Annotated in this window: 53 protein-coding genes (1 of these 53 running past the window's edge); 25 read left to right on the top strand and 28 right to left on the bottom strand. The window is 68.2% G+C overall.

From position 1 onward, the window contains the following. Positions 1-216: 216 nt before the first annotated feature. Positions 217-837 carry an FMN-dependent NADH-azoreductase gene (locus SB751_RS25290; RefSeq protein WP_144195149.1) on the bottom strand — a complete coding sequence of 207 codons (621 nt, stop codon included), beginning with the start codon at positions 835-837 and terminating at the stop codon, positions 217-219. A 148-nt stretch (positions 838-985) separates the two neighbouring features. Between SB751_RS25290 and SB751_RS25295 the strand changes: the two genes are divergently transcribed. The 3 genes from SB751_RS25295 (at position 986) to SB751_RS25305 (ending at position 3,144) form a co-directional block, all read left to right on the top strand. Further along, positions 986-2,005 carry a LysR substrate-binding domain-containing protein gene (locus SB751_RS25295; protein WP_144195151.1) on the top strand — a complete coding sequence of 340 codons (1,020 nt, stop codon included), beginning with the start codon at positions 986-988 and terminating at the stop codon, positions 2,003-2,005. 121 nt (positions 2,006-2,126) lie between these two features. Next, a complete protein-coding gene (locus SB751_RS25300; RefSeq protein WP_144195153.1) occupies positions 2,127-2,540 on the top strand; it encodes a DoxX family protein in 414 nt (137 codons plus the stop codon). Between the two features lie 4 nt (positions 2,541-2,544). After that, positions 2,545-3,144: a DUF4136 domain-containing protein gene (locus SB751_RS25305; protein WP_250025310.1), complete on the top strand. Its 600-nt coding sequence runs from the start codon at positions 2,545-2,547 to the stop codon at positions 3,142-3,144. On the opposite strand, the gene SB751_RS25310 is transcribed toward SB751_RS25305, so the two are convergent. Beyond that, entirely contained in the window at positions 3,101-4,351 is a 1,251-nt protein-coding gene (locus SB751_RS25310; RefSeq protein WP_410748676.1) for an EAL domain-containing protein, read from the bottom strand. The genes SB751_RS25305 and SB751_RS25310 overlap by 44 nt on opposite strands. Before the next feature lie 170 nt (positions 4,352-4,521). Here SB751_RS25310 and SB751_RS25315 point away from each other — a divergent pair, with 170 nt between their 5' ends. The 3 genes from SB751_RS25315 to SB751_RS25325 all read left to right on the top strand — a co-directional run bounded on the left by SB751_RS25315 (position 4,522) and on the right by SB751_RS25325 (position 9,709). Further along, positions 4,522-7,650, top strand: coding sequence for a DNA translocase FtsK 4TM domain-containing protein (locus tag SB751_RS25315; protein WP_410748677.1), 3,129 nt, complete (start codon positions 4,522-4,524; stop codon positions 7,648-7,650). Positions 7,651-7,680: 30 nt separating this feature from the next. Next, positions 7,681-8,070 (top strand): cupin domain-containing protein, encoded by a 390-nt coding sequence (locus tag SB751_RS25320; RefSeq protein WP_211943062.1) that lies wholly within the window; start codon positions 7,681-7,683, stop codon positions 8,068-8,070. Positions 8,071-8,224: 154 nt separating this feature from the next. Then, positions 8,225-9,709 (top strand): glycine betaine ABC transporter substrate-binding protein, encoded by a 1,485-nt coding sequence (locus tag SB751_RS25325; protein ID WP_144196216.1) that lies wholly within the window; start codon positions 8,225-8,227, stop codon positions 9,707-9,709. An 18-nt stretch (positions 9,710-9,727) separates the two neighbouring features. On the opposite strand, the gene SB751_RS25330 is transcribed toward SB751_RS25325, so the two are convergent. Continuing rightward, positions 9,728-11,140, bottom strand: a complete 1,413-nt coding sequence (locus SB751_RS25330; RefSeq protein ID WP_410748678.1) for a PLP-dependent aminotransferase family protein — start codon at positions 11,138-11,140, stop codon at positions 9,728-9,730. 188 nt (positions 11,141-11,328) lie between these two features. Here SB751_RS25330 and SB751_RS25335 point away from each other — a divergent pair, with 188 nt between their 5' ends. Further along, complete coding sequence (locus tag SB751_RS25335; RefSeq protein WP_144196218.1) at positions 11,329-12,606, top strand: cytochrome c; 1,278 nt, start codon at positions 11,329-11,331, stop codon at positions 12,604-12,606. 5 nt (positions 12,607-12,611) lie between these two features. After that, entirely contained in the window at positions 12,612-14,474 is a 1,863-nt protein-coding gene (locus SB751_RS25340; protein WP_144195165.1) for an NAD(P)-binding protein, read from the top strand. A gap of 26 nt (positions 14,475-14,500) precedes the next feature. Here SB751_RS25340 and SB751_RS25345 read toward each other — a convergent pair whose 3' ends face one another. After that, complete coding sequence (locus tag SB751_RS25345) at positions 14,501-14,941, bottom strand: MarR family winged helix-turn-helix transcriptional regulator (RefSeq protein WP_092297785.1); 441 nt, start codon at positions 14,939-14,941, stop codon at positions 14,501-14,503. A 481-nt stretch (positions 14,942-15,422) separates the two neighbouring features. Between SB751_RS25345 and SB751_RS25350 the strand changes: the two genes are divergently transcribed. Further along, positions 15,423-16,622, top strand: coding sequence for a BamA/TamA family outer membrane protein (locus SB751_RS25350; RefSeq protein WP_211943060.1), 1,200 nt, complete (start codon positions 15,423-15,425; stop codon positions 16,620-16,622). A 38-nt stretch (positions 16,623-16,660) separates the two neighbouring features. Here the strand turns inward: SB751_RS25350 and SB751_RS25355 are convergent, their stop codons facing one another. Beyond that, positions 16,661-17,197 carry a carboxymuconolactone decarboxylase family protein gene (locus SB751_RS25355; protein ID WP_211943059.1) on the bottom strand — a complete coding sequence of 179 codons (537 nt, stop codon included), beginning with the start codon at positions 17,195-17,197 and terminating at the stop codon, positions 16,661-16,663. Between the two features lie 153 nt (positions 17,198-17,350). Between SB751_RS25355 and SB751_RS25360 the strand changes: the two genes are divergently transcribed. From SB751_RS25360 to SB751_RS25375, 4 genes are all read left to right on the top strand, one after another. Beyond that, a complete protein-coding gene (locus SB751_RS25360) occupies positions 17,351-18,289 on the top strand; it encodes a helix-turn-helix transcriptional regulator (protein WP_144195171.1) in 939 nt (312 codons plus the stop codon). A gap of 136 nt (positions 18,290-18,425) precedes the next feature. After that, positions 18,426-19,343: a Ku protein gene (locus tag SB751_RS25365; RefSeq protein ID WP_410748679.1), complete on the top strand. Its 918-nt coding sequence runs from the start codon at positions 18,426-18,428 to the stop codon at positions 19,341-19,343. Positions 19,344-19,388: 45 nt separating this feature from the next. Then, positions 19,389-20,228: a tetratricopeptide repeat protein gene (locus SB751_RS25370; RefSeq protein WP_144195175.1), complete on the top strand. Its 840-nt coding sequence runs from the start codon at positions 19,389-19,391 to the stop codon at positions 20,226-20,228. An 18-nt stretch (positions 20,229-20,246) separates the two neighbouring features. Continuing rightward, the gene (locus SB751_RS25375) at positions 20,247-21,827 is read left to right on the top strand and encodes an EAL domain-containing protein (protein ID WP_410748680.1); all 1,581 of its coding nucleotides are present in this window, start codon (positions 20,247-20,249) and stop codon (positions 21,825-21,827) included. Between the two features lie 16 nt (positions 21,828-21,843). Here the strand turns inward: SB751_RS25375 and SB751_RS25380 are convergent, their stop codons facing one another. The 3 genes from SB751_RS25380 to SB751_RS25390 all read right to left on the bottom strand — a co-directional run bounded on the left by SB751_RS25380 (position 21,844) and on the right by SB751_RS25390 (position 23,977). Next, positions 21,844-22,281 (bottom strand): lysozyme inhibitor LprI family protein, encoded by a 438-nt coding sequence (locus tag SB751_RS25380; protein ID WP_410748681.1) that lies wholly within the window; start codon positions 22,279-22,281, stop codon positions 21,844-21,846. After that, complete coding sequence (locus SB751_RS25385; protein WP_149135913.1) at positions 22,269-23,009, bottom strand: LysM peptidoglycan-binding domain-containing protein; 741 nt, start codon at positions 23,007-23,009, stop codon at positions 22,269-22,271. Before SB751_RS25385 ends, SB751_RS25380 begins: the two co-directional genes overlap by 13 nt. A gap of 134 nt (positions 23,010-23,143) precedes the next feature. Next, positions 23,144-23,977 (bottom strand): class I SAM-dependent methyltransferase, encoded by an 834-nt coding sequence (locus SB751_RS25390; protein ID WP_410748682.1) that lies wholly within the window; start codon positions 23,975-23,977, stop codon positions 23,144-23,146. An 81-nt stretch (positions 23,978-24,058) separates the two neighbouring features. On the opposite strand from SB751_RS25390, the gene SB751_RS25395 reads away from it, so the two are divergent. The 6 genes from SB751_RS25395 to SB751_RS25420 all read left to right on the top strand — a co-directional run bounded on the left by SB751_RS25395 (position 24,059) and on the right by SB751_RS25420 (position 30,344). Beyond that, positions 24,059-24,481 (top strand): helix-turn-helix domain-containing protein, encoded by a 423-nt coding sequence (locus tag SB751_RS25395; RefSeq protein WP_211943056.1) that lies wholly within the window; start codon positions 24,059-24,061, stop codon positions 24,479-24,481. A gap of 155 nt (positions 24,482-24,636) precedes the next feature. After that, positions 24,637-25,599, top strand: a complete 963-nt coding sequence (locus tag SB751_RS25400; RefSeq protein WP_410748695.1) for a tripartite tricarboxylate transporter substrate binding protein — start codon at positions 24,637-24,639, stop codon at positions 25,597-25,599. Positions 25,600-25,661: 62 nt separating this feature from the next. Further along, positions 25,662-26,483: an enoyl-CoA hydratase/isomerase family protein gene (locus SB751_RS25405; RefSeq protein WP_410748683.1), complete on the top strand. Its 822-nt coding sequence runs from the start codon at positions 25,662-25,664 to the stop codon at positions 26,481-26,483. 3 nt (positions 26,484-26,486) lie between these two features. Further along, positions 26,487-28,649 carry an acetate--CoA ligase family protein gene (locus SB751_RS25410; protein ID WP_410748684.1) on the top strand — a complete coding sequence of 721 codons (2,163 nt, stop codon included), beginning with the start codon at positions 26,487-26,489 and terminating at the stop codon, positions 28,647-28,649. Continuing rightward, positions 28,646-29,476 carry an alpha/beta fold hydrolase gene (locus SB751_RS25415; RefSeq protein ID WP_250025302.1) on the top strand — a complete coding sequence of 277 codons (831 nt, stop codon included), beginning with the start codon at positions 28,646-28,648 and terminating at the stop codon, positions 29,474-29,476. Before SB751_RS25410 ends, SB751_RS25415 begins: the two co-directional genes overlap by 4 nt. Before the next feature lie 43 nt (positions 29,477-29,519). Continuing rightward, the gene (locus tag SB751_RS25420; protein ID WP_144195191.1) at positions 29,520-30,344 is read left to right on the top strand and encodes an IclR family transcriptional regulator; all 825 of its coding nucleotides are present in this window, start codon (positions 29,520-29,522) and stop codon (positions 30,342-30,344) included. Here the strand turns inward: SB751_RS25420 and SB751_RS25425 are convergent. Continuing rightward, positions 30,331-30,615 carry an FmdB family zinc ribbon protein gene (locus SB751_RS25425; RefSeq protein ID WP_144195194.1) on the bottom strand — a complete coding sequence of 95 codons (285 nt, stop codon included), beginning with the start codon at positions 30,613-30,615 and terminating at the stop codon, positions 30,331-30,333. The two genes, SB751_RS25420 and SB751_RS25425, sit on opposite strands and share 14 nt — an antisense overlap. A gap of 238 nt (positions 30,616-30,853) precedes the next feature. Between SB751_RS25425 and SB751_RS25430 the strand changes: the two genes are divergently transcribed. Beyond that, complete coding sequence (locus SB751_RS25430; RefSeq protein WP_186296727.1) at positions 30,854-31,381, top strand: DUF3016 domain-containing protein; 528 nt, start codon at positions 30,854-30,856, stop codon at positions 31,379-31,381. Here the strand turns inward: SB751_RS25430 and SB751_RS25435 are convergent. Both SB751_RS25435 and SB751_RS25440 read right to left on the bottom strand, forming a co-directional pair. Beyond that, positions 31,378-32,802, bottom strand: a complete 1,425-nt coding sequence (locus tag SB751_RS25435) for a sensor histidine kinase N-terminal domain-containing protein (protein WP_410748685.1) — start codon at positions 32,800-32,802, stop codon at positions 31,378-31,380. The two genes, SB751_RS25430 and SB751_RS25435, sit on opposite strands and share 4 nt — an antisense overlap. 55 nt (positions 32,803-32,857) lie before the next feature. Continuing rightward, on the bottom strand, positions 32,858-33,562 hold the full coding sequence (locus SB751_RS25440; protein WP_144195200.1) for a response regulator: 705 nt from the start codon (positions 33,560-33,562) through the stop codon (positions 32,858-32,860). Between the two features lie 211 nt (positions 33,563-33,773). Between SB751_RS25440 and SB751_RS25445 the strand changes: the two genes are divergently transcribed. Continuing rightward, positions 33,774-34,835, top strand: coding sequence for a porin (locus SB751_RS25445; protein WP_144195201.1), 1,062 nt, complete (start codon positions 33,774-33,776; stop codon positions 34,833-34,835). A 98-nt stretch (positions 34,836-34,933) separates the two neighbouring features. Here SB751_RS25445 and SB751_RS25450 read toward each other — a convergent pair whose 3' ends face one another. Together SB751_RS25450 and SB751_RS25455 are read right to left on the bottom strand one after the other, a co-directional pair. Continuing rightward, positions 34,934-36,268: a PQQ-dependent sugar dehydrogenase gene (locus SB751_RS25450; protein WP_144195202.1), complete on the bottom strand. Its 1,335-nt coding sequence runs from the start codon at positions 36,266-36,268 to the stop codon at positions 34,934-34,936. Positions 36,269-36,367: 99 nt separating this feature from the next. Continuing rightward, positions 36,368-36,853 (bottom strand): GFA family protein, encoded by a 486-nt coding sequence (locus SB751_RS25455; RefSeq protein ID WP_144195203.1) that lies wholly within the window; start codon positions 36,851-36,853, stop codon positions 36,368-36,370. Between the two features lie 308 nt (positions 36,854-37,161). Here SB751_RS25455 and SB751_RS25460 point away from each other — a divergent pair, with 308 nt between their 5' ends. After that, positions 37,162-37,512 (top strand): hypothetical protein, encoded by a 351-nt coding sequence (locus SB751_RS25460; protein WP_144195204.1) that lies wholly within the window; start codon positions 37,162-37,164, stop codon positions 37,510-37,512. 32 nt (positions 37,513-37,544) lie between these two features. Here SB751_RS25460 and SB751_RS25465 read toward each other — a convergent pair whose 3' ends face one another. From SB751_RS25465 to SB751_RS25485, 5 genes are read right to left on the bottom strand one after another with little or no spacing between them, the layout of a single operon-like run. After that, positions 37,545-38,480 carry a LysR substrate-binding domain-containing protein gene (locus tag SB751_RS25465; protein ID WP_144195205.1) on the bottom strand — a complete coding sequence of 312 codons (936 nt, stop codon included), beginning with the start codon at positions 38,478-38,480 and terminating at the stop codon, positions 37,545-37,547. After that, entirely contained in the window at positions 38,480-39,382 is a 903-nt protein-coding gene (locus SB751_RS25470; protein ID WP_410748686.1) for a 2-hydroxy-3-oxopropionate reductase, read from the bottom strand. Before SB751_RS25470 ends, SB751_RS25465 begins: the two co-directional genes overlap by 1 nt. 24 nt (positions 39,383-39,406) lie before the next feature. Beyond that, the gene (gene garL, locus SB751_RS25475) at positions 39,407-40,195 is read right to left on the bottom strand and encodes a 2-dehydro-3-deoxyglucarate aldolase (RefSeq protein WP_144195207.1); all 789 of its coding nucleotides are present in this window, start codon (positions 40,193-40,195) and stop codon (positions 39,407-39,409) included. Positions 40,196-40,217: 22 nt separating this feature from the next. Next, positions 40,218-41,312, bottom strand: coding sequence for a malate/lactate/ureidoglycolate dehydrogenase (locus tag SB751_RS25480; RefSeq protein WP_144195208.1), 1,095 nt, complete (start codon positions 41,310-41,312; stop codon positions 40,218-40,220). A 3-nt stretch (positions 41,313-41,315) separates the two neighbouring features. Then, the gene (locus SB751_RS25485; RefSeq protein WP_144195209.1) at positions 41,316-42,311 is read right to left on the bottom strand and encodes a Bug family tripartite tricarboxylate transporter substrate binding protein; all 996 of its coding nucleotides are present in this window, start codon (positions 42,309-42,311) and stop codon (positions 41,316-41,318) included. A 279-nt stretch (positions 42,312-42,590) separates the two neighbouring features. On the opposite strand from SB751_RS25485, the gene SB751_RS25490 reads away from it, so the two are divergent. Continuing rightward, positions 42,591-44,270, top strand: coding sequence for a thiamine pyrophosphate-binding protein (locus tag SB751_RS25490; RefSeq protein ID WP_410748687.1), 1,680 nt, complete (start codon positions 42,591-42,593; stop codon positions 44,268-44,270). 27 nt (positions 44,271-44,297) lie between these two features. Here SB751_RS25490 and SB751_RS25495 read toward each other — a convergent pair whose 3' ends face one another. Further along, positions 44,298-44,615, bottom strand: coding sequence for a hypothetical protein (locus SB751_RS25495; protein ID WP_144196224.1), 318 nt, complete (start codon positions 44,613-44,615; stop codon positions 44,298-44,300). Between the two features lie 169 nt (positions 44,616-44,784). Between SB751_RS25495 and SB751_RS25500 the strand changes: the two genes are divergently transcribed. Continuing rightward, positions 44,785-45,672 carry an RNA polymerase sigma-70 factor gene (locus SB751_RS25500; RefSeq protein WP_144195211.1) on the top strand — a complete coding sequence of 296 codons (888 nt, stop codon included), beginning with the start codon at positions 44,785-44,787 and terminating at the stop codon, positions 45,670-45,672. A gap of 211 nt (positions 45,673-45,883) precedes the next feature. Then, positions 45,884-46,744 (top strand): MBL fold metallo-hydrolase, encoded by an 861-nt coding sequence (locus SB751_RS25505; protein WP_244845091.1) that lies wholly within the window; start codon positions 45,884-45,886, stop codon positions 46,742-46,744. A gap of 91 nt (positions 46,745-46,835) precedes the next feature. On the opposite strand, the gene SB751_RS25510 is transcribed toward SB751_RS25505, so the two are convergent. The 9 genes from SB751_RS25510 to SB751_RS25550 all read right to left on the bottom strand — a co-directional run. Continuing rightward, positions 46,836-47,942: a porin gene (locus tag SB751_RS25510; protein WP_144195213.1), complete on the bottom strand. Its 1,107-nt coding sequence runs from the start codon at positions 47,940-47,942 to the stop codon at positions 46,836-46,838. 170 nt (positions 47,943-48,112) lie between these two features. Continuing rightward, positions 48,113-49,360 (bottom strand): ABC transporter substrate-binding protein, encoded by a 1,248-nt coding sequence (locus tag SB751_RS25515; protein ID WP_144195214.1) that lies wholly within the window; start codon positions 49,358-49,360, stop codon positions 48,113-48,115. 58 nt (positions 49,361-49,418) lie between these two features. Continuing rightward, entirely contained in the window at positions 49,419-50,480 is a 1,062-nt protein-coding gene (locus SB751_RS25520; RefSeq protein WP_211944109.1) for a cyclase family protein, read from the bottom strand. 159 nt (positions 50,481-50,639) lie between these two features. Next, a complete protein-coding gene (locus SB751_RS25525; protein WP_246118887.1) occupies positions 50,640-51,878 on the bottom strand; it encodes an AI-2E family transporter in 1,239 nt (412 codons plus the stop codon). A gap of 262 nt (positions 51,879-52,140) precedes the next feature. Beyond that, positions 52,141-52,290 carry a hypothetical protein gene (locus tag SB751_RS25530; RefSeq protein WP_186296728.1) on the bottom strand — a complete coding sequence of 50 codons (150 nt, stop codon included), beginning with the start codon at positions 52,288-52,290 and terminating at the stop codon, positions 52,141-52,143. 194 nt (positions 52,291-52,484) lie between these two features. Further along, positions 52,485-52,922 carry a hypothetical protein gene (locus SB751_RS25535; RefSeq protein WP_144195216.1) on the bottom strand — a complete coding sequence of 146 codons (438 nt, stop codon included), beginning with the start codon at positions 52,920-52,922 and terminating at the stop codon, positions 52,485-52,487. An 84-nt stretch (positions 52,923-53,006) separates the two neighbouring features. Beyond that, positions 53,007-53,963, bottom strand: coding sequence for a LysR family transcriptional regulator (locus tag SB751_RS25540; RefSeq protein ID WP_144195217.1), 957 nt, complete (start codon positions 53,961-53,963; stop codon positions 53,007-53,009). Continuing rightward, the gene (locus SB751_RS25545; RefSeq protein WP_144195219.1) at positions 53,960-55,669 is read right to left on the bottom strand and encodes an MBL fold metallo-hydrolase; all 1,710 of its coding nucleotides are present in this window, start codon (positions 55,667-55,669) and stop codon (positions 53,960-53,962) included. The genes SB751_RS25540 and SB751_RS25545 overlap by 4 nt, the downstream gene beginning before the upstream one ends. 115 nt (positions 55,670-55,784) lie before the next feature. Next, positions 55,785-56,330, bottom strand: the end of a protein-coding gene (locus SB751_RS25550) for a DNA polymerase II (protein WP_410748688.1). Its footprint extends 1,845 nt past the window's final position; the window shows 546 of its 2,391 coding nt (coding positions 1,846-2,391); its start codon lies beyond the right edge, outside the window; the stop codon is at positions 55,785-55,787.

Below are 56,330 nucleotides of genomic sequence, written 5' to 3' on the forward strand. Positions count from 1 at the left end.
AACGCCTCGTTGTACTTCGCCATGAAAAACACCCCAAAGGTTGAACGGGTGTCCAACTTTTGGGGTGCAGTTCACGCCCGGGAGGGCGCAGCCTTAGGAAAAACCGGTGCCAAGGGAGGCGGCACCGTTACCACGGAGGAGCAGAAAGCGGATCAGTCAGCGAGCGGTCCCGTCAGCGGTCCCGTCAGCGGACCCGTCAGCGGACCCGTCAGCGGATCAGGCTGCGGCGCGGGTGGCGTCGTTCAGCGCGGCGATGGCCGTGCGGGCGGCGGCGAGGCCGGCTTCGCGGCTGTCCGGGCCCATGGCCAGGCCGTGGGCACGCACGATCGAGATATCGGAGATGCCCAGGAAGCGCAGGACCGTATCGACGGTGATCTCATGCAGATCCAGTGCGTCGGCGTTCTGGCGGACACCGCCGCGGGACGACACCACGATGGCGCGCTTGCCCTTGAGCAGGCCTTCCGGGCCGGCTTCGGTGTAGCGGAAGGTGCGGCCAGCTTGTGCCACGCGGTCGATCCAGGCCTTGAGCTGGCTCGGGATGCCGAAGTTGTATTGCGGTGCGCCAATCACGACGACGTCGGCAGCCAGCAGTTCGGCCAGCCAGGCTTCGGTGCGATCCAGTTCGGCTTGCTGCACGGCGTTCAGGCCATCCTTCGGGCCGCCCAGCACGGGCAGCAGGTTGCCGGTCAGGTGGGCCGGGGCGTCCTGGTCCAGGTCACGCACGGTCACCTTGGCGCCGGGGTTCTTGGCAACCAGGTCGGCCACCACGCTGGCGGTCAGCGAGCGCGAAACGGAGTTGTCACCAAGGACGCTGGAATCGATCTGCAGGATGTTCATGTCTTTCTCCACTAGGGTTCGGTTGGATGGAATGAACGATAGCGGCTGGGCATTGGTGCCGGTAGTGAGGCAAAATGCAAATAATTGTTCTACCTTCGCAACGACCTACCTCCTTCAACGCCCCCATCGCCCCCCATCGGAGAGCCGGATGCAAGACCTCAATGACCTGTCGCTGTTCGCCCAGGTGGTACAGCACGGCAGTTTCTCGGCCGCGAGCCGCGCCAGCGGCGTGCCGAAATCGCGGCTTTCGCGCCGCATTGCCCAGCTGGAACGCGACCTGGGCGTCCAGTTGCTGCGCCGGACCACGCGTCAAGTGCGCGTAACACCACTTGGCGAGCAGTACTACGCGCGTTGCCGTGACATGCTCCAGGCCGCCGAAGCCGCGCGCGAAGTGATCGAACATGCCCGTGAGCAACCGGGCGGCTCGCTGCGCATCAGTTGCCCCGTGGCCATCGCCCAGATCCTGCTCGCGCCGTGGATCGGCGGCTTCATGCGCGCCAACCCCGGCATCAAGCTGGAAATCGAGGCCACCAACCGGCGCGTGGACGTGATTGGCGAGGGCTACGACCTGGCCCTGCGCGTGCGCGACGTGCTCGAAGATTCCAGCCTCGCCGTGCGCACCTTCGGCAAGGGCGAATTGCGGATGGTGGCCAGCCCGGCGCTGCTGGACAGCATCGGCCGCCCGCGCACCCCGCAGGCGCTGGAAGGCATGCCCGGCGTCGGCCAGCGGCCCCATGACGGCAAGTTCATGTGGACACTGTTCGACAAGGCCGGCGAATCGGTCCATATCCAGTACGACCCCAAGCTCGTCTGCGACGAATTCGCGCTGCTGCGCGAGGCCGTGCTGGCCGGCGTAGGCGTGGCCATGCTGCCGGGGATGTACTGCCGGGACGAGATCGCGCGCGGTGAGATGGAAGTGGTGCTGCCCCAGTGGGATTTGCCGATGGGCGTCCTCCATGCGGTGTTTCCGTCACGCAAGGGCGTGACGCCGCCGCTGCGCCGCTTTCTCGATTTCCTGGCCGAGGTATTGCCCGAGACCGCGCGCCGGGTGGGCATGATGACGACGGGCGTCATGCCGATGCACGCGGCGCCGCCTTTCGCGGCACCCCCGCCATTGGCGCCGTCCTCGACCATCCTTTCGCCCCCGTCGGACAAGCCGCAGTCCTGACGCCCGGCTCGTCCGCATTGCGGCTTTACCTTCACGCCAGTACACACTAAGGTACTTGTGCGGCGCCCCGGAGGGCGGGGGCCGCACCCCGTTTCCAAACCAAGGGCAAGGAGGCGCAGCAATGAGTCGCACGCAAGGTTCGCAGGACCTGGGCAAGGCCATCATCCGGATCGTGTTGGGCGTGTTGATCCTGCTCCATGGCATTGCCAAGCTGATGGCGGGGCCCGGTTTCGTCATCCAGACGGTGACCCAGGCCGGACTGCCTTCTTTTGTGGCTTACGGCGTCTATATCGGCGAGGTGGTGGCGCCCATCCTGCTGATCATCGGGCTGTGGACGCGGCCGGCGGCGTTGATCGTAGCCATCAACATGATCGTCGCGCTGGCGCTGGTGCATGCGGGGCAGCTCAATATGATCAACAAGAACGGCGGCTGGGAGCTGGAGTTGCAGGGCATGTTCCTGGCCAGCGCCATCGCCGTGGCGCTGCTCGGCGCGGGGCGCCTCAGCGTGGGTGGCGTCGATGGCAAGTGGAACTGACACCATGCGCACCCCGCTTCCGATCCAGATCCTGAGCCGCGCCCGTGGTGCCCTCGGCGTCGTGGCACTCGCCACGCTGGCCGGCTGCGCCACCGGCCCCGAGATCCGCACCGACTACAACCGGTCGGCAGACTTCTCCGCCTATCGCACCTTTGGCTTCGTACCCCGGCCCGGCACCGACCGGCAGGGCTACGAGAGCCTGACCACGCAGTATCTGAAGGCGGCGGTCCAGCGCGAAATGACGGCGCGCGGCTATCGGTATACCCAGCAGTCGCCGGATTTGCTTGTCAACTTCAACGCGCGGCTGCGCCAGAAGGTGGTCAGCGACCCGGCGCCGCTGCCACCGCCCGGGTACATGGGCTACTACGCCTATCGGGGCGGCATGTACGGGCCGTGGCCAGGCTACGGCTTCTATAACGATACCTACGTGTATACCGAGGGCACGCTCAATATCGATCTGGTCGATGCCCGGAAGAACCAGCTGGTCTGGGAGGGCGTGGCGCAGGGTGACGCGAGCCGCGTCGATCCGCAGGACAGCCAGCCGGCGATCGATGCCGTGGTCACTCAGATTTTCGCGAAATATCCGTTCCGGGCGGCGCCGTAAGCCCGGCCCATGCCGGCGCCGCGGCGAGGAAATCGTCCGGCGCCAGCGGGGCCGACCACAGGTAGCCCTGGCCCAGGTCGCAACCAAGCGCCGCCAGCGCCGCGCGCTGCGACACCGTTTCCACGCCTTCCGCCACGCATTCGCGCCCCAGGTCGCGCGCCAGCGCAATCACGTGCCGGCAGATCGCCGTGCGCTGGTCGTCGCCCTCCACATGCCTGACGAACGAGCGATCCAGCTTGATCTGCGTGAATGGCAGATCCGCGAGTAATTTCAGCGTGGCGATGCCCACGCCGAAGTCGTCGATCGCCACCCCATAGCCCAGCAGCCGCAACTGGTTCAGCGCCACGGACAGCGCCACGGGGTCCGGCACGGGGCATTCCTCGGTCAGTTCGATCACCAGTTGCCGCCGGGGCAGGCCGGCGGCGGCCACCATCGCGTCCAGCTTTGGCAGTGTTTCCGGCCGGCAGAGCGTACGCGCGGAGGCGTTGACGCCCAACACGATCTCCAGCCCGGCCGCGCGCAGGCGCCGATGCATGGCCAGGCATGCCTTTATCGCCAGAAAGAGGATGGGATCGGCGGCGTCGAGCATTTCCAGCCGGCCGATGAAGCGGTCCGGCGGCACGTTGCCCAGCGTGGGATGGCGCCAGCGGCACAGCGCCTCGGCGCCCGCCAGCCGGCCCGTGGCGAGGGCGAATTGCGGCTGGAGCACGATGTGGAAGCCATCGGGCACGGCGGCGAGCAGGGTGGCATCGTCGGGCGTTGCCGCGTCCGGCCGTGCGCCATCGCCGTGCGCGGCCTCGGCCAGGATGCCGGCCAGCTCGGCCGGCTCCAGCGGCTTGCGCAACGCGTGCACGGCGCGCAGGCCGAGCGCCTCGGCCAGCCGCTGGTGCGAATCGAGGATGTCGGCGTCCTGCGCGGTCATCCAGACCCAGGCGGGCGCCGTGGCCGCGAAGGCCCGGTCCCCACGCCGCGCCAGTTCGGCCATCAGGCCCGGGCCGTTGAGCTGGGGCATCGCAATGTCGCAGAACACCACGTCGAACGATTGCGCGGTGAGCCGGTCCAACGCGTCCGTGCCATTTTCGGCTTCCACGATCTGCACTGCGCCGAGGGCGCGCAGCATGTCGGCGGCCACGGCGCGCTGGAACGCGTGGTCCTCCACCAGAAGAATGCGCAGCGCGGAAATCGGCGAGGTCAGGGAAGCGGCCACGGAGAGGGGTGCAGAGAGGAGCGTTGCGGCGATGGTACTCCCGCGCGGTCGCTGGTCATGCAGAGTCAGAGAATCCTCTGATTTTTGGCAATTGGCCGGGATTGGCGCCATCCGGGGCGCTCAGACCCGCTACAATCGCTGCCCGTAGTTTTGACGTTTTCATATTCATCATGGGTCTGGGCTGGTTCGGATTGTCGACCTTCTGGCTGTTGCCGCTGGCATGGCGCACAGCAACGCGCGCGCTTGCCGGCGACCGCCGGCCGTTTGGTCGTGGCTCGCTGCGGGTGTGGCTGGGTACGCTGCTGGTGCTGGGCGCCAGCGCCACGCTGGAGTCCCTGACGGCGGCCGAAGGCGAGGGCGCCGGCGGCGCCGTGGGGCATGCGCTGGCTGGGCTGGCGTCCAACCTGCTGGGCTGGACCGGCGCGCTGCTGATGATGCTGGCCGTGCTGGGGCTGGCCGCGCCGATGGTCTTTGGCGAGACTTGGCGCAGCCTGTTCCTGCTGCGCAAGCCGCGCGCGCAGGACGATGCGCCGCGTCAGCCGGCACGTCCCGCCGCACGCCCCGAGTCCCGCACCGATGCCGGCGCGTTTGCCGGCGTGGCGGCGTCGCCGTCGCTGGCAGCAGGGCGCGAGGGGCTGGACCGTTGGGAAACCACGTCCCTGCCCACCCATAGCGCCGCCGGCTGGAGCCCCACGCCGCCGCGCACCAAGCAGATTGAGGCGGTCTCCGCGCGCAAGCAGCCGGCATGGCAGCCGCCCCCGCGCACGCGCCAGTCGCCGCCGCAACCGGGCGAGATCTGGCTGCATCACGCCGATTCACCCGGCGCCGTGAAGGCGGCGCCCGCCAAACCGGCGGCCGTGGTGCCACCGCAAGCCGCGAAGCCGGCTCCGGCGCGGCAGCCGGCCCGGGCCGCTGTGCCCAACCCGGTGCCCACCCCGGTGCCCAACCCAACGCCCAATCCCGCACCCACCCCTGCGCCACAAAAGCCCGTCGCGCCGCGCGCGACCGTGGTGAGCAGCCCATTCCGCAATCCTGCACTCGGCCTGCGCTCGGCCATCACTACGTTGCCGGAAGCCGCACAGGCGGCCACGGTGGCGGTGTCCGCCGCCACGTCCGACGTGGCCGTCATGGAGCCGCCCGCCGTGACGGCGACGACGGCGATCGAGGCCAAAGTCGTGGCCCGCGCGGAAGCCATCGTGAACGGGATCGACGATCTTGCTGTGGTGGATGCAGTGGATACGATGGCGGCGCCAGCGCCCGCCGCCGTCCCCGCGACACCCGACGCGCCGGTGACGCTGGCCGCGATCCGCCAGGAGGCCATGGATCTGCTGGCCGAACTGCGCGCGCTGGCGGGCCGGGCAGGGCAGGAGGCTGCGCCGGTGGCGGTGGCGGAAACGCCCGTGGCCGAGCCTGAAGCGGTTGAAGAACCGGTGGCGGAGGTGCTTGCCGAGCCGGAAGCCGCGCCGGAGCCCATCGTTGCCGCCGAGCCCGAACCCGAGCCCGATCCCGAGCCCGATCCCGAGCCCACGTTCTCCGTGGCAGACGCCGTGGCGTCGGCCGATTTCGTCATCGAGGCGCCCACGCCGTCACCGGCCGCCGCCGAGGCATCGGACGATGACGCGAGCGACGACACAGGCGAAGAAAACACCCCCGCGTTCGACGCCAACACGCTGGTACAGCCCGCGCCCAAGCCGCGCATCGTGCTGCCTGCGGTAGTCGGCAGGACCGTGCCGCTGACGCCGGCTGTGGCCCCATCCGCGCCCGCCGCCCCCGTAGCAACCCCAGCCCCGGTCACCCCGCCGCCGCCGCCCCGCATCGTGGACTACCGCCTCCCGGATGCCGGCCTGCTCGAATCAGCGGTCGAGAGCGGCGAGGAAGTCTCCGAAGCGCATCTGCGCGAAACGGGCGAGCTGATCGCCCAGCGTCTGGCCGAGTTCAAGGTGCCGGTGTCGGTGGTTGGCGCCAGCGCCGGGCCGGTCATCACGCGCTTCGAGGTGGACCCGGCCATGGGCGTGCGCGGCGCGCAGGTGGTGGGGCTGATGAAGGACCTTGCGCGCGCGCTCGGCGTGACGTCGATCCGTGTGGTGGAAACCATTCCCGGCAAGACCTGCATGGGGCTGGAGTTGCCCAACGCGAAGCGCCAGATGATCCGGCTGTCCGAGATCGTGGCTGGCGCGGCGTTCCAGTCGCATGCCTCGCGGCTGGTACTGGCGATGGGCAAGGACATCACCGGCAACCCGGTAGTGACCGATCTCGCTCGCGCGCCGCACCTGCTGGTGGCCGGCACCACCGGTTCGGGCAAGTCCGTCGCGGTCAACGCGATGATCCTGTCGATGCTGTACAAGGCCACGCCGGAAGACGTGCGCCTGATCATGATCGACCCCAAGATGCTCGAGCTGTCGGTCTACGAGGGCATTCCGCACTTGCTGGCGCCCGTCGTCACGGACATGAAGCAGGCCGCGCACGCGCTGAACTGGTGCGTGGGGGAGATGGAAAAGCGCTATCGGCTGATGTCCGCGCTCGGCGTGCGCAATCTGGCCGGCTACAACCAGAAAATCCGCGCGGCCGAGGCAGCCGGCGAGAAGGTGCGCAACCCGTTCTCGCTGACGCCGGACGCGCCCGAGCCGCTGTCCACGCTGCCGCTGATCGTGGTGGTGATCGACGAACTGGCCGACCTGATGATGGTGGCTGGCAAGAAGATCGAGGAACTGATCGCCCGGCTGGCGCAGAAGGCACGCGCGGCGGGCATCCACCTGATCCTGGCCACGCAGCGGCCGTCCGTGGATGTCATTACCGGCCTGATCAAGGCCAATATCCCGACGCGCGTGGCGTTCCAGGTGTCGTCGAAGATCGATTCGCGGACCATCCTCGACCAGATGGGCGCGGAAAGCCTGCTGGGGCAGGGCGACATGCTGTTCCTGCCGCCCGGCACCGGCTACCCGCAGCGCGTGCATGGCGCGTTCGTGGCGGACGACGAGGTGCACCGGGTGGTGGAGCACTGGAAGCAGTTCGGCGAGCCTGACTATGATGAAGCCATCCTGGCCGGCGATACGCCGGAAGGCGCCACCGACCTCTTCGGCGAGAGCGGCGGCGAGGGCGAGTCTGACCCCCTGTACGACGAAGCGGCCTCGTTCGTGCTGAATTCGCGGCGGGCGTCGATCTCCGCCGTGCAGCGCCAGCTGCGTATCGGCTACAACCGGGCCGCGCGGCTGATCGAGCAGATGGAAGCGGCGGGGCTCGTCTCGCCGATGGGCCGCAATGGCACGCGCGAGGTACTCGCCCCGGGCGGCCCCGAATAACCCGGCTGGCCAGGGCGGAGGAAACCACCAATGACACCGATCCACGGCAACCTGCTGCATGACGTGCCGGCGAATGCGCCGGGCGAGGTGTTTACGGCGCTGACGCAGTGGCAGGGTGCCGGCGACGTGCGGATCGAGCGGATCGTCTCCAACGGCCAGGCCAGCCCGCCGGGCTTCTGGTACGACAGCCCCGAGGACGAATGGGTGCTCGTGGTCAGCGGCAGCGGCGCGGTGGAGATCGAGGCCGGCGCCACGCACACGCTGGGCGCGGGGGACTGGCTGCACCTGCCGGCCCATTGCCGCCACCGGGTGGCCTGGACCGATGCGGCCCAGCCGACCATCTGGCTGGCCGTGCATGTCGCGCGCCAGCCGTCCGGCGCACAATCCGGCAACCAATCCGGCGCACAATCCGGCGATTAACCCGGCGCACAACCCGGCGCACAACCCGGCCGCCAGGCTGGCCCGACTTCCTGATCCACTGCCGTTATGATGTCGGGACATCCCCACGCGGAGCCCCGGCTTGCCTGCCTCGACCCAGCGTTTTCCCACCGTATTCCCGCTGCTCGTGGCGTGGATGGCGCTCATGGCGGCCCTGCTGTGGGCCCGCCCGGCCCAGGCCGAGCCGCTGCGCGTGGGCTCCAAGCGCTTCACCGAGTCGTACATCCTCGGTCAAATCCTGACCCAGACCGCCGCCACCGCCGCGAATAGCGCGGCGCGCCACCTGCCCGGCCTGGGCAACACCGCCATCGTCTTCGAGGCGCTCAAGGCGGGCAGCATCGACCTCTATCCCGACTACACCGGCACGCTGGCCGGCGAGATCCTGAAGCTGCCGCCCGGCGCCACGCTGGCCCAGATCAACGCCGCGCTGGCGCCGATGGGCCTTGGCGCGGGCATCCCGCTGGGCTTCGAGAATACCTATGCGATCGCCGTCGCCGACGCCCGCGCGGGGAACCTGCGCAAGCTGTCCGACCTCGCCGGCCAGCCCCGGCTGCGGCTTGGCCTGTCGCACGAGTTCCTGGGCCGGGCCGATGGCTGGCCGATGCTGGCGCAGCGCTATGGCCTGCCGCAGCGGCCGGTCGGCATCGACCATGGCATTGCCTACGAGGCAATGGCCGAGGGGCAGATCGACGCCACCGACATCTATTCCACCGACGCCAAGATCCGCAAATTTCACCTGCGCGTGCTGGAGGACGACCGCCACGTCTTTCCGCGCTACGACGCCGTGGTGGTCTACCGGCTCGACGTACCGCGCCGGCATCCCGCCGCATGGCAGGCGCTGCAGGGGCTGGCCGGGCGGATCAGCGTGACGGACATGATCGACATGAACGCGGCGGCAGAAATCGATGGCGAGTCGTTCGCGGCCATCGCGCGGCGGTTCGTGGGCGGGGCGGGGGCCGCGTTGGTGACTGAAAAGAAGGGCGACCGGCGCGAGGGCCTCGGCGGCGTGCTCTGGAGCGCCGATACCTGGCGCCTCACCGTGCGGCATCTGGCGCTGGTGGGCGGCGCGGTGGGCGCGGCCACGCTGCTGGGCGTGCCGCTCGGGATCATCGCGGCGCGGCGGCGCCGGCTCGGGCAGGTGGTGCTGGCCGTGGTGAGCGTGTTGCAGACGATTCCGTCGCTGGCGCTACTGGCCATGCTGATTCCGCTGCTGGGCCAGATTGGCGTCTGGCCGGCCATGGTCGCGCTGTTCCTCTACGCGCTGCTGCCCATCGTCAGAAACACCTGTACCGGATTGCAACAAATCGCGCAGGGCATGCGCGATGCGGCGCGCGCGCTGGGTTTCCGGCCCGCGCAGGTGCTGCGCTACGTGGAACTGCCGCTGGCGATGCCGATCATCCTGGCCGGCGTGAAGACGGCCACCATCATCAGCGTGGGTACGGCGACCATCGCCGCCTTCGTCGGGGCAGGCGGCTACGGCGAACGGATTGCCACCGGCCTGGCGCTCAACGATTCCACGCTGCTGCTGGCCGGCGCAGTGCCGGCAGCGCTGCTGGCGCTGGCCATGCAGGGCGGCTTCGGGCTGGTGGAAGCGTACTGGGCCTGGCGCCGCCGCGCCTGAATCGTCGGGCTTCTGCCGCTATCGGCGGGCTTTGGCCAGCGTGCCCAGCGTCTTCACGGCGGCCTCGGCCGTATCGTTCCAGGCGTGCCCGTAGTTGATCCGGATGCAATGGCGATAGCCCTGCCGCGCCGAGAACACCGGCCCCGGCGCGATGCCGATGCCCGCGGCCCGGGCGGCCTGATGCAGCGCCAGTGCGTCGAAGCCTTCGGCCAGCTCCACCCACAGGAAATAGCCGCCGTCAGGCTGCGATACGCGCACATCGTCGGGGAAATGCCGGCCAATGGCTGCGATCATCTGCCCCTGCTGCATTTCCAGCACATGGCGCAGCCGGCGCAGGTGCTTGTCGTAGCTGCCATGGCGCAGGTATTCGGCCAGCGCCAGTTGCGTGGGTACGCCGGCGGACAGCGTGGTCATCAGCTTCAGATGGCGGATGGCCTCGCCGTAGCGCCCGGGCGCCACCCAGCCGATGCGGAAGCCCGGCGCGAGCGTCTTCGAGAACGAACTGCAGTGCATCACGAGCCCTTCGGTGTCGAACGCCTTGGCCGGCAGCGGGCAGCGATTGCCGAAGTACAGCTCGCCATAGACATCGTCCTCGATCAGCGGCACACCGTGGCGCGCGAGCAGGGCCACCAGCGCGCGCTTGCGGTCCTCGACCATGCTGGCGCCCATCGGGTTCTGGAACTGGGTCATGAACCAGCACGCCTTGATGCGATGGCGCCCGAGCGCCGCCTCCAGTGCGTCCAGATCGAGGCCATGCACGGGGTCGACCGGAATTTCCACCGCCTTGAGCCGGAGCCGCTCCAGCGCCTGGAGCGCGGCGTAGAACCCCGGCGACTCGATGGCCACCACATCGCCCGGCTCGGTCACGGCCATCAGGCACAGGTTCAGGGCGTCGAGCGCGCCGTTGGTGACGATGATGTCGTCCACCGGCTGCGGCGCGCCGGTACCGAGGTAGCGCAGCCCGATCTGCTGCCGCAGCGCGGCGTTGCCCGGCGGCAGGTCGTCCACGCTGTTCCACGGATCGAGCTCGCGGCCGGCGCGCGCCAGCGCCTTGCCGAGCCGCTCCCACGGGAACAGTTCGGGCGAGGGGAAGGCGGAGCCGAACTGCACCAGATCGCGCTCGCGCGCGCCATCCAGCACGGAGAAGACCAGCCGGGACACATCGACCTCGGTGGACACCTTCTGCGGCGCGTGCGCCCGGGGCGCTGGCAGCACGCGGGTGGCGGCGCCCGCGACGTAATAGCCGGACCGCTCGCGCGCCCGCACCAGCCCGCGCTCTTCGAGCCGGTAGTAGGCCTGGAAGGCCGTGGACGGGCTCACGCCATATTGGGCCACCGTCTTGCGGATGGACGGCAGGCGCGTGCCGGGCGGCAGCGTGCCGTTGCGGATGTCGGCGGCCAGTGTCTCGGCCAACGCTTCATAACGTTTCATGCTTTGGGAATCGGCGCAAATCTGATACGGTAAAAAGTCATGCGGCTGATTCTGTTCCGTTTCGGGCTCAGGCCGCAAGATGTTGGGTCCAATCCGTCCCCATGCAGTCCGATTACAGGATGCGCCCCATGCGATGTTTCGGAAGGTGGTTGCCGGCCGCCCTCGCCGTGCTTGCGGCCTTGACCGTGATGACCGTACTGACGGCGCTGCCCGCGCGGGCAGCGGCGCCGGCGAGCGCGCCGTCCCCGGAGCAGATCGCGCGCGGCCGCTACCTGGCGGGCATCGCCAACTGCGCCGCCTGCCATACCAGGGAGGGCGGGGCGCCCATGGCCGGCGGCCTGCCGCTGCGCACCGGCGCCGGCACGGTCTATTCGACCAACATCACGCCCGACGCCGCCACGGGCCTCGGCCAGTATTCGCTCGATGACTTCGACCGCGCCGTGCGCCGTGGCGTGGCGCGCGACGGCAAGCGTCTCTATCCGGCCATGCCGTACACGTCCTATGCGCGCATGACGCGTGACGACGTGGCGGCGCTCTACGCCTACCTGCGCGCCGAGGTCAAGCCGGTCAGCCAGTCCAACCCGGGCGCCGAGATGCGCTGGCCGTACAGCATGCGCTGGCTGCTGGTGCCCTGGAACTGGCTGAACTTGCGCGATGACCCGGTGCGCACCGACGCCGCCAGGGGCGCCGCCTGGAATCGGGGCGCCTACGTGGTGCAGGCCGTGGCGCACTGCGGCGCCTGCCATACGCCGCGCGGGCCGCTGTATGGCGAGAAGGGGCTGGACGAGCGCAGCCGGCACTTCCTGGCGGGCGCCTCCGTGGAAGGATGGTCGGCCACGAACCTGACCGGCGACCAGATCACCGGCCTCGGCGCGTGGTCGAAGGCGGATGTGGCCGAGTACCTGCGTACCGGCCGCAACGCCCACGCCACCTCCTTCGGGCCGATGTCCACGGTAATCGCTGCCTCCACGCAGCATATGGCGCCGGCCGATCTGGACGCCGTGGCCACCTATCTAAAATCGTTGCCGGGCACGCGCGGCGAAACCCAGCCATTCCGCTACGACCCCGCCGTGACCACGCTGCTGGAGCAGGGCCGTTTCGACGCTGCCGGCGCGCGCCAGTACGCCACGTTCTGCATGCCTTGCCACAACGCCAACGGACGCGGCTTCGCGCGGGTGTTTCCGCCGCTGGCGGGCAACCCGACCGTGGCCGATCCGGACCCGGCGTCGCTGATCAACCTGCTGCTCGAGGGCGCCGTGACCGCGCGCGTGGGCACCGCGCCCACCGATTACCACATGCCCGGCTATGGCTGGACCATGGAAGACCAGGAGCTGGCCAACCTGCTCACGTTCATCCGCGGCAGCTGGGGCAACCGCGCCGCGCCCGTGACGGAGGCCGCCGTGGCCGCCCGCCGGCGCGAACTCGGCACGCCCACGCCCGAACCCGTACGGCCCCCATCGCGCTGACGCCCATGACGATCACCCGTAGAGACTTCCTCAATGGCGCCGCGCTGAGCATTGCGGCCGGTATTGCCCCGGCGGGGCTGGTTGGTCAGGCACGGGCCCAGGCCGCAGCGGCCGGCTACCCGCCTGCGCTGACCGGGCTGCGCGGCAACCACGCCGGCACGTTCACGCTGGCCCACGGCCTGGCGCGCGAAGGCACTACGTACCCGACCGTGCTGGCGCGCGAATCGTATGACCTCGTGGTGGTGGGCGGCGGCATCAGCGGGCTGGCCACGGCGTGGTTCTATCGCCAGAAGTTTGGCGCGGACCGGCGCATCCTGATCCTCGACAACCACGACGACTTCGGCGGCCACGCCAAGCGCAACGAATTCACGGTGCGCGGCAAGACGCTGGTGAGCTACGGCGGCAGCGCCGAGATGCCGCCATCCGCCACCGACAGTACGGCCATGCGTGCGATGCTGGCCGGGGTGGGCATCGACATCCGCACCGCGCCGCCACCGAGCCAGGGAGACGCCTATCAGCGCCGGGGCCTGGGCCGCGCGGTGTTTTTCGACGCCGAGCACTTCGGCCGCGACCAGTGGCTCGCGGGCGACCCGTTCGCAGACGGGATCGATGCCCGGAACGCGGGCGGCCAGCCGCCCACTGACGCCATTGCCCATTTTCTCGATGCCGCGCCGCTGCCCCCGGCAGACCGGCAGGCCCTGCTGCGGCTGGCGCAGGGCGGGGTGGACTATCTCGCCGACATGATTGGGGCCGATCGCACGGCCTACATCCAGCGCACGCGCTACGCGGTATTCCTGCGCGAGAAAGCGGGGCTGGGCCTGCCGGGCGTGCGTTTCCTGCGCAGCCGCAGCCACGATGCCTATGCGCTCGACGCGGATGGCATCTCGGTGGCGCAGGCCATCGCCATCGGCCTGCCGGCGGGCGCGGGCATGCCTGCGCGGGTGCTCGATCCGCGCCTCGGCAAGTCGCCGGCCTCGCGGCTCTGGTTTGCCGATGGCAACGCCACGCTGGCCCGGGCGCTGATCCAGGCCCTGGTGCCGGGCGTGTCCACGGCGCCGCGCGGCGGTGCGGGGCTGGCCGATGCCCGCTTCGACTATGCCCGGCTGGACCGCGACGGCAGCCCGGTGCGCGTGCGCCTGAACAGCACGGCGGTGGCCATCGAACCCGATGTGCGCATCACGCGCGTGACCTATGGCTGGCAGGGCAACCTGCAACGCGTGGAGGCGCAGCACGTGGTGGTGGCCGGCTACAACATGATGGTGCCGTTCATCCTGCCGACGCTGCCGGCGCCGGCCAAGGCCACGCTGCGCGCGTGCGTGAAGGCGCCGGTGGTGTATACGAAGGTGGCGCTGGACGACTGGCGCGCCTTCGAGACCCTCAAGGCGTGGCGCGTCCACGCGCCAACCATGCCGTATTCGGACCTGTGGCTGGAGGCGCCGGCTGGCGCTGCTGTCGATCCCGCCAACCCGGTGGTCCTCCACATGCTCTACGTGCCCACCGTGCCGGACAGCGGCATGAGCGCGCGCGAGCGCTTCCGCGCCGGCCGGGCCTTCCTGCTCGGCACGCCCTTCGACGCCCTCGAACGCGAAATCCGCGCCCAACTGGACCGCATGCTGGCCCCGGGCGGCTTTGCCTCATCGAAACAGGTGCGTGCGATCACGCTGAACCGCTGGGCGCATGGCTACAGCTATATGCCTGGCGGACTGGCGCCGGACGACGCCACCCTGCAGGCCGCGCTGGAGCAGGCCGGGCGTGGGGTGGGCAATGTGCGGATTGCTGGCGCGGACAGCGCCGGCAGTGCATCGGTGACGGGGGCGGTCGATACGGCGTGGCGCGCCGTGGACAGCCTGTCCCGCCCCGCCGCCTAGCGGCGGCAGGGGGGAAACGGCTCCGGTCAGTTGCCGGTAACGAACTTCTGGAGCAGCCGGCGGAATTCCTCGAATTCTTCCTCGCTGAAGCCCTTCAGGTGGTGGTTCAGCACCTCCGGCGCGATATCGGGAATCTGCGTGGCAACCGCCTTGCCTTTCTCGGTCAGGATCAGGTTGACGACGCGCCGGTCGTCGATGCTGCGGCTGCGCTCCAGCAGCCGCTTTTCCTCCAGCTTGTCGAGCATGCGCGTCATCAGCCCGCTGTCGATGCCCAGCAGCTTGCTGATCTCGAACGGCGTGGTCGCCATGCCGCGGTTCAGCGACAGCAGGATGCCCATCTGCTGGCCGTTGATGTCCAGCGGGCGCAAGGCCGAATCCATCTCCAGCAGCAGGCTGTTGCGGGCCTTGTTGAGATGAAAGCCGATGCTCTGTGTGAGCTGGAAGTTGTCTTTGGTGTAGTGGTTCACTGCGCTTACCCCCTTTGCATCCAATCGATCAAGTCGCGCGATGACTCGCCGGCGCGTAAGCGCGGCGGAAATAGCCGTCTGTTCGTTGCCTTCGGTTGCGTGCGCGCATACGCCGTGCGCGCCGGAACATGTGCCGCATGCCATGTTCCGACTTAGTCTGGCAAATCTTGCAAAAAATGTGAATTCAATTTTATTGTGATTTGATTTAAATACCGCTGGTATCTAAATTAGCACCGGGAATAATCCCCTAGATAATCACCCATCCGGGTGGACTGATTTTCTGTCGAGTTAAACCGGATGACCCGAGCGGGTAAGTTGCAAGGTACGGCATCGACACTGGCCCGGGCCGCGCGAAAAAGAAAACTAAACACGCCCGCAAGAACGTTCATATCGGCAATCCGGTCACGGGGGCGCAGGCTACGTTACATTCGCCGCAGAGCGTCGCCCCATCGCGCACGCCAGCTCATCGATGAGAGCCACCATGCATCCATTCGCCCGGGCCCTGATCGCGGGCCTCAGTGCGGCTGCCGCATCGGGCGTTCTGGCCCAGCCCGTACCGGACGCGCTGGTCCCTTCGCAGGCGCAGCCGCCAGCCGCCGCGCCGGGAAAGACGGAAAAGCCGCCGCTGTCGTTCTTCGATCCCGAGGACGGCATGCTCGACATGAGCGATTTCCTGCTCCACCACAAGGGCGCGCTGCCCGTGCCGACCATCATCACGGAGCCGGCGGTCGGCTATGGCCTGGGGCTTGGGCTGCTGTTCTTCTCGCAATCGCTGGCGGACCGCGCCGCCGAGTCCCACGCCAGCGGTGAAGGCCCCGCGCCGCCCAATATCACCGGCATTGGCGGCGCCTATACCGAAAATGGCACCTGGGCAGCCGGGCTCGCGCATTTCCATACCTGGCAGGGCGACCGCATCCGCTATCTGGGTGCGATTGCCAAGGTGAGCGCAAATCTCGAGTATTTCGGGCTGTCGAACCAGCCGCGCCACTATTCGCTCGACGGCGTGTTCCTGGTGCAGCAAGTGCTGTTCCGTGTGGCCGATTCGCGCTGGTATGTCGGGCCGCGTTATACCTATTTCGATTCCACGGCCACATTCAAATTCGGCGGCAGCGCCCCGGAAGTGGGGGGAGTGACCAGCGAACAGCGCATCGGAAAGGGTGCACTCGTAGTCGATTATGACTCCCGCGACAATATTTTCTTTCCGGGTCGCGGTATTTATGCCGAATTCGAGGCCCAGTTCGCACGCGGGGCACTCGGCAGTTCGCAGGACTTCAATATGTATAACGCGCGCGGTTTCACCTGGCTGCCCATCGCGCGCACGCTGATCCTGGGGCTGCGCGCCGACACCAGGTTCTCGACCGGCGATGTGCCGTTCTATGCACAACCCTATGTCGATCTGCGCGGCGTGCAGGTGGGCCGCTACCAGGATCGCAACGCCGTCGTCTCGGAAGTGGAGTTGCGCTGGGACGTGACGCCGCGCTGGTCCGTACTCGCCTTCAGCGGGGTGGGCAAGGCGTACGGGCGCTGGAATGATTTCGCGGACGCCAGCACCGTGGTCAGCGTGGGCACCGGCTTCCGCTATGTCATCGCGCGCAAGCTCGGTATTTCGATGGGAATCGACATCGCCCACAGCCGTGACCAGAACGCCTTCTATATCCAGATGGGCAGCGCGTGGCGCTGACTGGCTGACCACGCACCGCCCATCATCGGCCCGGTTCCTTACACGGCCGGGAAGTCCAGCGTGGTGTCGTTCACGCGGTTGATCATATTGGTGAACAGGATGGCACCTACCGCGTGCACCGCCTCCACGATCTGCGTGTCGTTGAAGCCGGCGGCCCGCACCGCCTCCACGCTCGCGGCCGGCAGCGTGCCGCGCGTGCGCACCAGTTCGAGGGCAAATTGCACCAGCGCGTCGGTCCGGGCGTCCTGCGGATAGCTGCCCTGGCGCAGCTGGCGCGTTTCCTCGGCGGTATAGCCGGCCAGCTTGGCAATCATCGTATGGGCAGCCACACAATAGTCACAACCACTGTGCTCGCTCACGGACAGGTTGATCGCTTCCAGTTCACGCGCAGAGAGTGAACTTCCCTTCACGACTTCGCCGGCATGCAGCGTCTGCGCCAACACGGCCGGCGCGTTGCTGCCGATGGTGGCGTACATATTCGGCACCTTGCCGAGGCTCTTGCGGATCGTGCCGAACAGTTCGGCGGCCTGGCCGGTGGCTTGCTGGACGGGGGCGGTATGGAGACGGGTGGTCATGATTGAAGTTCCTTGCTGGTTCGATAGTTGAGAGATCGGGGTTCCTTTGCTGCGGAGGCACCGTGCTGCGTGGCGCTTCCTTGGACTCCATAGTAGGAGTGCCGGCGATCCGAATGGACTAGAATTCACTCAACTTTTTGCTCAATCGTCTCAATGGACAGTCTTAGCGAACTCATACGCCTCCTGGCCCCGTCGGGCACCGTGGACCTGCGTTGCCGCGTGGCGGGGGTCTGGTCCGACTTCAACGCCCAGGCCGCGCCGGGGCACGTGCCGTATCACGTGATCCTGGAAGGCCAGATCGAGATCACTGTGGGCGATGCGCGCCTGCGCGCCACCGCCGGTGATGTGCTGCTGTTCCCGCACGGTGCCGCCCACACGCTGATGGGCCTGCAGGCCGGCTCGCGCACCGTGGCGCCGTCGCGCCATTTCAACGGGGTGGTCACCGAAGTCACCGTGCCCGGCGCCGCCGCACCACTGGACATCCTGTGCGGCACCTTCGTGCTGGGCAGTTCGGCCGATGTGCTGCTGCGCACGCTGCCGGAGGTGCTGTGCATCGGCACCGACGATGCCAACCGGCACGGGGATGCAAGCTGGTTGCGTGGCCTGATCGGCATGATGCATGCCGAGGCGGACCGGCCACGGCCGGGCGGGGCGGCGATTGTGGCGGACCTGTCCACGGCGCTGTTCACGGTGCTGCTGCGGGCCTTGATCCAGCGGGGCGGGGTGTCGCGCGGGTTGATCGCGCTGATGGCGGATGCCCGCATGACGCGCGTGGTGGAGGCGGTGGTGCGGGCGCCGGAGCAGCCATGGACCGTCGATAGCCTGGCCGCGCTGTGCAACGTCTCGCGCGCCACGCTGGCGCGGCGCTTTGCCCAACTGGGCGGCATGACGCCGCTGGAACTGGTGACCACGTTGCGCATGGAGCGCGCCGCCCGGCTGCTGCGGCAGGATGGGCTTTCCGCCGCTGCCGTGGGCGAGCAGTGCGGCTACGCCTCGCAGGCTGCGTTCGGCCGCGTGTTCGCCCAGCATTTCGGCATCGCACCGGGCGCGTACCGGCGCCAGCATCGCGTGCGCCGTGTGGCGGAGGCGTGAAAAATGTGCATCATCGCCTACATTTACGTTGTAGGAGGTGACCCGTCACAAACTCGCGGCGTGCGCCCGCTGGCGGGCAGGGCCCCGCGTTGACTAGACTCGACGGAACCACAGGAGTCTTCAGGAGGGCTGCGCCATGGCCGCACGTTCCATCGCCTCGCTATCCATCAGCTTCGGGCTGGTGTCGATTCCCGTAAAAGTGTTCTCGGCCACCGAGAGCAAGTCCGGCATCAGCTTCAACCTGCTGCACAAGGGCTGCGGATCGCGCCTGCGCCAGCAGTACATCTGCCTGAAGGAAGACGTGGTGGTGGAACGCGCCGACATGGTCAAGGGCTACGAGTTCGAGAAAGACCGCTATGTGACCTTCACGCCCGAGGAACTCAGCGCGCTGGAGGAAGCCGCGCAGCAGACCATCGACATCGTCTCCTTCATGCCCGCCGGCGCGATCGACCCGATCTACTACGACAAGCCCTACTATCTGGGCCCGGACAAGCGCGGCGCCAAGCCGTACAACCTGCTGGCCGAGGCCATGCGCAAGACCAGGACCTGCGCGCTGGCCAAATGGTCGTGGAAGGGCAAGCAGTACATGGTGCAGATCCGCGTGGGCGACGATGGCCTGATCCTCCAGCAACTGCTCTATGCCGACGAGGTGCGTGACATGGCCGACCTGCACGTCGAGGAAACCGATGTGCAGCCCGCCGAGCTGGCGCTGGCGCAGCAGTTGATCGAACAAAACTCGGTGAAAGGCTACGACGCCTCGGCCTATACCGACGAGGAGAAGCAGCGCATCCTTGACCAGATCGACAAGAAGATCGCCGGCAAGAAGATCACCGTGGCGGTCGAGGCCCCGGCGCCGTCCGGCGGCGAGGTCATCGACCTGATGGAAGCCCTGCGCAAGAGCATCGGCGCGAACAAGCGCCAGCCGGCGGCTGCCAAGAGTGCGGGGAAGGCCGCCGCGCCGGTTGCAGAGACCGCGCCGCGCAAGACCGCCCGCCGTGCCGCCGCGCCGGCCAAGACCGCTGCCGAGCCAAAACGCGCCCGCAAGCAGGGCTAGCGCCATGAGGGAAGCCGCCATGGAAGCCACGATGGATGCGTATTGATGGATGACTACTCCATGCGCGATGTCCAGGGCGTGCTGGGCATCTCGCGCACCGTGGTGACGGCGCTGATCGCCGCCGGCGTCATCGCGCCCCGGCGCGGCGCACGCCAGGCCTACCGGTTCACGTTCCAGGACGTGGTGCTGCTGCGCACGGCCCAGTCGCTGCGCGATTCGCGCATTCCCACGCGCCACATCACCCGCTCCCTGAAACGGCTGCAAGGGCTGGGCGAGGGGCGCCCGCCCACCGGCCTGCGGCTGTCCGCCGTGGGCGGCGACGTGACCGTGCAAGACCGCCAGGGCCGCTGGCATGTGGACACGGGCCAGTTCGTGCTGGACCTGGACGCGGCCGGCAGACTGCCGCAGCCATCGGGCAATATCGTCGATCTGCGACGCGCGCGGGCACCGTCTTCACTCACGGGCGACACCGATCCCACTGGCTGGTTCGAACGCGGCGTGGCCAGCGAGCAGCATGACGACGCCACCGGCGCGGAAGCGGCCTATCGGCAGGCCGTGGCAGCGGCGCCGGATTACCTCGATGCCTGGCTGAACCTGGGCTGCCTGCTGAGCGAGCAGGGCCGCCATGCCGACGCCGTGGCCAGCTACCGGGCCGCGCTGGCGGCATTGCCCGCGCAGCCGCTGCTGCACTTCAACCTCGGCGTGGCGCTGGAAGACGCCGGCGCGCCGCGCGAGGCGCTGGAGAGCTACCACGCGTGCATCGAAATGGCCCCCGATTTCGCCGATGCGCACTACAACGCCGCGCGGCTGCACGAAGCCCTCGGCGACCCGCGCCGCGCGATCCGGCATTACAACCAGTACCGCCGGCTAGAGCCGGTGGACTAGGGGAGGGGTATTTTTGGCATGGCATGGCGCGACCGCTTCGAGGGATGGTCTTTCTCGCCCGTCACATGGCTGGTGTCGCTGCTGGTGTGTGCGGTGACCACGGCGACTGCGTTGTGGGTGGGAGAGCAGTACGCCCAGCAGCTGGTGGACCGCCGCGAGTCGATGGTCGCCCGGGACGTGGTGGCCGCCATCGAACGCATCATCGCCACCGTGGAGCGCGAGGGCGCCCGGCACGTGGCGCCGCTGGCCGGCAAGCCCTGTGCGGAGATCGGCCGCCCGCTGCGCGAGCGCGAAAGCTACATCCCCTATGCCCGCGCGGCGGCCATGGTGGCCAATGACGTGATCTATTGCTCGTCGGCACGTGGCGAGATCAAGGTGCCGCTGAGCTGGTATTTCGGCGATAACACGGCCGCCGCACGACACCAGCGCATCGTGCTGGTGGGCCGCACGCCGTTCCGCGAGCAGGCGCCCGCGCTGGTGCTGTACCTGCCCAGCGCCAGCCAGCCCTCGCAGGGTGCGGTCTTCGTGATCGACAGCACCTACCTCGTGGACACCCTGGCGCACGGCAAGGAATTCGGCGCCGGCACCATTGCCCTGAGCGTGGGCGAGGCCATGATGGACCAGGACGGCACCTACCGTGATGCGCCCACCCCCATCCCGCTCAGCACGCTGGCCCGCTCCAGCGCCTATCCGCTCGCCGTGGCGGTGGTGGCCTCCCCGGCGTTCTCGTCGGAATTGATGCGCCGCTACGGGCTGTTCGTGGGCGCCATCGGGCTGCTGTTGGGGCTACTGGCCGTGGCCGGCTTCCTGATCGTGGCCGCGCCGAAGCGCCTGCTGCTCCAGGCCGTGCGGCAGGGCCTGCGGCGCCGCGAGTTCCATCTGGCCTACCAGCCGATCGTGGCGGTGCGCACGCGGGAGACCATCGGCGTGGAAGCCTTCCTGCGCTGGCGCCATCCGCGCTGGGGCATGATCCCGCCCGCGTCGTTCATCGAAACGGTGGAATCCACGGCGGTGATCGACGACATCACGCGCTTCGTCCTGCATCAGGCCGTGAACGACATGAACCGCTACTGTCCGACGCGTGCGCTCCATGTGGCCGTGAACGTGGCACCGCTGAACCTGCGGCGCAAGGGCTTCGCGGCGGAGCTGGCGGCATTGCAGGCGTCGATGCCGGCCGGCTCCGGGCTGGTGGTGGAGATCACCGAGCGCCACCTGCTGGCCGACCACGGCGCAGCCATGGAAGCGTTCGACCGCCTGCACCACGCCGGCATCCGCCTGGCCGTGGACGACTTCGGCACGCGCAACAACAACCTCGACATGATCCGCAACTTCCCGTTCGACTACCTGAAGATCGACCGGCAGTTCACCCAGGACGTCTCCCCGGACGGCCGGGCCCTGCTGCGCAGCATCGTGGCGATGGCGCACCACTTCCGGCTGGTGGTCATCGCGGAGGGTATCGAGTCGGAAGCCCAGCACGCCTTGCTGGCGGAAGTTGGCGTGGACTGCGCCCAAGGCTACCTGTACCGCCGCCCGGCTAGCGCGTGGGAGATTCTGGGCGACGGGGAGGTGCAGGAGTCGAAGGCGGTAGTGGCGGCTTAGGTGGCCGCCATCGCCATTACTTCAAAGGCAGGTCGACCAAGGCCCGCTGAAGCTGATCGGCGCGCCAGGCGTTGAGTTCGGCCTCGCAGGCCAACCGCCTGATTTCCAACGCGTTGCCAATCGCGCCGCCGCCCAGCGCTGCGGCAAGCGAGCACTGATCCTTGCGATAGGTGGCAAAGGCTTTCGTGCTGGCAGCCAATCGCACTTTTGCGAAATTGACGTATTTGAGGTCTTCATCCCATCCGGCAAGTCGGCCACTGGCCTCCGCCTCGGCAGCCTTCAATGCTTTCCGACTTTCGTCGACTTTCGCCACAAGGCATTCGCGCATGCCAGCCTGCGAATACGCTCCGCACGCTTCGCGCAAGGTCCGCTCGGTGGGCGTAGCGGCCGGCGCCGCGTAGGCCGGTGTTAGACCGAGTGCCAGCCAAAGGGCGACGGATTTTATTGCACGCATGATGCCGGAGTGCCTGTTTTAACGAGAGTCAACGCAACGTCGAGCTTTTTCGCGTAGTGCAAATCGCCGCCGCCGTTATAACGCTGGGCAATCGTCGACGTGGTAATAGGGCGCCATGCCATAATGACACGTTGAATCGATGCCTTCTGGTATTTGAGGATCTGACCGGGCCGCAGCACGGTGACTCCGGGGTTCAGATTCCGAAGACTTTCCACCGTCGTCCCATACATTCTTGCCATTCGGTCCAGGCTGTCACCGGGCTTGACCGCTACCTGCTGCGCGTGATGACCGGCGTGCGGCACGGTGCGGTGTTCCGAGATAGCCATGCGCATCAGCAGATAGCCGATGCCGGCTCGAATATTGTGTGCGGGCATGGCTTTGGCTGACTGCGCAGTCAGGCGGACCCTCCACGCGGGAGGAATAATCAATTCGCCGCCTTCCTTTCCTGATAGGAAGGCCGTCAGACCGGGATCGCCGGGCACGCCGATTTGCATCGGTTTCCGCGTCCATTCGTTGCTCGCCGCACCTGACTCCACCCATAGCATCGCCTTGATCAGGTACCAGTCGAGGGGGCGGTATCCAGCGACCCCAGCCAGATGCCGATTGTATTCATCGACCGCCAACCGGATTTCGCAGTCCCACGTTCGCCAGGCCGGGTTGCCAGGCGCTGCACGAATGCCGTCCACCCATTTATCGAAACCCGATTTTTCCGCCGATTGAATAGTCATGTTTGTTCGCCGAAAGCGATGCCAGAGATCCGGCCATCCTATTCAGATCGGGAGAGGGACGCCAATGGAGTTATTTCATGTCAGTTTGGACGGTCTGCTATGGATTTTTCTGATGGATGCCGGATTGCTACGGCTCACCCCTCCGCCCCAATCATCCAGCACGCCACATCCAGCCTGACCGTCTTGCCGTGCACGTATGGGGCGAACGCCGGGCGCACGGCATCGATGATGGCTTTCCGGCGGCTTTCGTCGAGGTCGGGGAGGATGCGGCCCAGGGGGCCGAGGCGGGTGATGTAGGTGAGCAGGTCTTTTTTGGCGAAGGTGCACGTGACGTCGATGGGCTGGAGGCTGATGCCGTGCCAGCCGCTGTCTTTTAGGATTTGTTCGACGCGGGCGGCGTTGGCGAAGGCGAACTGACCGGGGGCGTTGGGTTGGCGCTGGGGCAGTTCGGGCAGCAGCGGGGCGGCGGCCTGTTCGGCGGTGGTCATGAAGGGGTTTTCGGCGGCGCTGCGCCAGGCGATGACGCGCAGCGCGCCGCTGGGGCGGAGGGCCTGGCGCAGGTTGGCGAAGGCGCGGACCGGGTCGTCGAAGAACATCACGCCGAAGCGGGACACGATCAGGTCGAAGCTGGCCGGGGCGAAGGCGTGCGTCTGGGCATCGGCGAGGATGAATTGCGCCGGCACTTGCTCGCGTGCGGCGCGGGCCTGGGCGGCGGCGAGCATCGGGGCGGAGATGTCGATGCCCGTCGCATGGCCGGCCACCCGGGCCACGGCCACGGTGGTGCCGCCGGTGCCGCATCCCACGTCCAGGACGGCGCGGGCCTGGCACTCGGCGGTGGTCTGGGCCAGCAGGTCTTCGAACGGCTGGAACAACTGGTCGAGGATCGCCTGGGCATCGACCCAGGCATTGCCGGCCGTGCCGTTCCACAGCGCGGTCTGGGAGTCATCGGTCGGGCGGGTGGCATCCATGCGGGTCTCCTGGCTGGTCTGGCTTGTCTGCGGGGGGCGAAGCCTGCAATATGCCAGTTCAAGTCAACTTGAGGTCAAGACGTGAGCCTGGAAATTTCCGAGGTGGTGCGCCAGTCGGGCGTACCGGCCTCCACGCTGCGGTTCTATGAGGAAAAGGGCCTGATCGTGCCCATCGGCCGGCGAGGGCAGCGCCGCGTGTTCGATGCCGGGGTGCTGGAGCGCCTTGCGCTGATCGCGCTGGGCCGTGCCGCCGGGTTCTCGCTCGACGAGATCGGCGCGGTCTTCGTGCCCGGTGGGCAGCCGCGCATCGACCGCACGATGCTGGCCGACAAGGCCGACGCACTCGACCAGACCATCCGCAAGCTCACCGCCATGCGCGACGGCCTGCGCCACGCCGCGGCCTGCCCGGCGCCGAGCCATATGGAGTGCCCGACCTTCCGCAAGATCCTTGGCCTTGCCGCCGCCCAGCAGGCCCGGCCCCGGCGGCGACGTCCTCCCACTTAATTCCATTGGATGGAATTGGCCCATCGCGCCGATTCCCGCCGAAGCCTAACCTGTAGCCATTCCAGACACATGCCCCGCACCCGCGAGGGCGTGGCTAAACGCTACAGGAGACAGCCTTGGCACTTCCCAGCATTCGTTCCGTTTCCCTTGCCCTGATCGCCGCCGCGTGGGTGCCCTTGACGTCCTTGGCACCCGGCGCGGCGCAGGCCGCCAGCACCTTCCCAGACAAGCCCGTGCGCATCGTGGTGCCGTTCTCGCCCGGCGGCGGCACGGACCTGATCGCCCGGGCGATGGGCGTGGCCATGGGGCAAGACCTCGGCCAGGCCGTGGTGATCGATAACCGCCCCGGTGGCGGCACCATCATCGGCACGGACAATGTGGCGAAAAGTGCGCCCGATGGCTACACGCTGGTCATGGCGACCTTCGCCCATGCGGTGAATCCGAGCCTCCAGCCGAAGCTGCCGTATGCCACCGACAAGGCGTTTGCGCCGGTGATGCTCGTCGGCCGCTCGCCCAATGTGCTGGTGGTGCGCAAGGACAGCCCGTACAAGACCGTGCAGGACGTGATTGCTGCCGCCAAGGCCAAGCCGGGGCAGGTCTCGTTTGCCTCGCAGGGGCCGGGCACGTCGGCGCATCTGGCCGGCGAACTGTTCAAGCGGCTGGCCCACGTCGACCTCAATCACATCCCCTACAAGGGCGCCGGCCCGGCCATCACCGACCTGCTCGGCGGGCAGGTGGACCTGATGTTCGCCACGGCGTCCGCCGTCGGCAACCTGCTTGAAGGGGGCAAGCTGCGCGCCATCGGCGTGACCAGCGCCCAGCGCTCCGCCAGCCCCGACCTGGCCAGCGTGCCGACCATCGCGGAGGCCGGCGTGCCCGGCTACGTGGCGGAGAGCTGGTACGGGCTCTACGCGCCGGCCGGCACGCCGGGCCCCGTCATCGCCCGCCTGAACGCGGCGGCGCGCAAGGCCGTGACATCCGAGGCATTCCGCAAGCGCGCCGACGCCGAGGGCCTGATCGTGAGCCCCGGCACGCCCGACGACCTTGCCCGCTACGTGCGGGGCGAGGCGTTGCGCTGGAGCCAGGTCGTCAAGGACGGCCACATCAGCCTGAACTGAACGTTCCCAACCTGATTTCTTCCGATTTTTTCCGATTTCATCCGATTTTTCCGAGCCCCGACATGACCCATCTTCCCGATTTCCAGCTGATCCAGTTCGCGGTGCGCGATGGCATCGCCGTGCTGACCCTGAACCGCCCGGACAAGCGCAATGCCATCAGCGATGCCATGCGCAGCGAGCTGATCGTCGCGCTCGAGCACGTCACCGCCAGCCGGGACATCCGCGCGCTGGTGCTGACCGGCAACGGCAAGGGCTTCTGCGCCGGGGGCGACGTGGCCGGCATGCAGCGCCGCATGGACGCGCCGCCGGGCGAAGTCGGCTTCAACGGCTGGACGCGCCAGCAGCGCGTGCATCATTCCGTGGCGCTGCTGCACAACATGCCCAAGCCCACCATCGCAGCCGTCAACGGCGGCGCCAACGGCCTGGGCGCGGACATGGCGATGGCCTGCGATTTCGTCATCGCCGCCGAATCGGCCAGCTTCACGTGGTCGTACATCCATCGCGGCCTGATTCCCGATGGCGGCGGCATGTACTTCCTGCCGCGCCGCACGGGCCTGGCCACGGCGAAGGCGCTGATTTTCTCGGGCCGCAAGGTGGAGGCCACGGAGGCGCTGCAACTGGGCATCGCCGACCGGCTGTCCGCCTCGCCCGAATCGTTGCTGGGCGATGCGCTGGCCTGGGCCGCCGAACTCTCGCATGGCTCCCCGACCGCGCTGGCGCTGGGCAAGAGCATCCTGAACCAGACCTTCGAGCTGACCGCCGACCAGGTCTTCGCGCAGGGCAGCCAGGCGCAGGGCATCTGCTACACCAGCACCGAGCACCGCGAATCGGTGATGGCGTTCCTGGCGAAGGCCGCCGCCGCCAAATCCACGCGGCAGGGCTGAGCCATGACATCCCACTCCCTGACTTCCTCCGCCACCGCCTCCACCACCTCCTCCGCCATCGCCCGGCTGGTCAAGCCGCGCAGCGTGGCCGTGATCGGCGCATCGGCCGATCCGAACAAGACTTCCGGCCGCCCGGTGTCCTACCTCACGCGGCACGGCTTTGGCGGGGCGATCTATCCGGTCAATCCGAAGGTGACCCGGATTGGCGACCTGCGCTGCTATCCCGATATCGGCTCGCTGCCGGAGGTGCCCGATGTCGGCATCGTGCTGCTTGGCGCCGAGCGCGCCCATCTGGCGGTGCGGGAGCTGGCGCAGCGCGGCACCGGCGCGGCCATCGTGCTGGCCAGCGGCTACACCGAGGCCGGCGCCGATGGCGCGCGCCGGCAGGCCGAGCTGATCGAGGCAGCCGGCAGCATGCGGCTGCTCGGGCCCAATACCATCGGGCTGGTGAACCTGACGGACAGCATTCCGCTGTCCGCCAGCGGCGCGCTGGAGATGGAGCATTTCCCGGCGGGCAGCATCGGCGTGGTGTCGCAGAGCGGCGGCATTCTTGGCGCGCTGCTTTCGCGCGCGGCGGCGCGGGGCATCGGCCTGTCCAAGCTGGTCTCCACCAGCAACGAGGCCGATCTGGACCTTGCGGATTTCATCGACTATCTGGCCGACGATGACGCCACGCGGGTGATCGCCCTGTATGTGGAAAGTGTGCGGCACCCCGAGAAGTTCCGCGCGGCGGTGCTGAAGGCGGCGGCGGCCGGCAAGCCGGTGGTGGCCTTCAAGATTGGCCGCTCCGAGGCGGGCGCGCGCGCGGCGGTGTCCCATACGGGCGCGATGGCCGGCGCGGATGCGATGTACGACGCACTGTTCCGGCAGGTGGGCGTGATCCGGGCGCAGACGTTTGCGGACCTGATCGACATCCCGGCGGCACTGGCCACGGGCCGCGTGCTGCACGGCAAGCGCGTGGCTGTGCTGACCTCGACCGGCGGCGCCGGCACGCTGGTGTCGGACAGCCTGGGCATGTCCGGCTTCGAGACCCCGCCGCCGGACGCCGCCACGGCCGGGCGCCTGCGCGCGCTGCAACAGGGTGACCATGCCGCGCTCGACCGCAACCCCATCGACGTCACGCTGGCCGGCCTGCAGCCCGACCTGCTGCGCGGGGCGATCCGCGCATTGCTGGCCAGCCCGAGCTATGACGCCGTGGCGATCATCGTCGGCTCCTCCGGGCTGGCCATGCCCGACCTGATGGCCAACGCCATCCGCGACTGCCTGCCCGAGAGCGACAAGCCGGTGCTGGCCTACGTCAGCCCCCACGCGCCGCAGGTGGCGGCGGTGCTGAACCAGCGCGGCGTGCCGGCGTTCAGCGCGCCGGAATCGTGCGCGGTGGCGCTGGGTGCGATGCTGGCGGCCGGCGCGCTGGCCAGCCTGGGCGCCAGTGAGCCAGCGGCTGTGCCCGAGGTCGATACCTCGGACCTGCCGCCCGGTTCTCTCGACGAAGCGGCCGCCAAGCAGCTGTTCGCGCGCTTCGGCGTGCCGGGGGTGCGGGAGATCGTGGTCGATAACGACGCGGATGCCCGGTCCGCCGCAGAATCGCTGGGCGAGCGCGTGGTGCTCAAGATCCTGTCGTCGACCATCACCCATAAGAGCGATGTGGGCGGCGTGGCCGTCAACGTGCGGCCGCAGGACGTGCCGGCGCGGCTCGCCCGCATGCGCGAGGACGTCAGCCGCCACCTCGGCCGCACCGGTCACACCGGCCCGGCGCCCACACGCTTCGTGGTGCAGGAGATGGTGGAGGGCGGCGTGGAGCTGATCCTCGGCATGCACCGCGACGCGCTGGGCACGGCGATCCTGCTCGGCATGGGCGGGGTGACGGCGGAGCTGTTCCAGGACACCACCATGCGGCTGCTGCCGGCGCAGGGCGGCCTGCCGCGCGACGAGGCCCTGGCGATGATCCGCGCGCTGAAGACCTGGCCGCTGCTGGATGGCTATCGCGGCCGGCCCAAGGCTGACGTGGACGCGCTGGCCGATGCTATCGTTGCGTTTTCGGCGATGGCCGCCGCCATGGGGGCGCGGCTCGTCGAGGCGGAGATCAATCCGGTCTTCGTGCTGCCGGCCGGGCAGGGGGTGCGCGCGGCGGACGGCGTGGTGGTTATCGGGGAGGCAGGACCTTGAAGGAAGACGCATCGGCGACGGCATTCGTCGCACGATTGGCGGCGCAGGGCACGACCCGCGTCACGGAAGCGGCCGGGTGCCGCATGGTGTGGCGCCGCTTTGGCAGCGGGCCGGACGTGCTGCTGGTGCACGGCGGCCACGGCAGCTGGCTGCACTGGGTGCGCAATATCGAGGCGCTGTCGGCACGCCATACGGTCTGGGTGCCGGATCTGCCCGGCTACGGCGCCTCGGGCGACCCGGTGGGGACTGACCTGCCGGCGCTGGTGGAAGCCGTGGCAGCAGGCTTCGCCCAACTGCCCTGCGTGGGCGATATCGATCTGGTCGGCTTCTCGTTCGGTGGGCTGACGGCCTCGCATCTGGCCTCCCGCCTGCCCAACGTGCGCGGACTGGCGCTGCTCGGGCCGGGTGGCCATGGCGGCACACGGCGGCAGACCATCGCGCTGGTCGACTGGCGCCGCGCCGAGGGCGCCGAGGCGCTGGCGGCGGCGATGCAGCAGAACGTCGCCGCGTTCATGATCGCGGACCCCGTGAAGGTGGATGCGCTGGCGCTGCTCGCCTATACCGAGTCCTGCCGCGACACGCGCTTCCGCAGCAAGCAGATTTCGCGGGCGGGCGGGCTGGGCGAGGCGCTGGACCGCTTCGGCGGGCCTGTGCTGGTGGCCTTTGGCGAGCACGATGTGACCGCCGATCCGCCGGCGGTGCTGGCCAGCCTGATTGACGGGCGGGACGGCCGGCGCGGCGAGATCGTGCCCGGCGCCGGCCACTGGGTCCAGTACGAGGCCGACGCCGCCATCAACGCGCTGCTGCTGGCGTGGCTGGCGCGCTGAGCGGCTGATTGATGAGCACACAACACGTGCAGGAGAACCGATCGTGGACATGCAGGATGCCCGGCGCCGGGCGCGTGGCCGCGCGGCCAGCACGCTTGCCAATCGCTCGCTCGAACGCGGCATCGAGATCCTGCGCGCGTTCCGCCCCGGCGCTGATGTGCTCGGCAATGGCGAACTGGCGGAACGTACCGGGTTGGCCCGGTCCACGGTCTCGCGCCTGACCCAGAGTCTGGTCGAGACCGGCTTCCTCCAGTACGACGCCACGCTGCGCGCCTACCGCCTCGGCGCGCCGGTGCTCAGTCTGGCGCACGCGATGCATGCGGGGTCGGTGGTGCTGCAGGTGGCCGCGCCGATGATGCGCGAACTCGCGCAGGCCGAACACATCAACGTGGGGCTGGCCATGGCCGACCGCGACGAGATGGTCTATCTGGAATCGATCCGATATAGCCGCAAGGTGTCGCTGCGCACGGTGGTGACAGGGCAGCGGGTGCCGATGGCGCTGACCTCGCTGGGCCGCGCGTGGCTGGCGGTGGCGCCGGCTGAGGAACGACAGGCGCTGATGGACACCTTCGCGCGAAGGTCCCCGTCAGGCTGGCCGGCGCTGGAGCGCGAAATCCTCGACGCCATGGCCCAGGTGGCGCGCCAGGGCTGGTGCGCGGCAAGCTGGCAGCCCGAAGTGGTGGCGCTGTCCACGCCGCTGCGGCTGGCCCATCATCCGGTTCATATATTGAATGTCAGCGTGTCCACCAAGGCGCCGGTGGCGGAAGCCATCGCGGAACTGGCACCGCACCTGATGCGGCTGGCGGAGAAGATTCGGGAGGCGTTCGAGCGCGACGATCAGGCGACGCAGCGGTTCAGCCCGAGCTGAACTTGGACCACCCCGCGCCACCCCGGCCACCCCGGCCACCATCGGCGCGCCCGGCAAGCTTCACCGGCCCGCAGCAGCCACACCCCGCGCCATGGCCCGCCAACTCCGACGGCACGGCCCCCGGCGCCCCCGCCAACGCCGGCGCGGCCACCAGCGCCCGCGCGGCAGCCTTGCCACAGTGGGGGCAGCCAACCGGCTCGTCCCGCTGCGCCATCGGCCGCATCAACGCAAAATCGCCGCAATCGTCACACCGGTAGTCATAGGTGGGCATCGCATCTCCGCTGGGTCGGGGAATAAGAAGGGTTCAGCTTACGCCAGGGCTCGTAAAACGTCGATGGCGAGGAACCCGGGCGGTCAGGGGCCCAGAAGACTTTCCCCCGCTGACCTATCCTGAAACCAGCCCGGGCTCAGCGGCTGGATGCCGGGTGGCGCATGGGTTCCTGTCCTGTTTTATGTTCGGGCATCGTCCGTCGCGTTCCAGGCCGTGCTTTCGCAGGCGTGATGCCATCATGTCCACGTACTTTCTTCCCATCCTGGTTGCCGTTGCGGCGCTGGGGCTGTCCGGGGCGGCCGGGGGCGCGCCGGCGCCTTCGCAGGCGCAGCCGTCTTCCGCGTTGTCGGTGACGTTCATCCATCCGGAGACCTATACCGATGCGTCGTGGTCGCAGTCGTATGGCAGTGACCGGCAGGTGCTCGATGAACTTCGGCGGCACTTCGCCCGGCTGGCGGCGCGGGGGTTGCCGGCGGGGTATTCGCTGACCATCGAGGTGCTGGACATCGATCTGGCCGGCTATCTCGACTGGCGCTACGCGCAGCAGGTGCGCGTGATCCGGGATGCCACGTGGCCGCGCATGACGTTGCAGTACGAGCTGCGCCACGGCGACGAGGTGGTGGCCAGCGCGCAGGAGCGCATCTCGAACATGAACTTCACATGGGGCGTGAATCTGTACGGCCCCTCGGACCGGCTGCGCTACGAGAAAGTCATGCTCGATGACTGGTTCGGGCGCCGCATCGGCAAGCTGACGGGCAAGAGCTAGGCCGTCTTGCCCTCGCCCTGGCCCTGGCCCCCGGCGGGCGGGAAATGGAGCGCCACGGTCAGGCCGCCGCCGGGCGTGTCGCCGAGTACCACGGCCGCGCCGTGGAGGCGTGCGATTTCCCGGACGATGGACAGCCCGAGCCCGCTGCCGGCGCGCGCCGCGCTGGCTTCGCCCCGATAGAAGCGCTGGAACACGGCTTCCCGGTCCTGCGGCGCGATGCCGGGGCCGTTGTCCTCTACCTGTAGCCGCGTGCCGCGCATGCGCACCGTCACCATGGAGCCAGCGCCCGCGTAGCGCACCGCGTTGTCGATCAGGTTGCCGAGCAGTTCCTGGAGGAGTTCCGGCTGGCCGTCGATCTCGTCCTGTGCGTCGCCAGCTTCGACAACGTCCGCTTCGAAACCCAGATCCACCCCGTCCCGCCGGGCCAGCGGCGCCCAGTCCAGCGCCACCGCCTGCGCCAGCGCGCCGAGCCGCAGCCGGTGGAGCGTGGGGGCGTAGCCGCTGTCCGGCTCCAGCCGGGAGAGCGACAGCAGCTGCTCCACCTCCTTCGCAGCCTGTTGGACCGAGCCGTTGAGGCGGGCCAGATGCGCCTGCGCGCCGGCGACGTCGCGTTCCCGCAGCGCCAGTTCCGATTCGGCCTGGATGATGGCCAGCGGCGTCTTGAGCTGGTGCGCGGCATCGGCAAAGAAGCGCTTGCGCCCCTCGACCATGCGCTGGAGCCGCGCCACGTACTGGTTGACGGCGTTGACCAGCGGCTGGGTCTCCACGGGCAGCGTGGCGGCGTCCAGCGGCTGGAGGTCGTCCGGGCCGCGTGCGCTCATCGCCTCCGATAGCCGGTGCAGCGGCCGCAGCCCGCGCCGCACCCCGAACCAGACGATGGCCAGCGCCAGGCTGACCAGCATCAGCTCCTGCAACAGCGACCCCATCAGGATGTGCTTGGCCAGTTGCGCGCGCGGCTCTGTGGTCTCGGCCACGAGCACCCAGACCAGTTGCGTGCGCGCCGAGCGCACGTCGTGCAGCGGCAGCGGCATGGCGGCCATGCGCACCGGCTCGCCGCGATAGGCGGCATCGTAGAACTGCGTGCGATAGAGCGCGCGCACCGGCTGGGTGGGCATCGGCAGGGCCGGATAGCCGGTGATGGTGGCGCCGGTCTCGTCGCGGATCTCGTAGTAAATGCGCGAGCCGGCCTCGGCGTCGAAGACTTCGAGGGCGAGGTAGGGCACCTCCACCTCCACGCGGCCGTCGCGCAGGCTGATGCCTTCGCGCATGGCCTTGAGCGAGGCGGCCAGCGTGCGGTCGAACGCCTCGTGGGCGGCTGCCATGGCGCGGCGGTCGGTCAGCCAGGCGTCGAGCGCCAGCAGCCCGAGCAGGGGGAGCAGCAGCCACAGCGAGAGCTGCCAGCGCAGGCTCGCTGATTTCATCGCCCGCTTCATTGCCGGCTTCATCGCCGGTTTCATTCCCGGCTTCATCGCCGGCTCATGGCTGGGCGGCCAGCGGGGTGTCTTCAGCCGCCGGGGCGCGCGCCTCCAGCAGGTAGCCCAGCCCGCGCAGCGTGACGATGCCGACGCCGCTGCCTTCCAGCTTCTTGCGCAGGCGGTAGACGTAGATCTCGATGGCGTCCGGGTTCACCGACTCCTCGATCCCGAAGATCTTCTCCGAGAGCGCGGCCTTGTTGACGGCCCGGCCGTCGCGCAATAGCAGGATCTCCAGCACCGCGCGCTCGCGCCCGGTCAGCGCCAGCAGCGTGCCGTGCAGCGTGAAGGCGCGGCTGACGGTGTCGTAGTGGAGCGGCCCGCAATGCAGCGCGGTGCGGTCGTGGCCATGGCTGCGCCGGATCAGCGCGCGGGCGCGCGCTTCCAGCTCAGTCAGGGCGAAGGGCTTGGCGAGGTAGTCGTCGGCGCCGAGGTCCAGGCCGCGCACGCGGTCTTCCACGGAACCATGCGCAGTCAGGATCAGCACCGGCACCGGGTTGCGCCGCTGGCGCAGGCGCCGCAGCACTTCCAGGCCGTCCAGGCGGGGCAGGCCGATATCGAGGATGGCCAGCGCGTAGTCCTGCGTGGAGAGCAGGTTGTCGGCGCTCGCGCCGTCGTGCATGCAATCGACCGTGAAGCCGCTCTGGCCGAGGGATTCCACGAGGGAGGCGGCCAGTTTCAGGTTGTCTTCGGCAAGCAGGATACGCATGGCAGGGTCACGACAGGAACAGCGGGGGAGCGACGGGAACGGCAACAGCGCGTGAGTGATACCGGGAAGCGGCGGGTCGGGCTAGCTAGGGAAAGCCCCAATCCGCGCCCCCGCAACGGTCCGAATTTGAAGGATTTTCGAAAGCGATCTGAAAGTGTGCCTCCCATACCATTCGCGCCGTTCACTCACAAAAAAGACACAGGAGACAGGCATGAAACGGAAGGCATGGTTCGTTGCCGGAATGGCTTGCGTCGCCACGAGCGGTGCGGCGGCACAGTCCAGCGTCACGCTGTACGGCATCGTGGATTCGGGCGTGGAGTACCTCAACCACGCGGGGCCGGGCGGTGGTTCGGCGGTCAAGGTGATCTCGGGCGGCAAAAATACCTCGCGCTGGGGCCTGCGCGGCACCGAGGACCTGGGCGGCGGCCTGAAGGCCGTGTTCCAGCTGGAGAGCGGCATCGCCCTCGACACCGGCAAGCTGGACACCGACAACACGCTGTTCGACCGCCGCGCCACCGTGGGCCTGCAGAACAAGTGGGGCCGCCTGCTGCTGGGCCGCGACTTCACCACGACCTACGATTTCATGCTGCCGTTCGACCCGATGGGCTACGCGCCGAACTACTCGTGGGCCACCTCGTCCACGGCGTCGGGCGGGCGCAAGGACGGCATGTTCTCGCGCGCCACCAATGTGGTCCGCTATGACGGCAAGTTCGGCGGCGTGAAGCTGGGCGCCACCGTTGCGCTGGGCGAGGTGCCGGGCGAGTTCAAGTCTTCGTCGAAATATGACGTCGGCGTCGGGTATTCGTCGGGCGGCTTCGCCACGGCCGTGACCTGGGATCGCCAGAACGGCGCGGGCGGCAGCACCACGCCGGCCGATACGATGGACTACATCCAGGGCGTCCACGCGGGCGCCAGCTATGACTTCGGCTCGCTTGCGCTGTACGGCGGCTACCGCAACTACAAGCGCACCTTCACGAACGGCGCGGCGTCGCAGCTGAGCGACATGTACTGGCTGGGCGCGGCGTACGACTTCACGCCGGCCTTCACGCTCTACGGCGCGGTGTACAAGCAGAACATCAAGGGGGCGACGGACGGCGATCCGATCCTGTTCTCGCTGCGCGCTCAATACAATCTTTCCAAACGCACCATGGCCTACCTGTCCGCAGGCTATGCCAAGGCGCGCAACGGTCAGACCGTGAGTCTCTCGCGCGACCTGGTGGGCTCTGCCAACAACCAGGTCGGCGTCACGGCGGGTCTCCAGCACCGCTTCTGATTCTTCACGGTTGGACTGTTGTTCCGGACCATCGTGGTGGGTGGTCTTCCGGCGGCGCGAGGGGCTCGCACCGCCGGTTTTTGCTTTTGTAGCCGACGCTATCTAGTCGCGCCGGTCACGCGCCAGATCACGTTGCCGACGTCATCGGCCACCAACAACCCGCCGCGCTTGTCCACGGCCACGCCTACCGGGCGGCCCTGGGCGTCGCCATCGGCGGTCAGGAAGCCGGTCAGCACGTCGAACGGCGCGCCGTTGGGCTTGCCCTGCTCGAACGGGACGAAGATTACCTTGTAGCCGGCGCGCGGCTTGCGGTTCCAGGAGCCATGCTGGCCGACGAACATCCCGTGCTGGAAACGCGCCGGCAGGCTGTTGCCGGCGGCGCTGGCCAGCCCCAGCGAGGCCGTGTGCGTGCCCACCGCGTAGTCGGGCACGATGGCCTTCGCCACCAGATCGGGCGCGGGTGGCTTCACGCGCACATCCACATGCTGGCCGTAGTAGCTGTATGGCCAGCCATAGAAGGCGCCATCGCGCACGGAGGTGATGTAGTCCGGCACCAGGTCGCTGCCGATTTCATCGCGCTCGTTCACGGCGGTCCACAGCATGCCGCTGGTCGGCTCCCAGGCCATGCCGTTCGGGTTGCGCAGGCCGCTGGCGAACACGCGATGCTGGCCGGTCTGGCGATCCACCTCCCAGATGGCGGCGCGGCCCGCTTCCTTGTCGATGCCGTTCTCGGCCACGTTGCTGTTCGAGCCGACCGTGACGTAGAGCTTGTTGCCGTCCGGGCTGGCGATGATGTTCTTGGTCCAGTGGTGGTTCAGCGGCCCGCCTGGTAAATCGACGAGTTTCTGGCCCGGCGCAGTGATTGCCGGCTGCCCCGGCGCGTAGGGATAGCGCACCACGGCGTCGGTATTGGCCACGTAGAAGTCATTGCCGACCAGCACCATGCCGAACGGCGAGTTCAGATCCTTGAGGAAGACCGAGCGCTCGTCGGCCACGCCGTCGCCGTTGGTGTCGCGCAGCAGCGTGATGCGGTTGGCGCTCGGCACGCCGGCCCCCGCGCGCTTCATTACCTGCTTCATGACCCAGCCGCGGATGCCCTTGCCGTCGTCCGGCTTGGGGGGCGCGTTCGATTCGGCCACGAGGACATCGCCATTGGGCAGCACGTAGACCCAGCGCGGATGGTCGAGCTTGTCGGCGAAGGCGGTTACCGTCATGCCGTCCGCCGCCACCGGCTTCTTGCCGTCCTCCCAGCCCTTGGCCGGCGCGATATGCACGGTCGGGATCAGCGTCTTGTTCGGCTCGGGCAACTGCGGCGACGGGCCGATGCCGGCCGATTCCGGCAGCTTGGCGGACTCGCCGCAACCGGTGGCGAGCAGCGCGGCGGCGGTCAGGCAGAGAGCCAGGGGGAGAGGAAGACGGCGGAAGCTCGGCATGTCAGGCTCCTTGCGCGCGGGGCGCCTTGTTTGGAGCATAGGAAATCACTTGGCCGGCGTCTGTCGGCCAGTGTCCGACTTTGTGCTGCCGCCCCCATTTCAGGCGAGCAGGCCGTGCCGCTTGTGCCAGTCGTGCAGCGATTCCTCCGGCCAGGTCTCGCAATGCCGATGGCCTTTGCCGCGGGGCACATCCACCCATGGCGCGACGTTCTCCAGCGAAGCCTCGACCACCTCGGGCGGGCGGGGCAGGGGCGTGTCGATGGCGCTTGCGTTGGGGTAGACCATGTCGGGCCAGCGTGGGTCCCAGAGCCACAGCGGGCTGCCGCACGCGGCGCAGAAATGGCGGAACGCCTTCGAGCGCTTCGGGCGCTGGCCGGGCTCGCGCATCACGGCGTGATAGCGCGAGACGTGTTTCTTGCCGCGAACGCGCAGCGAGTGGGCATCCCCGCCGAGGTTGATGCCATAGCCCCCGCCGCCGCCGGTCTTGCGGCAGATCGAGCAATGGCAATGCATGTAGGGGCAGGGCGAGTCGGACTCCAGACTGAACTGCACGGCGCCGCATTGGCACGAGCCTTCGAGATGCATGATCCCTCCTGGTTGGCGCGGTCGATGCCTCCCAGTGTGGGCGACGGAGCCGGTCGCTTCAAGCACGCCAAATCTGCAGAATCCGCGAAAAGTGTGGCGTTGTCGGAGAGTGTCTGTCAGCGCGGATGCGTTTTTGTAAGGAGATGTTGGAATGCGGCACGCGGGGCACGAGTCGGCTTCTAAACTTCGGTGCGCGGCGCAGGAAGGCAAGACATCCTGCGCACGGCATTGCGTGGTGCCCTCGCTGCCAGAGCTTGTAGCTTGTACGTGGGCACCGTCCGAGATAACAACATCTTGAGAGGTCTCATATGTCCACGAACAAGTCCACGAACCGAATCATTCGTACTGCCTCGCTGATCGGTGCCCTGACCGCCGGGCTGTTGTCCGCCACCGCATTCGCCCAGACCACCGCCGCCCCGGCACCTGCTGGCGGCAACGCCGCCGTGCCGCCGGGCATGACCCAGATTCAACCGCCGAAGGACCCGCTGGTGGAGCGCCGTGAAGCCCGCAAGGCGGCGAGCGACCAGTACAAGGCCGAAAAGTCGGCCGCGAAGGGCGAATACAAGCAGGATGTGAGCGCCGCCAAGCAGGAGCGCAAGGACGCCAACAAGGCGGCCAATGAAACCGCCAAGCAGGAACTGCAGGCGCCGAAGCAGTAAGCGAATCCCACCCGGATGCCCGGGGGCGGGGCTCAGACCAGCCGCGCTCCCGGCCACGCCCCGGACATCACGATATTCCGCACGGACTGCCGCACGGTCTGCATGATGTCCCACAACTCGGGCACCACGGTGCGATTGCGCGCCGTGGCCAGCACCACCTGGCGCGTCACCACCGGCTCCACCAGCCGGGCCGAGTGCAGCCGACCCTGTGCCACGCGGTCCGCCACGGCGGCGAACGGCAGCAGCGTGGCGCCGCAACCATCCTCCACCAGCCGCATCGACACCGTATTCGAGGCATCGCACTCCAGCGCCATGTTCAGCGTGGTGCCGGCGCGCGCGGCCAGCGATTCGGCCAGCACGCGCAGGCCGTGGCCGGTGCTCGGCAGGATCAGCGGCACCTCGCCCAGCCGCCGCACCGGGAAGGTCAGGCCAAGGTGGCTCCACGAGGTGGGCGTCACCAGCGTCAGGTCTTCTTCCAGCAGCACATCCACCTTCAGCGCGCCTTGCTGCTCGGGCAGGTAGAGCAGGGCGACGTCGATCTCGCCGGCAGCCAGCCAGGCGAGGATCGGGCTGGCCAGCCCCTCGGCAAAGCGCAGCCTGGTCGCCGGAAAGCGCTGCTTGAGCGCCGTGCCGATGGACGCGAAGGCGGTATTGGCGATAGTCGGCTGCGCGGCGATAACCAATTGGGACGGCCCCTGCGCCGTGGACTTGCGCACGGCGGCACGGGCCTCGCTGAGCGTGACCGCCACCTGGCGCGCGTAGCCGAGCAGCGTGGAGCCGGACTCGGTCAGCACCACGCCCCGGCCGCTGCGGTGGAACAGGCGCGTGTCCAGCGCCGCCTCCAGCCGGGCGATCTGGCGGCTGACCGTGGACTGGTCCGCGCCAAGCTCCAGCGCCGCGCGGGAGATGCTCTGCGTGTTGGCCACGCAGACAAAGCACGCAAGGTCGTCGGAGTTCAGCGCCGACATCAGCCCGCCGTCTTGGGCTTGTCGCCGATGGCGAACGACGCCATATGCTCGATTGCCTTGACCAGCCCGGAATGGTCCCAGCCGGCGCCGCCCTGCGCCACGCAGAGGTTGAACAGCTGCTGGCAGGACGCCGTGTTCGGCAGCCCCAGCCCCAGCGCCTTGGCCGTGGACAGCGCCAGGTTCAGGTCCTTCTGGTGCAGTTCGATGCGGAAGCCAGGGTCGAACGTGCGCTTGATCATCCGCTCGCCATGCACTTCCAGAATGCGGGAGCTGGCAAAGCCGCCCATCAGCGCCTGACGCACGCGCGCCGGGTCCGCGCCGGCCTTGGCGGCCAGCACCAGCGCCTCGCCCACGGCCTCGATGGTCAGCGCCACGATCACCTGGTTCGCCACCTTGGCCACCTGGCCGTCGCCGACATTGCCGACCAGCGTGATGTTCTTGCCCATCAGCTGGAGCAGCGGCAGCACGCGGTCGAACACGTCCTGCTTGCCGCCGGCCATGATCGACAGCGTGGCGGCCTTGGCCCCCACCTCGCCGCCGGACACCGGCGCATCCACATACTCGCAACCCAGCTTCTCGATGCGCGCGGCGAACTCGCGTGTCTCGATTGGCGAGATGGAACTCATGTCCACCACCGTCTTGCCCGGGCTCAGTCCATCGGCCACACCTTGCTCGCCGAACAGCACGCGCGCCACGTCCGGCGTATCCGGCAGCATCAGGAAGATGACGTCGGCCTGGCGCGCCACCTCGGTGGCATTGGCGCAGGCCTGCATGCCGGCATCCTGGAGCGCCTGCGGCACGCCGCTGCGCGTGTGGGCGTAGACCGTGTGGCCGCCCGCCTGAAGGTGCTGCGCCATCGGCGCGCCCATCACGCCGAGTCCGATGAATCCGATCTTGCTCATATCCGTATTCCTATATAGATAGCGTCATTGCGCAAAGCGCTCGCGCAGCGCGCGGGAGGCATCGCGCAGCAGCGTGTGGTCCAGCCCCACGGCGACGAAGTGCGCGCCCATGTCGATGTAGCGGCGGGCGTCGGCCTCCACGGGGGTGAGCGTGCCGATGGCCTTGCCGGCGCGGTTGGCGGCGTCGTAGATCTGCGCCACGGCGGCCTGCACCTCCGGGTGGTTGGGGTTGCCAAGGTGGCCGTAGGCGGCGGCCAGGTCGTTCGGGCCGATGAAGATGCCGTCCACGCCGGGTTCGGCGCAGATCTCGTCGGCAGCTTCCACGCCCTTGCGGCTCTCGATCTGCACCAGCACGCAGATGTTCTCGTTGATGGTCTGGAAGAAGTCCGGCAGCGTGCCGTAGCGGTTCTGGCGCTGCACGCCGGACACCCCGCGCACGCCGTCCGGCGGGTAGCGCGTGGCCCGCACCGCGCGGCGCGCTTCCTCGGCCGACTCCACGAACGGGATCAGGAAGTTATAGAAGCCGATATCCAGCAGGCGCTTGAGCAGGACGGGGTCGTTCCAGGGCGGGCGGACCACGGGCGCGCTGGTGCTGTCCTTGAGCGCCATCAACTGCGGCACGAAGGTCAGCACGTCGTTGGGCGCGTGCTCGCCATCGAGCAGCATCCAGTCGAAGCCGGCCAGGCCGATGATCTCGGTGGTAACCGGCTGGCCGAGCGAGGTCCAGCAGCCAATCAGGCGCTTGCGCGCGAGGATGTCGGCGCGGAACTGGTTGGGCAGCGGGGAAAGCTGGGGCAGGTGAGGAGTCGTCATGAGAATTCCTTGAGCCTTGGGTTCAGTCCGCCGCCAGGGCGGAGAGCGGGCCGGGGGACTGGCCGCGCGCCTGAAGCACGCGCGCCGCGGCGTCGTCGAGCTGGGCCAGCGTGCCGGCATCCACGGGGATAAAGTCGGCACGCGCCTTGCGCCATGCGCGTTCGGGGTCGCCGGGGAGGCGGATGGCATCGTTGCCCGGTTGCAGCCGGGACGCCTTCATCCATTCGACAAAGGCTTCCACCTCATGGCCGAAGGTGGTGCTGCTGCCGAGGCGGGCGGGGTCGAAGATGATCGCCAGCATGTTGTTCCAGACCGCATGCTCGTGCGTGAGCGTTTCCGGGCGGATGGTGTGGCCGCCAGTGACGGCGGCGCCGAGCAGCTCGCACATCACGGCCAGCACGTAGCCCTTGTGCTCGCCGAACGTGCGCAGCGCACCCTGCGGCGTGCCGGGCGCCGGGAACATGACCGAGGGGTCGTCGGTGGGGTGCCCGGCCGGGTCCATCAGGCTGCCAGCCGGCACCGGCACCCCCTTGTTATTGGCCACGCGCACCTTGCCCAGCGCGATGGCGCTGGTGGCAAAGTCCAGCACCAGCGGCGGGGCGCCCGCCACCGGCACGCCAATCGTGAACGGATTGGTGCCAAAGCGCGCGTCGTAGCCGCCATGCGGCGCCACGATCGGCTTGGACAGCACGTTCACGAAGTGGATCGAGATCATGCCGGCCGCGGTGGCCTGCTCGGCCCAGTGGCCCACGCGCCCCAGATGGTGCGAGCGCCGCAGCCCCATCACGCACACGCCATGCTCCTGCGCGCGGGCGATGCCCATGCGCATGGCCTCCTCGGTGACCGCCTGGCCCATGCCCCGGTTGCCGTCCAGGCTCAGGATGCCGCCGGACTCATGCACCACGCTGACCTGCTGGTTGAGCTGCAACTGCTCGCCCAGCCAGGACAGCACGTACTTCGGGATCATGCCCACGCCATGCGAGTCATGGCCCGAGAGATTGGCGCCGACGAGGTGGTCGGCGGTCAGTTGCGCCTCACGCGCATCGGACCCCGCCGCCAGCCACAGGTCCACGACCCAGCGATGCAGGCCGGCGGTCGGAATACGGTGTTCTGCCATGCGTTACTCCAGGTGAATATTGGCGACCTTGATCAGGTTGGCCCACTTGGCCACCTCGCTCTTCTGGAACTTGCCGAGTTCGGCCGGACCGGCGCCAGACGGCTCCACGCCCATGCCCGCCAGCTTCGCCTTGATGTCCGGCTGGTGGATGATCTTGCCGATCTCGGTGGCCAGCTTGTTGACGATGGGCATCGGCGTGCCGGCCGGCGCGAAGATCGCCTGCCACGAGACGATTTCATAGCCCGGCAGGCCCGATTCCGCCATGGTCGGCACATCGGGCAGCTCGGCGGCGCGCTTGGCACCGGTGGTGGCCAGCGCGCGGAACTTGCCGGATTGCACCATCGGCATGGCCGCCACGCTGTTCTCGAAGACGATGTCCACCTGGTTGCCGAGCAGTGCCTGCACCGCCTGGCTGCTGCCCTTATAAGGCACGTGGGTCATCTTCAGGCCGGCCATGTTGGCGAACAGTTCGGCAGCCAGGTGCTGGGAGGTGCCATTGCCGGACGAGCCGAAGTTGATCGACCCCGGCTTGGCCTTGGCCGCCGCCAGCACGTCCTGCACCGACTTGTACGGGCTGTTCACGTTCACCACCAGCACATTGGGCAGCGTGCCGATCAGCGCCACCGGCTGGAAGTTCTTGACCGGGTCGTACGGCATCTTGGGGTACAGGCTCACGTTGATGGCGTGCGAGCTGATGGTGCCGCCGAGCAGCGTGTAGCCGTCCGGCGCGGCCTTGGACACGTAGTCCGAGCCGATATTGCCGCCGGCGCCGGCGCGGTTCTCCACCACCACCGACTGGCCAAGCGCCTGGGACAGCCTCTGGCCGATCAGCCGGCCCAGCAGGTCCGTGGTGCCGCCCGCCGCGAACGGCACGACGTAGTTGATCGGCTTGCTGGGGTATTGGTCGGCGGATTGGGCTTGCGCCAGCGGGGCCGCCGCCATGCATCCAAGGCAAAGCACGGCGAGCGCCGGCCGCATCAGTCGATGAGGAAAGGGCATTGCATGGTCTCCTGTTGCGCGAACGTTGTTATGGGACGGCCGGGATGGCTGTCGGGGTGTCGCGGGCGGGCGCGCCGTCATGGCAGCATCGCCTCGGTAGCCAATCTACACGGGCGCGAGGCGCGCTGCCTTGCATAAAACGCATAACAGAAATGCACGATAGACCCCCCGGCGGCGCCCGTCAAACGGAAAAATCGCTGTCATCGCCGCCTGCTTCGGGTCTGGCGCCCGCTTGGCTCCACCTTGGCGCCGCCTCCGATCCTGTCCATACTTTTCGTCATGACCGCTCAAACCCCATCCTCCCAGGCCCGCACCGGCGGCCGTGTCCTCGTGGACCAACTGCGCCTGCATGGCACGGAGCGCATCTTCTGCGTGCCCGGCGAGAGCTTCCTGGACGTGCTGGACGCCTTGCACGACCAGCCTGCCATCGACCTCGTCGTCACCAAGCACGAAGGCGCCGCCGCCAACATGGCCGAGGCCGACGGCAAGCTGACCGGCCGCCCCGGCATCTGCTTCGTCACCCGGGGGCCGGGCGCCACCCACGCCAGCATCGGCGTGCATATCGCCCAGCAGGACTCCACGCCGATGATCCTGTTCGTGGGGCAGATTGCCCGTGCTCACAAGGGCCGGGAGGCATTCCAGGAGGTGGATTACGCGGCGGTGTTCGGCACGATGGCCAAGTGGGCGGCCGAGATCGACGATCCGGCGCGGATTCCCGAGATGGTGGCGCGCGCCTTCCAGGTGGCCACGTCCGGCCGGCCCGGCCCGGTGGTGCTGGCGCTGCCCGAAGACGTGCTCGATGATCTGGTGGACTGCGCGGACGCCGCGCCGTACCGCACCGTGGCGGCCGCCCCGCGCGCCGAGGATGCCCGGGCGCTGGCCGACGCGCTGGCCGAGGCCCGCCAGCCGCTGGTGATCGCCGGCGGCGCCGGCTGGACCGACGCGGCAGTGCGTGACTTCGCCGCCTTCGTCAAGGCATGGAACCTGCCCGTGGCCTGCGCCTTCCGCCGGCAGGACGTGATCGATAACCGCGACCCGCACTACATCGGCCATCTGAGCCTGGGCGTGAGCCCCAAGCTGGCCGAGCGGGTGCGCACGGCCGACCTGATCGTGGCGGTCGGCACCCGGCTGGGCGACATCGCCACCGATGGCTACACGCTGCTGGAAGTCCCGCGTCCCAAGCAGAAGCTGGTGCATATCCATGCCGATAGCGGCGAACTGGGCCGCGTCTACCAGTCGGCACTGCCGATCCATTCGGGCGTGGTGCCTGCGGCAGCCATGCTGGCCGCGCTGCCGGCGCCGGCTTCTATCGGATGGAAGGACTGGACCAGCGGTGCCCGGGCCGAGCACGAGGCCTTCGTCACGCCGCCCAAGCCGCATGCGGAACTGACGGGCGTGGATATGGCCGCGGCGATGTCGCACCTGAACGCCGTGCTGCCCGAGGACGCCATCCTCAGCAACGGCGCCGGCAACTACACGGTCTGGCTGCACCGCTTCTATGCCTACAAGCGTCCGCGCACGGAACTGGCGCCCACCTGCGGCGCGATGGGCTACGGCCTGCCGGCCGCGATTGCCGCGAAGCTGCGCGCCCCCGAGAAGACCGTGGTCTGCCTGGCTGGGGACGGCTGCTTCCTGATGTACCCGCAGGAGATCGCCACGGCCGCCGCGCATGGCGCCAACCTGATCGTGATCCTGGTGAACAACCGCATGTACGGCACCATCCGCATGCATCAGGAGAAGCGCTACCCGGGCCGCCAGAGCGGCACGACCATCGCCAACCCGGATTTCGTGGCGATGGCGCGCGCCTGCGGCGCATGGGCGGAGCGGGTGGAGAAGACAGAGGACTTTGCGGCGGCCTTCGAGCGCGCCCGCAACGCCGGCCAGCCGGCCGTGCTGGAGCTGATGACCGACCCGCTGCAGATCACGCCGGCGATGCGCGTGACCGACCTGCCGGCCTGAGCCGGGATCAGACGCTGCCTGGGCTACCTAGAACAGCGCCGCTTGTGGCCGGGCCTCGTGCCCGGCTTTTTCATGGCCGGACGCCGGGCGGGCCAGGATTTCGCGGATCTGCTCCAGATACCGCTCGCCTACCGCGCGATGGGTCTTGCGGGCCTCGTCGGCCAGCGCGCGGCGCGACGGCGCCCGAATCCCGATCAAACGGCAAATCGTTGAAAGATAAGGCTTTTTGTCGTCGACGGTGGCCCGGCGGGCGGCCGACAGCAAGGCCGCATCGCCAATGCGCCCCCGCAGCCAGACCAGTACCTGGCGGTCATATTCGTTCTGCACACGGATCAGGTGGATCAAGTGTTCCATTCCGCACTCCGATATACTGTTCATTCATACAGTTACTGTAAATATATACAGTGAATCGGAATTTTCAAGGTGTGCGTCGGAAAACCCTTGAAAGTGCTTGCGCTGGCCCGGTTCGCATGGTCACCATGGCGGTCTGCAAGCCGCCTTTTTGCATCGAATCATGGACGACACCACCGCCACCTTCCACAAGCTGCGCCCGCGCCTGCACGGGATTGCCTACCGGATGCTGGGCGCCGTGGCCGAAGCCGAGGACGTCGTACAGGACGCCTGGCTGCGCTGGCACACGGCTGACCAGACGGACATCGACAACGCCGAGGCCTGGCTGGTTTCGGTCACCACCCGCATCGCCATCGACCGCCTGCGCGCGGCCAAGACCCAGCGCGAGCACTACAGCGGGATCTGGCTGCCCGAGCCGCTGATCACGGACAGCCCGGACACCCCCGAGGCCATCACGGAGCGCGCCGACGATATCTCCGTGGCCTTCCTGCTGTTGCTGGAGCGCCTGACGCCCGAGGCCCGCGCCGCCTTCCTGCTGCGCGAGGTCTTCGACAACGACTACGACGAGGTGGCGCGCGTGATCGGCAAGAGCGAGGCCACGTGCCGCCAGCTGGTGAGCCGCGCCAAGACCCAGCTACGCGACGACCGGCCGCGCTTCACGGTGTCTCCGGACACCCATCGGCACATGGTCCAGGCTTTCGCCCACGCGATGCAGGGCGGCGACTTTGCCGGCATCCAGGCGCTGCTGGCCGATGACGCCACGCTGGCTGGCGACGGCGGCGGCAAGGTCCAGACCTTCCCCAAGCCGCTCGAAGGCGCGCGCCGCATCGCCCAACTGTTCTACGCCACGCGCCTCAAATACCCCGGCGAGGGGCTCCGGGTGCAACTGGTGCTGCTCAACGGCGAGTGGGCGCTGCTGCGCTACTTCGACGGCGCGCTGGAGTCCGCGCAGACCTTTGTGGTGGAAGGCGACCGCATCGCCCGCATCCACGTGCAGCGCAACCCGGACAAGCTGGCGCGCATTGCGGAGTATTTTGGCGGGGAGGCGTAGAGCGGGCGTCGTTGTTTCCCGCCGCGCACCAAAGTGTGTCCAGCCGCATGTCTACCGAGCGATGGCCTGGCCGCGTACGCTACTTCTCACGAGGTACCACCGGCCCGGCGAAAAGAATCCTGCAACGCGAAGTTCGCCGGCAATGAAAATTTGTCAGAAGCAGGAGACAGACATGTGCTTATGCCACGGATCACTTTACCCTGATCACGACTTGGTTCCGTCGCACTACGCGACGCGTATCGGCGATATCGAGGTAATGGTCATTAGCGATGGGGCGATACCCGTACCCGCCAACGTCCTGGGCACCAACGTTGATTCGGCCGTCCGGGATGCCGCGCTGCGCGGCAGATTCCTGCCGGACGTGATCGATTGGGGGCTGAACGTCGTCGTCGTCCGTAGCGGCGGCCGGACGATCCTCATCGACGCCGGGATGGGGTCGGAGATGCCGGAATCCACGCGGACCGGACGCCTGGCCCTACGATTGAAGGGCGCCGGCATCCATCCCGGGACCGTGACCGATGTCATCGCGACCCACATTCACATGGACCATATTGGCGGGCTGCTCGACGAGCGGCTGAGGAGTCAGATGCGTCCGGACCTGCGGGTGCACGTGTCGCACACGGATGTCGAATTCTTTGAGTCGCCCGATTTCTCCCACAACACCTTCAACGGCATTCAGGACATCATCCGGACCAGCGCCCGGAACTTCCTGGACGCGTACAAGAGCGAGTTGCGGCCGTTCGACAAGGAGTGCCAGGTGGCGCCCGGGGTTGTCGTCACGCTCACCGGTGGCCACACCCCCGGGCACAGTATGGTTCGCGTGGCCTCCGGGGGGGAACGGCTGACGTTCGCGGGTGACGCGGTGGTCCCGGTCGGTGTCGAATGCCCCGAATGGCAAAACGCCTTCGATCACGAACCCGAGGAGGCAGCTCGCGTCCGGGTTCGCCTCTTGCGAGAGGCTGCGGCGACCGGCGAGTTGTTCTTGGCCAGCCACTTATCGTTCCCCTCACTCGGCCGCGTCGCGGTCGATGGCAATGCCTTCCGATATATACCGGCCAACTGGGCATACTGAATAACGGCAGGCATAAAAAAGAGCCCGCCAAGGCGGGCCCAAAGACGAAGGGAAAGTCTCCGTCAAGTGGATGTCAGCGGGGACAACGCGCTCAGAAGCGGTGGCGAATGCCGACGATGGCGCCGAACTGGTTCTGGCCGGCGCCCACCTGTTCGGTTGTGGCCGTCAGGGTGCTGGCGCTGCGGTTCAGCGACGGGCCGAAGCCGGACAGGCCCATGGCCGAGCCGTCCCGGTTCTGGGCGTAGGCCACGATGGTGTACAGGTCGGTGCGCTTGGAAAACGCGTACGTGCCGGACAGCACGAAGCTGTACGGGTCGCCGCCGCTGTTGCGTACGTCGGTGTAGTAGGCCGCGCCGGTCAGCGTGATGGCCGGGGTGACCTGGTAGTTCGCGCCGATCCAGTACAGGTTGGTGCGCAGCGAGCTGCTGGCGAAGTCGCCGTAGTACCAGCGATAGCCGGCGAAGGCGCGGGCCCGGCCGAAGTCGTAGCTGGCGCCAAGGGTGGCGCGGCGCTCGCGGTTATCGTCCGTGGCGACGGTGCTGCCGCGCACCTCGTCGTAGACCACGCGGGCGGACAGCGGGCCAGCCGTGTAGCCCACGCTGGCGCTGAAGTTCCGGCCTGCCTTGTAGTCGCCCGGCACCTCGCCGCCGGCGCTGCTGTCGTAGCCGGTGCTGTAGAACAGGCCGTAGTACAGCGCGCCGGTCTGGCCGGTGAACTTCACCGAATTGTCGGCGCGGCCGGACATCCACTTGTCGTGCATCAGCACCGAGTAACGCGTGGCGATGGCCATCGGGTCATAGGCCAGCGAGAAGTCGTACAGCACGGTCTGGTGGCGGCCCAGAGACAGCGTGCCGTACTGGTTCTGCAGGCCGACGAACGCCTGCCGACCGAACATGCGGCCGCCCTGGTTGGCGCTGCCGGTGTCGAGGTCGAAGCCGTTTTCCAGCGTGAAGACGGCCTTCAGGCCGCCGCCGAGGTCTTCGGCGCCGCGCAGGCCCCAGCGCGAGGTGGACAGGTTGCCGGCGGACATCCGCACGACGTTGTTGCTGCCCCCGGTGGCTGCGTTGGGCACGTTGGTCAGGAATTCCACGCCGGCGTCGACGACACCGTAGAGCGTGATGCTGCCCTGGGCGTGGGCAGCGGCGGGCAGGGCAGGGAGGACGGCCATGGCGGCCAGGCAGGCGAGACGGGTCTTCATGTGTTCGTGATCCTTGTTATGGGTCGCCGCCGGCGCACCCCGTAAGGGCTCGGGCGTGCTGGCGGCGACTGCAATGTAACGAGGGATCAGGAACGGGAGAAGCGCGTCTGGTCTGACAGACTGTCCCGGGATTTGAACAATTGGGGAGTCAGACTCCCCTCAGCGCGCCGTCAGCGTCCCTTCAACAGCGGACACTGCGACTTCGACGGTGGGATGAACGCCTGGTCGCCCGGCACCGTGGCCAGCACCTTGTAGTAGTCCCACGGGTACTTGGACTCGGCCGGCGTCTTGACCTCGAACAAATACATATCGTGCACCATGCGCCCATCGGCGCGGATGCGGCCGTTCTTGGCGAAGAAGTCGTTGATCGGCATCGCCTTCATCTTCTCCATGGTCGGCGCGGTCTCGTCGGTGCCGGCCGCCTGCACCGCCTTCAGGTAGTGCGTGACGGACGAGTAGACGCCGGCCTGGCTCATGTTCGGCATCTTCTTGACCTTGTCGAAGTACTTGCGCGACCACGCGCGCGTGGCGTCGTTCATATCCCAGTAGAACGCCTCGGTCAGCACCAGCCCCTGCGCGGTCTTGAGGCCGAGCGCGTGGATGTCGTTGATATAGAGCAACAGCCCGGCCATGCGCTGCTTGCCGTCGCGCGTCAGGCCGAACTCGGAGGCGGCCTTGATGGCGTTGACGGTGTCGCCGCCCGCGTTGGCCAGCCCCACCACCTGCGCCTTGCTGGCCTGCGCCTGGAGCAGGTAGGAGGCGAAGTCGCTGGTGCTGAGCGGATGGCGCGCGGCGCCGAGCACCTGCCCGCCGGCCTCGGTGACCACCGTGGTGGCCGACTGCTGGAGCGTGTGGCCGAAGGCGTAGTCGGCGGTCAGGAAGAACCATGTCTTGCCGCCGCGCTGGACCATTGCCTTGGCCGTGGTGTTGGCCAGCGCGTAGGTGTCGTAGGCGTAGTGCACCGAGATTGGCGTGCACAGGTCATTGGTAATGCGCTCGCTGCCGGGGCCGGAGAACACCACGATCTTGTTCTTCTGCTTCGCCACGTCCAGCACGGCCAGCGCAGGTGCCGAAGCCGCCACATCCAGGATGGCATCAACCTTGTCCGTGTCGAACCATTCGCGCGCCTTGTTGGCGGCGATGTCGGCCTTGTTCTGGTGATCCACCACCACCAGCTCAATTTTCTTGCCGAGCACCTTGCCGCCGAAGTCGTCAATGGCCATCTGCGCCGCCGTGGCGCTGCCGCGCCCGGTCACATCGGCGTAGAGGCCGCTCATGTCGAGCAGCAGGCCGATCTTGACCACGTCATCGGAAATCCCTGCCTTTGGCTGGGCCGAGGCGATGCCGGCCACACCGCCGGCACCGGCCAGCGCCAGCAGCGCAGCGGCAGTCCGCCGCCATGTTGCGGAAGTCTTCATGGTTGTCTCCTCCAGTGTTGTTATCTAGTTCTTCTACGATTTGCAGTCAGACCGTGGCTCATACCGTGGCCACCGGCGTCACCGGCGAGCCCACCGCGCCCGGCAGCCGCAGCGGCGGCGCCGTGAGCATGAAGCGCGAGCGGCGGTGCGCGCGCAGCCAGTCCGCCAGGTCCTTGAGGTACCAGAGTTCGCCGAGCGGCAGCCCCAGCTTGAACAGGCAATGGTGGTGCAGCGGCAGCAGCGGATGCGTCTTCTCTGCGTCGGGCGGCGGCAGGGCCGGGTAGCGCTCCACGGCGTAGTTGTCGGCGATCAGCGCCGCGATGCCGGAATCGGTGATCCAGTTCAGCAGGCGGGTGTCGCGCCCGTTCAGGGCGGCGCAGCTGTGGTGGAGCACCGCTTCGTCGGGCTCACGCTGCATCGACAGCACGACTTCGGCAAAGCCGGTGCGCAGCAGGAGCATGTCGCCGGGCTCCACTTCCACGCGATGGGTGTCCATGGCGTGCATCAGGTCGTCATAGCCGACGTTGCGGAAGTCCATGCCGAACACATCGGCCAGATCCACCAGCACGCCCCGGCCCTGCATGCCCTTGACGGCGAAGTTCTCGATGCCGAGCGCGTCGGCGTGGCTGTGGGCATGGCCGTGGCTGCAGTCGTGGGCGGCGAACTGGTCGTCATCGGCATAGTCGACCGGGCCGACGATGTCCGCGTTGGCGCGATAGCCGTTGTAGTAGACGCGCTCGGGCCTGCCGTCGCCATCCGCATCGAACAGCGCGCCCACGTGGGCCAGGGAGTCCCACTGGGTGGAGTACTGGAGGCAGAGCAGCACCTGGTCGTCGCTGATGACATCGGTCGCGGCCGGGTTCACCTTGGCCAGCGGGAAGTTCATGTACGGGGAGTCGTCGCGGAAAGTGGGGCGCAGCTCGGGCGGATGGCGGCGCGGATTGAGCTTGTTGCCGCCCGGGTAGTCCAGTGGCAGCGAGAGGCAGAAGCTGCGCCCCGCCTGGATCTCGCGCGCGCCCTTGAGCACCTGCTCGGGGCCGATCAGGTTGACGCGCCCCAGTTGATCGTCAGGACCGAAATCGCCCCAGTTGGAGCCCTGCGGACGTTGCTGCCAACGCATGCCTGATACCTCCCTTGCGAAAGATGATGCCGGTTGAAGCGCCGCCGCCACATCGCGGCGCAGCATCCGGTTATACGTGATCCATGCGGCGCGGTCATTCTGCGTCGCATCAAGTTCCGCGTGACGAAATAGGAGGGAGGAGGGCGAGGCGGGGAGGGGCTATTCGCCGAGGAACTCGGCCAATACTTCCAGCCCTTCGACGTGGTCGGCCACGACCTTGGCGATGACGGCCAGCGGAATCGCCAGCAGCATCCCCCAGGTGCCCCAGAGCCACGTGAACAGCAATAGCGAGACGAAGACGGCCACGGCGTTCATGCGCGCCATGCGGCCCGTCATCCAGGTGGTCATGCCGGAGCCGATCAGCGTGGCGATCAGCAGCGACCCGCCAGCCGCCGCTGCCGCAACGGACAGCGTGCCGAACTGCATGAACCCGGCCACGCCCAGGCACAGCGCGATCAGCACCGCGCCGAAGTACGGCACCAGGTGCAGCGCCGCGGCGGCCAGCGCCCAGGCGCCGGCATTGTCGATCGACAGATACCTGAGCAGGATGTACGTACAAAGCCCCAGCGCGGCGTTGGTGATGACCAGCATCAGCATGTAGCGCTGGATCGCCCGGTTGATCTCGTCGAGCATGTGCACGCTGATCTTCTTCTGGCTGATGGTGGTACCGGCCATCTTGATGAACTTGCGCTTGAACATGTCGCCGCCCAGCAGCAGGAACCAGGTCAGGAACAGCACGACCACGGCCTGCGCCAGCATCGCGAAGACGCCCATCGAGCCTACCCAGATGGCGTTGTTGAGCGCATCGGCGGAACGCTCCACCACGATCGGCGCGCCCTTGGCGGGCGGCGGCTGGCCGGTACCGACCAGTACCGTGGCGGCGCGGCGGATCTTTTGCAGCATGGAGTCGTCGCCGCTCACCAGTTCGCCCAGCGAGCGGGAGAGCTTGCTGGCGATGGCGGGCAGGCGGTCGACGATCGATTCGATCTGCCCCTGGAGCAGGTAGGCGCCGCACAGCAGCAGGGCCAGCATGCCGAGCAGCACCACGGTAGCGCCCACGGCGCGCGGTATGCGCTGGCGCTGGAGCCACTCGACCATGGGATCGAGCAGGTAGGCGATGACGATGGCCACCACCACCGGCACGATGAAGTCGCGGGCGAGGTGCACGGTGTAGAGCGCCGCCAGCGTCGCCAGGATGACCAGCGCCGTGCTGGCGCGCCGCACCGAGACGGACAGCTTGGGGGTGATGCGAACGGGTGCCGCCGGCACGGCGTCCACTGGCACCTCGGCCTTGGCGGCGGGTGCCCCCTCCGCCAAGGCTTCTGGCACGACATCAGGCCCGGCCACGGTGCCGGGCGGGGTGGCCCGCATGGCGGGCTGGATCGGTACGCGCGACATGGGTGGCAGGGCGGCTCGCAGACATGAAGGACATGGCGTCACGAGGCGGACGCCTGCCATAACGATAGACACTGCGGGGCCGGGGCGGGTGTCGGCGCGTTGCGGGTCGCGCTGTAGGACAGCGGCGCGACCTTCCGGGGTGATCTGGGTCGTGTGCAGCCTGATACACGGAAACCCCACCAAAGCAAAAGCCCGGTCTCGTGAACCGGGCTTCTGGGGATTGCGTGGCTGGCGTGGCCGGGGGCGATCAGCGCCTGGCGGGTTAGCGCGTCAGCGTCGAATGATCGTCGCCGTGAGAGCCGGCGCCCGACTGCTTGAGCAGCGGGTCATTCTTGAGCACCCAGCGGGCGCCAAAGGCCAGAGCGACGATACAGGCCAGCATATACGCAACGATCACAGTGAGAGTCAGCATGGCATCACAGGAGTAGGTTGCGACCGCGTTGCCAGCTTCCGCTGGCGGGCCGATGGGAACGAATTGTATGTGAGGCAAAACGTTTCGCCGGCACCGATTCGCCTGAAATTTTCTGTATGCCGATCTAAGCCCAATTAATATCGGCACGTTTTACGAGGAACATGGATCATGGCCGCCTCGCACAACTTCCCCCCCTAGAAGTAGCACCCCATCTCGTATTGCTGCGAACGCAAAGCGTGCACGTCGCTGCGGTAGCGGTCCGCGCGGCTCCAGTACTCGGTGGTATGCATGGCGCGCTCGGCGGCCCGCGCCTGGTACTCGAGTGCCCGGCACTGGTTCCAGAAGGCGTTCTGCGCGCGCAGGTCGAGGTCGTCCTCGCGGCCCTGCCAGGCCTGGATCTGTTGCGCCAGCTGGGCGCGGCTTTGCAGGTAGGCCTGTTCGTCCTGACGGATCTTGGGGGTCTTGGTGATGGTGGTCACGTTGGCGCGCATGCCGGACGTGACGTCGCGGTAGCCCGCCGGACACGATGCCGCCGTATAGAGCGTTTCCTTGCCGCTCTGGCACTTGGTCACGGCATGGGCCGCGCCGGAGGCGGCCAGCGTCAGCAGCAGGATGGCAATTTGTCTGGGCATGGCGGCACCTTGGACGAATGGCGATGTCATCCAATGTAGGCAGCGCTGCGCCGCGCTGCCAGTACGGCAAGGTATCCAGATATTTCAGGTACGGGGGGTGACGCGCGGGTTGACGCGCTTTGAGTGGCCAGACACGGCTTTGGCGCCCTGCATTTCGGCATTGGCGGTCAGCAGCATGTCGTACAGCTGCTGCGCCGCCGGCGAGAGGGACCGGCCACGGCGCCGGATCAGCCCCACCGTGCGCGAGACGGTGGGCTCCACCAGCGGCACGCTGGTCAGCGTGGGATGCTTGCCCGGCGGCATGGCCAGCCGGGGCACCGCCGCCACGCCGAGCCCGGCTTCCACCAGGCTCACCAGCGTGCTGACGTGGCGCACCTCGCAGTACCACTGCGGGCGGTCGGGCACGTCGGTCAGCGCCAGGTCCAGCAGCATGCGGTTGCCGCTGGCCTTGCCCACGGTCATGTAGTCGTACTGGCCCAGCTCGGCCCAGGTGACCTTGCGCTTGCGCGCCAGCGGATGGTCGGGCGGGCAGGCCACCACGAACGGTTCCTTGAGCACGGGTTCGAACTCGACGTCCGGCTCCTGCGTGCCGATGTAGTTCAGGCCGAAGTCGGCCTCGTTGCGGACGATCAGGTTCAGCACCTCGTTGGCGCCTTCGTCGATCAGCCGCACGACGATGCGCGGCCACCTCTCGTGGTACTTGCGCAGCACCGCCGGCAGGAAGTAGCGCACCGCCGACGGCACGCACGCCACCGTCACTTCGCCGGTCACGCGGGTGGCCACGTCCCGGATGCCGAGCAGCGACTCCTCCAGCCCGTTCAGCAGCTCTCGTGCCTTGCGCGAGAACTCCCGGCCCACGGCGGTCATCTCCACCGAGCGCGTGGTCCGGTCGAACAGCCGCACGCCGAGCGCGTCTTCCAGCTTCTCGATCCGGCGCGACAAGGCCGGTTGGGACAGATGCAGCTCTGTCGCCGCCGCGCGGAAGCTGCTCAGCTCAGCCACCGCCACGAAGGCGCGCAGATCGGACAGATTGAAATTCATGCCGAAATCAGATGCCAGACCGCCTCGGTCTCGCGCGCCACGCCGTCTTCCTCAAGCTTGCGCAGGTGGGCCAGCAGCGAGCGCTGCGCCACCGGGTGCATGCGCTCGGGCACGTCGTCGTAGACGCTGGCGAGCAGGGTGCCGATATCGGCCGGCGCCAGCGCGCGCAGCGCGTTGAGCACCTTGGCCTCACGCTGCTGCCGATGGCGAATCAGCAGCCGGATGGCATCCCGGGGGCGCGGCATCAGGAAGCCATGGCCCGGCGCAATCCACTCCAGGTCTTCGTCGAGCAGCGCCTGCAGGGACGCCAGATAGGCGCGCATATCCCCATCGGGCGGATTGATGACCACGCTGGAGCCCTGCATCACGTGGTCGCCCGTGAACAGCGTCTTCTCCTCCTCGAGCAGGTAGCAGAGATGGTTCGACGCATGCCCGGGCGTGTGCACTACCCGCAGCGTGGCGTGCGGGCCGAGCACGATCCGCTCGCCGTGCTCGGGCATGCGGTCCGGCGCGAAGGTCTGGTCCTGGCGGTCCTGCACGGCGGTCACGCGCCCCCAGACCGGCGCGCCGGTGGCCTCGCGCACCGCCACGGAGGCGGGGGAATGATCCAGATGGGTATGCGTGACGAGAATCCACTTCACCGGGCCCGGCGCGGCAGCCAGCACCGCGGTGATATGGGCCGGGTCGGCAGGGCCGGGATCGATCATGGCCCAGGTGTTGTCCGTGCCGCCGCCCACGAAGTAGGTGTTGGTGCCGGGGCCGGTCATCACGTTGCCGTTGTCCGCCGTGACGCGCCAGACCCGCTCGGACAGCTTCACCGCCGCGCCCGGCGCCAGCGCGTAGCGGCCATGGCCGGCGCCATCGGGGTCGATCCGGGCGATTTCGGCATACGGCGCCTCCTCCGGCATCACCGGCCGCACGCCCTTGGGGCCGGTGGCCAGGCGCGGCATGATCTGCACGATGTTGCGCAACTGCCGGGCATGGTCGAAGCACGCCTGCGCGGTCTGGAAGTGCGAAATCGACTGGAGCATGCGGCGCGTGACGTTGACCAGCGAGATCTGGTTGGCCGGGTCGAGCGCATCGACGGGCCGCATCCAGCGATGCTCCACCGCCTCGACGCCATCGTGCCGCGCGGTCTGCCCAGCCGGCGCCAGCGCAAAGAAGAAGCGCGTGTCGAAGCGCTTCGGCAGGCCGGGCGGCGTCAGCCAGTGGCTGCCATAGGCCAGCTGGTCCACTGCGAGGCGCACGCCCAGCCGTTCGCAGACATGGGCGATGCCCGCGCCGCCATAGCCGGCGGCTTCGCGCAGGCTGCCGTAGGTGTCGGCGTCGAGTGTATCGAGATCCACATTCTGGCCATTGGCATCGCGGGCGAATAACAGGCCCGCTTCCTCGAACGCTTCGCGGGCGGCGCAGAGGTAGTAATCGAGCCCGTTCTGGTCGACGTTGAGCCGGGCGCTGGCGGCCGCATCATCGAGGCCATCACAGAGCGGATGAAGTGCCGCATCCTGCTCATCCAGCGTGCCGCCGGGGAAGACGAAGGCGCCCGCGCTGCGGTCGTCGTCGCGCTGGGGGCGGCGCATCATCAGCACTTCCATGCCCGCGGGGCCGTCGCGGAGCACCAGCACGCTGGCGGCGGCGCGCAGGGCTTTGGAGCGAACAGGGGCGGCGGCGGTGGCAGTGGTGGTGGTGGCGGCGGTCTCGGACATGGGGACGGAGTGGGGCGCAGTATCAGAACAGGCGCCAAGTGTAATGGGTTCGGGCGGTTCGAATCTGCCGCGATGCAGCAGGAATCCCGCGCTGCTCTTGGGATGGGGGCGGATTTCAGTCCGGAAACAGCGCCATCTGCCCGGTCAGCAGCGTGTCGAAATCGTCGTCGAGGAAGGGCAGGATGGCATCGGCAATCGGCTGGAGCTGTTTTGTGATGTAGTGGTCATAATCGATCGGCGACTGGCGCGGATCGAGCGTCTCCATCGGCATCGGCCCGGCCACCGTCATCACATAGCTGATCCAGCCGCCGTTCTGGTACTGGCGCGGACGGCCCTGACTGTCGTTATAGGCATCGGCCAGCCGCGCGGCGCGCACGTGGGGCGGCACGTTGCGCTGGTAGTCGCCAAGCTGGCGGCGCAGGCGCTTGCGGTAGACCAGTTGCGCGTCCAGTTCGCCGGCCAGCGTGCGGCGCACGATGTCCCGCACATAGTCGCGGTACGGCTCGCGGTTGAAGATCATCGCGTACAGCGTCTGCTGGAACTGCTGCGCCAGCGGGGACCAGTCCGTGCGCACCGTCTCCAGCCCCTTGAACACCATCTCGGCGCGGCCATCGGCACGCATGACCTGACCGGCATAGCGCTTCTTGCTGCCAAGTTCGGC

The organism is Cupriavidus sp. SIMBA_020, from assembly GCF_046535395.1.
Taxonomy (GTDB): domain Bacteria; phylum Pseudomonadota; class Gammaproteobacteria; order Burkholderiales; family Burkholderiaceae; genus Cupriavidus; species Cupriavidus campinensis.

Coding starts and splice junctions, on each gene's coding strand:
- SB751_RS25290 (WP_144195149.1), bottom strand. CDS start 837: ATGAACATCCTGCAGATCGATTCCAGCGTCCTTGGTGACAACTCCGTT.
- SB751_RS25295 (WP_144195151.1), top strand. CDS start 986: ATGCAAGACCTCAATGACCTGTCGCTGTTCGCCCAGGTGGTACAGCAC.
- SB751_RS25300 (WP_144195153.1), top strand. CDS start 2,127: ATGAGTCGCACGCAAGGTTCGCAGGACCTGGGCAAGGCCATCATCCGG.
- SB751_RS25305 (WP_250025310.1), top strand. CDS start 2,545: ATGCGCACCCCGCTTCCGATCCAGATCCTGAGCCGCGCCCGTGGTGCC.
- SB751_RS25315 (WP_410748677.1), top strand. CDS start 4,522: ATGGGTCTGGGCTGGTTCGGATTGTCGACCTTCTGGCTGTTGCCGCTG.
- SB751_RS25320 (WP_211943062.1), top strand. CDS start 7,681: ATGACACCGATCCACGGCAACCTGCTGCATGACGTGCCGGCGAATGCG.
- SB751_RS25325 (WP_144196216.1), top strand. CDS start 8,225: ATGGCGCTCATGGCGGCCCTGCTGTGGGCCCGCCCGGCCCAGGCCGAG.
- SB751_RS25330 (WP_410748678.1), bottom strand. CDS start 11,140: ATGAAACGTTATGAAGCGTTGGCCGAGACACTGGCCGCCGACATCCGC.
- SB751_RS25335 (WP_144196218.1), top strand. CDS start 11,329: ATGACCGTACTGACGGCGCTGCCCGCGCGGGCAGCGGCGCCGGCGAGC.
- SB751_RS25340 (WP_144195165.1), top strand. CDS start 12,612: ATGACGATCACCCGTAGAGACTTCCTCAATGGCGCCGCGCTGAGCATT.
- SB751_RS25350 (WP_211943060.1), top strand. CDS start 15,423: ATGCATCCATTCGCCCGGGCCCTGATCGCGGGCCTCAGTGCGGCTGCC.
- SB751_RS25355 (WP_211943059.1), bottom strand. CDS start 17,197: ATGACCACCCGTCTCCATACCGCCCCCGTCCAGCAAGCCACCGGCCAG.
- SB751_RS25360 (WP_144195171.1), top strand. CDS start 17,351: ATGGACAGTCTTAGCGAACTCATACGCCTCCTGGCCCCGTCGGGCACC.
- SB751_RS25365 (WP_410748679.1), top strand. CDS start 18,426: ATGGCCGCACGTTCCATCGCCTCGCTATCCATCAGCTTCGGGCTGGTG.
- SB751_RS25370 (WP_144195175.1), top strand. CDS start 19,389: ATGGATGACTACTCCATGCGCGATGTCCAGGGCGTGCTGGGCATCTCG.
- SB751_RS25375 (WP_410748680.1), top strand. CDS start 20,247: ATGGCATGGCGCGACCGCTTCGAGGGATGGTCTTTCTCGCCCGTCACA.
- SB751_RS25380 (WP_410748681.1), bottom strand. CDS start 22,281: ATGCGTGCAATAAAATCCGTCGCCCTTTGGCTGGCACTCGGTCTAACA.
- SB751_RS25385 (WP_149135913.1), bottom strand. CDS start 23,009: ATGACTATTCAATCGGCGGAAAAATCGGGTTTCGATAAATGGGTGGAC.
- SB751_RS25390 (WP_410748682.1), bottom strand. CDS start 23,977: ATGGATGCCACCCGCCCGACCGATGACTCCCAGACCGCGCTGTGGAAC.
- SB751_RS25405 (WP_410748683.1), top strand. CDS start 25,662: ATGACCCATCTTCCCGATTTCCAGCTGATCCAGTTCGCGGTGCGCGAT.
- SB751_RS25410 (WP_410748684.1), top strand. CDS start 26,487: ATGACATCCCACTCCCTGACTTCCTCCGCCACCGCCTCCACCACCTCC.
- SB751_RS25425 (WP_144195194.1), bottom strand. CDS start 30,615: ATGCCCACCTATGACTACCGGTGTGACGATTGCGGCGATTTTGCGTTG.
- SB751_RS25430 (WP_186296727.1), top strand. CDS start 30,854: ATGTCCACGTACTTTCTTCCCATCCTGGTTGCCGTTGCGGCGCTGGGG.
- SB751_RS25435 (WP_410748685.1), bottom strand. CDS start 32,802: ATGAAATCAGCGAGCCTGCGCTGGCAGCTCTCGCTGTGGCTGCTGCTC.
- SB751_RS25440 (WP_144195200.1), bottom strand. CDS start 33,562: ATGCGTATCCTGCTTGCCGAAGACAACCTGAAACTGGCCGCCTCCCTC.
- SB751_RS25445 (WP_144195201.1), top strand. CDS start 33,774: ATGAAACGGAAGGCATGGTTCGTTGCCGGAATGGCTTGCGTCGCCACG.
- SB751_RS25450 (WP_144195202.1), bottom strand. CDS start 36,268: ATGCCGAGCTTCCGCCGTCTTCCTCTCCCCCTGGCTCTCTGCCTGACC.
- SB751_RS25455 (WP_144195203.1), bottom strand. CDS start 36,853: ATGCATCTCGAAGGCTCGTGCCAATGCGGCGCCGTGCAGTTCAGTCTG.
- SB751_RS25460 (WP_144195204.1), top strand. CDS start 37,162: ATGTCCACGAACAAGTCCACGAACCGAATCATTCGTACTGCCTCGCTG.
- SB751_RS25465 (WP_144195205.1), bottom strand. CDS start 38,480: ATGTCGGCGCTGAACTCCGACGACCTTGCGTGCTTTGTCTGCGTGGCC.
- SB751_RS25470 (WP_410748686.1), bottom strand. CDS start 39,382: ATGAGCAAGATCGGATTCATCGGACTCGGCGTGATGGGCGCGCCGATG.
- garL (WP_144195207.1), bottom strand. CDS start 40,195: ATGACGACTCCTCACCTGCCCCAGCTTTCCCCGCTGCCCAACCAGTTC.
- SB751_RS25480 (WP_144195208.1), bottom strand. CDS start 41,312: ATGGCAGAACACCGTATTCCGACCGCCGGCCTGCATCGCTGGGTCGTG.
- SB751_RS25485 (WP_144195209.1), bottom strand. CDS start 42,311: ATGCCCTTTCCTCATCGACTGATGCGGCCGGCGCTCGCCGTGCTTTGC.
- SB751_RS25490 (WP_410748687.1), top strand. CDS start 42,591: ATGACCGCTCAAACCCCATCCTCCCAGGCCCGCACCGGCGGCCGTGTC.
- SB751_RS25500 (WP_144195211.1), top strand. CDS start 44,785: ATGGACGACACCACCGCCACCTTCCACAAGCTGCGCCCGCGCCTGCAC.
- SB751_RS25510 (WP_144195213.1), bottom strand. CDS start 47,942: ATGAAGACCCGTCTCGCCTGCCTGGCCGCCATGGCCGTCCTCCCTGCC.
- SB751_RS25515 (WP_144195214.1), bottom strand. CDS start 49,360: ATGAAGACTTCCGCAACATGGCGGCGGACTGCCGCTGCGCTGCTGGCG.
- SB751_RS25520 (WP_211944109.1), bottom strand. CDS start 50,480: ATGCGTTGGCAGCAACGTCCGCAGGGCTCCAACTGGGGCGATTTCGGT.
- SB751_RS25525 (WP_246118887.1), bottom strand. CDS start 51,878: ATGTCGCGCGTACCGATCCAGCCCGCCATGCGGGCCACCCCGCCCGGC.
- SB751_RS25530 (WP_186296728.1), bottom strand. CDS start 52,290: ATGCTGACTCTCACTGTGATCGTTGCGTATATGCTGGCCTGTATCGTC.
- SB751_RS25535 (WP_144195216.1), bottom strand. CDS start 52,922: ATGCCCAGACAAATTGCCATCCTGCTGCTGACGCTGGCCGCCTCCGGC.
- SB751_RS25540 (WP_144195217.1), bottom strand. CDS start 53,963: ATGAATTTCAATCTGTCCGATCTGCGCGCCTTCGTGGCGGTGGCTGAG.
- SB751_RS25545 (WP_144195219.1), bottom strand. CDS start 55,669: ATGTCCGAGACCGCCGCCACCACCACCACTGCCACCGCCGCCGCCCCT.